Here is a 44,156-nt window from a genome sequence, read left to right on the forward strand (position 1 = left end):
GTGTAAACACCTGTCAATTGTCCGTTTTCAACCAAAGCAGATTTCGGAACGGTCACCGACTGCTGGAAATCCTGATTCACGCCACCACTTCTTTTGAAAGGAAACTGCACATTTACATACATTCCCGGAAGGTAATCTCTGCTCTGCGGAACATTGATTTTCACTAAATACTGTCCACCGGTGTTGGTCGCGGAAAGACTGACTTCAGCAACATTTCCCACCACTTCTTTGTTGGTAGACTTCATCAAAACTTTTACCGGCATTCCGGATTTGATTAAAGTAATATCCTGCTCAGAAACCAACACTTGTGCCTGAAGATTTCCTGAACTTTCAATCGTAAGAATCGGCATTCCCGGACTTGCCATGTCTCCCTGACTTGCATATTTTGCCGTTACCACACCTGAAATCGGAGCAGAAATATTGGTATATCTTCCCTGCGCGTTGACTTCGCTTTTCATCATTCCTGCAGCATCCAGACCTGCTTTTGCCATTTCGTAGCGTGCACGCATATCGTCGAGCTCCTTCTGTGAAGCACTTTCGTTATTGTATAAATTCTGGAAACGCTGATAATCTTTCGCAGCGATATTATAATTGGCCTGTGCTTGCGCAATCTGTGCGTTTGCCTGACCTCCTTTTGCCTGAATATCAGTACTGCTAATGCTTACCAAACCTTCTCCGGCACGAACGAAATCGCCCACATCGGCTCGTAAGCTGGTGATGTGTCCCATCACTCTGGTTGAAATATTTACTGAGTTTTTGGCAACAAGTTTTCCGCTTGCACCGGCAAAACCAAGTGCATCGGTAACGCCTGAATTGCTTAAGGTAACATGAATCGGTTTGGAGTTATCGGCAATTTCTTTTGGATCGGATGAGCAACTGCCGAGAACGGCTGATCCAAGGATTAAGGGTAGATAAATATGTTTTTTCATAAGAGATTATTTTTTAATTTTTTACTATTCATTCTTTTGTCTTGAAACAAAAGAATCAAAAATTCAAGACTGGATTCTCGGCTAAAATTTTAAAGACTTTCCTAAAATTTCCAAAACTCGGGCGGGAACTCGATTTGTTGGATTAAAGAAGATTTTTGCCGCCACTCAAACAGTGGAAATTTTTTAACGGAAACTCTTCAAAATTTCTTAACACCTCCGAATCCTAGGTCATTTCTATCAGTTAAGAAATTTGAAATATTCCAAAGCTGTATTGTATTCGAAAATTGCTTGTTGATATTCCAATTCCTTTTTGGACATTAAGGTTTCAGCATTCAAAATATCGCTGGCTTTTTCAAGTCCCTGAGCATAACGGTTTTTACGGATTCGGTATGCTTCCGCACTTTGTTCCCACGCCTGTTTGGTAAGATTTACCTTGTTATCGGCATCCAAAACCTGTCGGTAAGATTTGTTCAGTTCGAGCTCGCTTTGCTTTTGGTATTGCTTGATTTCAGTTTGAGATTTCAGCAGTTCGGCTTTTTGTTTTTCGATTTCAGATTTCGATTTCATTCCGTCGAAAACATTCCAGGAAACCTGAACGCCTACCAAATAACCGTTGGCACCAAACTCATAAGGTCTATTATCGTGCAGTTCAAAACTTCCGAAAGCATTTACTCTCGGCAAAAATTTCGCTTCAGATGATTTAATTAAATGATCGTAAGCTTCTAATGATTTTCTGTATGCCTGAAGATCTTTTCGGTCAACATTCAGTTTCGGGTTTTCCTGAAGGATATTCTCCTGATGGGTCAGTTTTTCGGTAGGTTCAAATACTTTTCCTTCCGCATTTTCATCCAACAGAAAATAAATATAATCTGATTTATTTCTCACATTCGATTTGGCGAACTGAATTTGGCTTTCAATCTCAGCAACACGAACATTCATATCCAAAACATCCGATTTCTGAATCATTCCGTTTTTATAATAATTGTCAATCACCTTTTTGTTGGCAAGGACCGTTGATTTTGCTTCTTCCAAAACTTCAACAGCTTTATACGCCATCTGCAGCTGCATATACGCTTTGTTCAGTTCAAATTTCAGGTAATCTTCAGTTCTTTCTTTCTTCAGATTCAGCACGTCCACTTTCACTTCGCCAGCTTTCTTCATATAGACTGCATCTTTGTTGAATATCGGTTGCTGAACTTCAAGTTTCGTAGCGAAATTGAAAATATTGTCCGGACTGTTCAGTTTTGCAGGATTGAAATCTTCCATCACCACACGTTCCTGATTCAGTTTCGAACCGAATGCCATCAAAGGATTATTCGTAGAAATTCCGGTGTAAGATGCTGTAACATTAGGTAAATACGAGGCTCTGCTCATCAGAAGATCTGCTTTTGCTGAATTAACATCGGCCTCTGCTAATTTTACCTGAAGGTTTTGTGAATTGATTCTCTGTTCCAAATCTTTTTTGGAAATGCTGATAGTGTCCTGAGCCGAAAACGACAGAAAGGAAAGCACCGCAAGTCCTGTAAAAAAGGTTTTTCTCATATTTAGGATTTATTTTGGTGCAAAATTATCCTGAAGAAAAAGTGTAGAGCGTAACCTGGGTTACATTTTAATCTGAACAGAAATAAAAAACACGGCTTATTGCCGTGTTATAAACATTCCTTTGTAAGTGAAAGTGAATGCGAAATCAAATCGGGAGGATTTCCGATGATTTCCAAATCGTTTTGCTGCCATTTTACAAGTCCGCCGTTGATGTATGAGACATCTTTAAAACCTCTTTCCTTCAGATACTGTGCAGCAGTTTTGCTTCGAAGACCATTATTGCAGATCAGGATAAACTTTTAGTTTCCATTAAGTGTTTCCACAATATTTTCAAATTCGCTGAAAGGCAAATTCATTACCCGTTCATAATTGGCTCTGTAAGTGTCGAATTCAAATTTTTCGCGGATATCGAGAAGAATTCCCGAAGGCAATTCGGAGTGTATTTTAGTAGGACAAATGCTTTTCATATTCAGATTTTTTACAAAATTCCGAATCCTGAAAAGAATAAAGTGTTACCTGGATTACAAATCTTTCAGCAATTTAATCTGATTACGGTACAGAAGCACTTTGCCGTCATTCTCCAGTTTCTTCAGCATTCTGCTGATTACCACGCGTGAACTCGCCAAGTCGTTGGCAATCTGCTCGTGTGAAACATTGATTACGGTTTTTCCCGTTAAACTCGATTTTTCTTTTAAATAAGTGAGTAATCTTGTGTCAAGACTGTTGAATGCCACCATATCGAGTGCTTTCAGCATTTCATAGAAACGGTTCTGCATGGTACGCATCACAAAATGTTTCCAAGTTGGGTACTGCGACATCCATTTGTCCATATATTCCACAGGAATCATCCACATTTCCACGTCTTCTTCTGCCACTGCCTGAATTTCGCTTTTTGCCTCCTGCATACAGCAAGTAAAGGTCATTGCGCAACCATCCGCAGCATTCAGATAATACATCAGGAGTTCTTTCCCGTTATCGTCTATCATTGAAACTTTAAGAATTCCCTCCAACACAATCGGCATGTAAACAATCGGTTGACCGATGCTAATGATGACATCGCCTTCTTTTGCTGTTTTCAGTTTGCCAACCTGTAGAAGTTCTTCTACCAATTCGGGCTCAAAAAGGTTCTTTACACTGTCTTTGATTTCCATGCTTCAAAAATAAGGATTATTCGTCATTTCAAAGAATTCCCTCTTCTGAAAAACCTTCTGAAAAAAATAAAAAAAACCTGAAACGCAGACGCATCAGGTTCTTTTTGATTTCATAAAATTCTTTTATCCCTTAAACTGGCCCATTGCGATGAACTTGTCCTGTCTTTGGGTTTCAAGCTCTTTTCCTGTGAATTTTGAAAATGCTTTGATGTTTTGTAGGATTGAAGCTTTCAGGTGGTCGTAAGCAACCTGCGGTTCGTAATGCGCTCCACCAAGTGGTTCTTCAATAATCCCGTCGATGAACTTTTCTTTCAGCGCGTCTTGTGGAGTAAGTTTCAGTGCGTTGGCTGCATCTTCTTTATGATCCCAGTTTCTCCATAGAATTGAGGAACAACTTTCCGGCGCAATTACCGTGTACCAAGTGTTTTCGAGCATATATACTTTGTTTCCGACACCGATTCCCAAAGCTCCTCCACTCGCTCCTTCACCGATGATATAGACAAAAATCGGAGTTTTGAGCATCGTCATTTCATAGATGTTTCTTGCGATGGCTTCACCCTGACCTCTTTCTTCGGCTTCCAAACCAGGATAAGCTCCCGGTGTATCGATCAAAGAGATTACCGGAATATGGAATTTCTCAGCGAGTTTCATTAAACGCAATGCTTTTCTATAACCTTCAGGATTGCTCATCCCGAATCTTCGGAGCTGCCTTTCTTTTGTGGTTCTTCCTTTTTGCGTTCCGATAATCATCACCGATTTGCCGTCGATTTTTGCCAAACCTCCAACCATTGCTGGATCATCTGCAAAATTTCTGTCGCCGTGCAGTTCGAGGAAACTGTCTTTATCGACAATTCCTTTGATAAAGTCCAAAGTATAGGGACGGTCCGGATGGCGCGATAGCTGAACCCTTTGCCAAGGTGTAAGATTTCCGTAGATTTCCTTTTTCTTTTCGATGATTTTGTCCTCGATTTGTGAGCAGGCGAGTTTCACGTCCACCCCACTTTCTTCACCAACGAGCGAACACGTTTGGTACTGGTCCATCAACTCTTTTATCGGAAGCTCAAAACTTAAGTATTCCATTTTCTTCTTTAAAATAATCTTTCAAATTTAGTAAAATTACCGAAAACTACCCGATATTATTTACCGCATTGTTGATTCGGGCAATGCTTTCTTCTTTTCCGAGGATTTCGAGAATATCGGGAACATCTGGTCCTTTAAGCTCCCCAACAAGCGCCAAACGAAGCGGCATCATCACTTTTCCCATTCCCAGAGATTTGGATTCGGCAAAAGTGTGAATATTCTGCTTCAGCGTTTCACGTTCCAGGTTCCAAGTTTCAAGTTGGCTTGAAAGCTCTTTCATTGTTTCAGCGGTTTCGGGATTCCAAGCTTTTTTTACCGCTTTTTCGTCATAGGAAGTCGGCTGCTCGAAGAAGAATTTTCCGTTTTCGTAGATGTCTTTTGCGAAAGTGGCTCTTTCTTTCATTAATGAAATGATTCTCAGCAGTTTTTCATCGTCGAAACCGTTCAGATTAATTCCTTCAATATCTTTTAATAAAGACAAAATCTCAGTATCGGGTTTTGCTTTCAGGTATTCGTGGTTGAACCATTCCGCTTTTTCTTTGCTGAATCTTGCTCCCGCTTTATGAACTTTATGAAGGTCGAATTCTTTCGCCATTTCATCCAAAGTCAAAATTTCTTTATCATCCGCAGGACTCCAACCGAGGAGTGCAACCATATTGATGAACGCGTCGGGAAGATAACCTTCTTCTCGATAACCTTTTGAAATATTGCCCGTTACCGGATCTTTAAAATTCAACGGAAAAACTGGGAAACCGAATTTGTCGCCGTCTCTTTTTGAGAGCTTTCCTTTTCCCTCTGGTTTCAGGATTAATGAAAGGTGCGCAAACTGCGGTCTTTCCCAACCCATCGCTTCGTATAGCAAATAGTGAAGTCCGAGCGAAGGAAGCCATTCCTCACCACGAATCACGTGGGAAATCTCCATTTCGTGGTCATCGATGATATTGGCGAAATGGTAAGTCGGCATTCCGTCATTTTTCACCAGGACTTTATCGTCTAAAGTATTGGTATTCACCGAAAATTTTCCGCGGATAATATCCTCCAGATTCAGGATTCTGTCCACCGGCATTTTGAAGCGAACGACATACGGAACTTTATCATCGATTAATTTTTGAACTTCTTCTTTAGATAAAGTCAAGGAGTTTTTCAGACGGTTTCGTGTAATGTAATTGTAGGCGAAAACTTCTCCGTTCTGCTCGAAATCTTTTCGGATTTCATCGAGTTCTTCCGGCGTGTCGAAAGCGAGGTAGGCGTAATCAGTTTTCAGGATTTCAGCGAGATTTCGGTCGTAGATTTCCCTTCTTTCGGATTGTCGGTACGGACCATATTTTCCGCCGTGTTTCGGACTTTCGTCGGGAATCATTCCGCACCATTCCAGTGCTTCCATGATATAATCTTCAGCGCCTTCCACATATCTCGCGGTATCGGTATCTTCGATTCTCAAAACGAAATCACCGCCCTGATTTTTAGCGAAAAGATAGTCGTATAAAGCGGTTCTCACTCCTCCCAAATGTAACGGTCCGGTCGGACTTGGCGCAAAACGCACTCTCACTCTGCTCATTTTTCCTGTAAATTTTAAGCTGCAAATTTAGGGAAAAAAGTTGTTCTATTTTGGTACAGGTGGGTGCAATTGGTGCAAGTTGCAATGGTTGCAATGGTTGCAGTTGCCATTGGGTGCAAGATGCAAGGTGCAAGGTGCGGTTGTTGATATTGTTGCAATGGTTGCAGTTGATGCAATTGTTGCAGTTGTTGTAAAGCTGATTGCCGAAAGCCGATTGCTACATTGGTACATTGGTAAATTGGTAAATTGCTACATTGGTACATTAATTCATTTTTATTTAGTTTTGCATTAAATAACGCATTCTATGTTAGAAATCGGCGAAAGACCTTGGGGGAAATATTTTGTTTTGGCAGATGAACCCAACTATAAATTAAAAAGAATCGAGGTCAATCCGGGACAAAGACTTTCTTATCAGTACCACCATCACCGGCAGGAATTCTGGACGATTGTGGAAGGAGAAGCGGTTGTGGTTTTAAATGACGAAGAGCATTCGCTGAATTATGGCGAAAGCATTTTTATTCCGCAAGGTGCAAATCACAGGATCGAAAACCGCTCTGAAAATTTGATGGTTTTTGTGGAAGTACAGACCGGGACTTATTTCGGGGAAGACGATATCGTGAGAATTGAAGACGATTATTCCAGATAAACGAAATGGCGGTAAAAAAGCAAAGCAAACAGCTCATGTACCTGAAAGGTTTTGCCAGAACGCTGCTTCCGGGAAGATCGGATTTCAGGAAAAGGATTGAAGAACTGAAGGCGAAGCTTACCGACGAACAACTGCAGAAAGTTAAAGAACGGGTCAATTATTACTGCCAATCTACTTTTCAACCCAATCCAGAAAGTGCGCTGATTAAGGATCTGAAGAACCCAAAAAATCCAAAAGCATACTATTTTGATACTTACGAATACGCCCAATATTTTGACGAGAATCTTCCACTCAATTTTGTCTTCGGTGATGTAACCGAGGTTCCCGAATTTCCGTCCATCGTCAAAAGTCGTCCGATTTCAGAAAATAACCAAAACAGCGTTTTGCTGAACCTCGATAAGACGCGGCATTTTGTTTGGGTGAAGGATTCCAAAAAGTTTTTGGATAAAAAGGATATTTTGATTGGGAGATGTGCGGTTTTTCAGGACAACCGTCATCGTTTTTTTGAGAGATATTTTGAACATCCAATGACAGACTTAGGGCAGGTCGACACTCTTGGAGGAAGGACTGAATGGAACAAACCGAAAATTTCTCTGGAAAAACATTTAGATTATAAATTCATTTTGAGTTTGCAAGGCAATGATGTCGCCACTAATTTAAAATGGATTATGTCCTCAAACTCGATCGCAGTAATGCCAAAACCAACTATGGAAACGTGGTTTATGGAAGGCAAGTTGGTCGGAGGAAAACATTTTATTGAAATAAGAGAAGACTACTCAGATTTGGAAAGCCAAATGAATTTCTACATTAATAATCCCGAAATTTGTTTACACATTATTAAGAATGCAAATAATTTCTGCGAACAATTCTACAATCAAAATATTGAAGATTTGTGCAGTTTGTGGGTTTTGGAAAAACACCTTAATCTACCACACTAAAAGACTCATTGGCGGTAGCACTAATCTTCCCACATATATTTTCTTTTTTTGCCAGTAAGTTTATTCTGAAAATCTTTGAACCACAACTTTAGCTGAATAGGAAAATAACTCCTGAGTTTTTCTATTTTTTTTTGCAGTAGCTTATTTTCTAAAAGTAATAAGCCATCTTCGGAACTTTTCATTTCATTTGACTTTGAGTGCAGATGAATGTTGATAAACTTTAATCTGTTAGCTATTTTCTCACCAATCAATTTTGGGGAAAGTAAATGATGAACATCCTTTTTGCCTTGTTCAGCAATCATTTGCGCATACTCGAGATTTTGCATTACTTCTTTCATTAATTCCGCTGCATGATTGGTATCTGGATCTGCCCAAAAATCTTTTGCTGTGCTGAAATAATACATATCTTTTGCTGAAACTAATTTATATTTAACCAAAAAACTATTGTTAATTGTCATAAACTCATTGTTAGCTGAATAAGCCGTTGCAATAACCGGTTTTCCTAGGTACATTGATTCAGCCATTGTTAATCCAAATCCTTCCGAACGGTGAAGCGAAACAAAACAATCGCAACAATTCATCAAACTGTATAGCTCATTTTTTTCCAGTATTTCCTCAATTAAGATAATGCTTTTGTTGTTTCCGATTTTGCTGATTAAGATTTGCTTTTCTTTAGGAAATTCGTTACTCAAAGACGATTTTATCACTAAGATTACATCTGGATTATTTTTCCCAAATGCTTTTTCATAGGCCTCAATTGTTGCAATAGGGTTTTTTCTGTCGATCGAACTATAATAATCGAACATGGTGAGGAAAAGAAATTTATCCTCGGGAAGGTTTAATTCTCGTCTGCTTAAAGTCGGTTTTTCAATCTCGATAGAATGCATAAATTTTAACACCGGAACAGGCGAAACTTTAGAGATTGCTTCCGTACAAAAATTACTCGGCACCCAAATTTCATCGAAGAGATCAAAATAAACTTTCGACTCCTCAGGAAAGGTTTCTAATTCCCACGCCCAGAATGCAATATTATATTTTCCCAAAAAATATTTTCTATCCGTTTCGCCGATCAAGCCAAGTAATTTATCAATGTTTACCTGAACTAAATTTATGCTGTAAGGATTTTCTGCAGAAATTTTTTGTGTTCCATCAGTGCAATCTTTGATGTGTTTGGAGATATCTATATTGAAGTCATTAAGTACATAAGGGATTTCAGTGGTTTTTATCGCCCGAATATTGGCTCTCACTCCTTCTCCCAAACCAAATTGCTTATTGATATATCCAGAAATATTGACTCCAAAACTATCTTCCTTGAAATTCATTTTATACCTTTGTTAATACAGAAATCCACAAAAAACTTGCAGTAAGCAAAAATACTTAATAAATAGTGAATACCTCTTTTTTAAAAAAATATTTTTATAAATACCTCAACAAAAAGAAATACAGGGAATATAAGGATATCGTCCGTCATGAAGAACGAAGAAAAAAATTGAAAACAGAATTTCTTTCCCATCTTTCAGAAATCCAAAAATATCTGAAAACCGAACAGGAACTAAATATTTTGCATTCGGGACATATTGGGGATTTAATCTATTCGCTTCCCGTAATCAAAGAACTCAGCAAAAATTATCGTTGCAACTTGATCGTGAATATCGGAAAGCCAGCACAAACACATGCCTATAAACATGTTTCTGGGAATCTTTTGATTAATGAAAAACTGTATTCAAAATTACTGCCATTACTACAAAAAGTTTCTTATCTAAACAATATTGAAGTTTACAAGAATCAAAAAATCCATCTTAATTTTGATTTATTCAGAGAATTTCCGTTTGAACTAAATTTCATAACTGTTCGTTGGTACTCGCATCTAACAGGAGTTTTTCCAGACTTTACAAAACCTGCTCTGCAAGTGGAACCTCATCCCGTAATAAAAGATAAAGTGGTCATTATTCGAAGTTTTCGTGTTCGAAATTCTTTTGTGAATTATTCTTTTCTAAAAAAATATGACAACCTGCTTTTTGTGGGACTTCCAGACGAATTTGAAGATTTGAAGAGAACGGTTCCAAACTTAGAATACTATGACGCCAAGGACTTCTATGAGTTAGCGCAAATTATTAAAAGTTCAAAATTTTATTTGGGAAACCAGTCATTTGGATTTGCTTTAGCCGAAACAATGAAAGTTCCACGGCTTTTAGAGGCATATTCCGATTTTCCCGTGGTGCATCCTATTGGCGAAAACGCGTATGATTTTTATTTTCAGGAGCACTTTGAATTGCTTTTTGACAAACTTTACAATTCATAAATTAAACACTTTTTCTACCCAATGCTCCAGTGTATATTTTCTATAAATCTCCGGATCCAATTCCTTATAATCAGTTTCGAAAAAGGATTTTTCGAGGTTGGATAAGTCATCCTTTAATAGCAAAATATTATTGGGATTAAAGAAATCATAATCCTTGATGGTTTGGTTATCGGTGATGATTTTCTTTTTCAAAGCCATCGCCTCAAAAATCCGAAAACTTAATCCCGTTTGGTTTTCACGGGTCAGATCCAAAAGCACTTTTCCGCTTTTATAAAATTCGGGTACGTCTTTATGCGCCAATCTTCTTCGGGTAAAAAACACAGTTCGCTTACTGTCGAGATTTAAGTTTTCCTTCCACGCCTTTTTTCCAACGATTTTGGCGTAATAAGAAAGTCCCATTTTGTCCAGCTTCTTGGTGATTTTAGAAAGAATCTCAATCCGTTTATCGTATGATGCAATAAATACCATATCGAAAGACGGATTTTTATCTAATTGACTTTCAGGAAGATAATTGTAATTGGTAATTAATTGAAAGTTATGTTTCTTGGCATCGTCTTTGTCAAAACTAAAGATTTCGTCGAAGAGGTCGAAAAGGTGTTCCGCCGGACAACGCGCCAAACTGTCGTAAAGATAAGCGATATATTTCCCCGCAAATTTTTTGATTTCTTCGTGGTATTCACGCTCGATCAATTCGGGATTGATGACCAGAATCTGATCCTGCTTCCCGAGTTTTTTCAGCTGATCAAGGATCATTTCCTGTCGCTGCTTGTTTTTCAGATTACGCTTCAAAACAATCTTGGAAATGGTATTCTGAACTCTCGCCGAAAAACTCTTGTGTTGATAAGCCCCGATGTTGATATGATTCGCAACGATACCTCTCCTTTTCAGTTCCTCCACAATGTGTTCATCGTAATTCCAGAAATCAAAACTGATGACGCAAATCTTCATAAGTAAAATAATCTTCCGTTGTTCTCTACAATCATTAAACCAATTTCGAAAAACCGGTAAAGAATACAAATTTACTGATTTTTTTCCTCTTTTTTTAATGATTGATAAGTTTCAAAAACACTTAGGGTTTGCAAAGCGGCAAGTTGGAATCCTTCTTTGCCATCCAAGAAACCTAATCGCAAAAAATAGGTTTTGAAAAACTTAAAGAATGATTTTGCATATTGAGCGAAAGCACTGTATTTCCTTCCTTTATCAAAAAGTTCCTGTCCTTTCAGCACTCCGTAATGAATCATTTTCTTTCGATAGGAATCATAATCGGAAACGGAATAATGGAGCAGTTTATTTTTGAGAACACCCACTGTTCCTTTGACCTGAAGCGTTTCATGAACTTTCTTCTCAGCAATATATCTGCACTTGCTTTTACGGAAAAGCCGGAAATTCCTGTCGGTCTGGGTTCCAGAAAAATGAATGGGTTTTCCTGCAAAATAAAATTTTCTATAAAAATAGTAGGCGTCCTTTTTCTCCTTTTTCTTAAGTTCTGCAATAATCTCGAGTTTAAGTTTTTCGGGGATTCGTTCGTCGCCGTCCAGAAAAAGAATCCAGTCATTTTCAGCTTTGTCGATTGCAAAGTTCCTCTGTTTGGTAAAATCCTCAAACTTATTCTGGAACACTCTAACCTTCGGATTTTCGGACGCCAATTCTACGGTGTTGTCGGTACTGAAAGAATCCACAACGATAATCTCATCGCAGAAGTCGAAACAGTCAAGAACTTCACGAATGTTTTTTTCTTCGTTAAAGGTGATGATTGCACCGCTGACTTTGCCTTTCAGTTCCAATATTTATGCTTTCTTAAACTCCAAAACCGTTTTCTCAATAATCGCCACGCATTCCATAAGCTGTTCTTCGGTAATCACCAATGGCGGAGCGAGACGGATGATGTTTCCGTGCGTTGGTTTTGCAAGCAAGCCGTTCTTTTTCAGATCCAGACATAAATTCCAAGCGGTCGGTGAATGCTGCGAATCGTTGATGATGATGGCGTTGAGCAAACCTTTTCCTCGCACATTGGCAATCAGGTCGGTCTTTTCGATGAGTTTCTTCATTTCGGCTCTGAACAATTGTCCAAGTTTTTCCGCTCTTTCGGAAAGATTTTCTTCTTCTACCACATCTAAAGCAGCGGTAGCAACGGCACAAGCTAAAGGATTCCCGCCAAATGTAGAACCGTGTTGACCGGGATGAATGACGTTCATAATATGATTGTTCGCCAAAACCGCTGAAACAGGGTACATTCCGCCGGAAAGTGCTTTACCCAAAATCAGGATATCGGGTTGTACGTCTTCGTGATGACAGGCGATTAATCTGCCGGTTCTTGCGATTCCGGTCTGAACTTCATCGGCAATGAAAAGAACATTGTATTTCTTACACAATTCGGAAGCGCCTTTTAAGAATCCTTCGTCCGGAACGTAAACTCCCGCTTCACCCTGAATCGGTTCCACTAAAAATGCGGCGATGTTTTCCGCGTCTTCTTTTAGGACTGATTCTAATTCAGCCAAATCATTGTAAGGAATTTTAATAAATCCTGGCGTGAATGGTCCGTAATTATTGTGCGCATCGGGATCGTTGGAAAAGGAGACAATCGTGGTCGTTCTTCCGTGGAAGTTATTTTCGCAAACGACAATCTTTGCAGCATTTCCTTTAATTCCTTTTACTTCGTAACTCCATTTTCTGGCAATTTTCAAAGCGGTTTCAACAGCTTCTGCTCCGGAATTCATAGGAAGCACTTTATCGAAACCAAAAAGAGAAGTCACTTTCTTTTCGTATTCTCCTAATTTTGAGTTGTAAAAAGCTCGGGAAGTCAATGCTAATTTTTGCGCTTGATTCACCATAGCGTCCACAATTTTCGGGTGCGAATGACCTTGGTTTACAGCAGAATATGCCGAGAGAAAATCGAAATATTTTTTGCCTTCAACATCCCAAACGTAAACTCCTTCCCCTTTGTCTAAAACCACCGGAAGCGGATGATAGTTGTGCGCTCCGTACTGGTTTTCGAGTTCGATAAAATATTCTGAATTTTTGGTTTTCGCTGCTGTTGACATATTTTTTGAATTTTACTTTTTACAAAATTAATGATAAAATCTGATATTAATCTAAACAAAAAACTGCCCCAAAAAGGCAGTTTTATCAAATATTTTCAAGAACTAATTCTCGTATTTCTTGTCCATCACAAAATCTTCCATAAATTTCGTGGTGTAGTTTCCGGCGAGATAATCCTCGTTCTCCATTAGCTGTCGGTGGAAAGGAATCGTTGTCTTTACGCCTTCGATATAGAACTCCTCCAAAGCTCTTCTCATTTTTGCAATCGCTTCGTCGCGGGTTTGAGCCGTAGTAATCAGCTTTGCAATCATAGAGTCGTAGTTGGATGGGATCGTATAACCTGAGTAAACGTGCGTATCCACACGGATTCCGTGACCTCCTGGAATATTCAGTTCTGTAATTTTTCCTGGACTTGGGCGGAAATCGTTGAACGGATCTTCCGCATTAATCCTGCACTCGATGGAGTGGAGTTTTGGATAATGGTTGATTCCCGAAATTGGAGTTCCTGCAGCCAAAAGAATTTGCTCCCTAATTAAGTCATAATCAATTACTTGCTCTGTAATCGGGTGTTCTACCTGGATTCTGGTGTTCATTTCCATAAAGTAGAAATTGCGGTGCTTATCCACCAAGAATTCGATGGTTCCCACTCCTTCGTAACCGATATATTCTGCAGCTTTCACAGCGGCTTCTCCCATTTTTTCACGAAGTTCATCCGTCATAAATGGAGAAGGCGTTTCTTCTGTCAATTTTTGATTTCTCCTTTGAACGGAGCAGTCTCTTTCTGAAAGGTGGCACGCTTTTCCGAACTGGTCACCTGCAATCTGGATTTCGATGTGGCGCGGTTCTTCGATCAGTTTTTCCATATACATTCCACCATTTCCGAATGCTGCAACCGCTTCCTGAATCGCTGAATCCCAGTGTTCTTTCAATTCGGTTTCGTTCCACACTCGTCGCATTCCTTTTCCGCCACCACCTGCGGTCGCTTTGATCATCACCGGATAACCGATTTCCGCAGCAGTTTTTACGGCTTCTTCGTAGGAATCGATCAGTCCTTCGGAACCGGGAACACAAGGAACTCCGGCTTCCTTCATCGTGGCTTTTGCGTTGGCTTTGTCGCCCATTCTGTCGATCTGCTCAGGAGTCGCACCAATAAACTTGATGTTGTTTTTCTGGCAGATTCTGGAGAAGTTTGAATTTTCTGAAAGGAATCCGTATCCGGGATGAATCGCATCGGCATTTGTAATTTCTGCCGCGGCGATAATGTTAGGAATTTTAAGGTAGGAATCCTTGCTCATCGCAGGTCCGATGCATACTGCCTCATCAGCAAAACGTACATGGAGACTGTCTTTATCGGCAGTGGAATACACTGCAACAGTCTTGATTCCCATTTCTTTGCAGGTACGGAGGATCCGCATTGCAATTTCGCCACGGTTGGCAATTAATATTTTTTTGAACATCTTAATTAATTTGAAAATTGGGTAATTTGGAAATTTGAAAATGGATGACTATTTTGCCATCACTCAATTGTCAATTTTCTTTGATTAAGAAGGATCTACCAAGAATAATGGTTGGTCGTATTCTACAGGGGTTGCGTCGTCCACAAGGATTTTCACGATTTTTCCTGAAACTTCAGATTCGATTTGGTTGAAAAGCTTCATCGCCTCGATTACGCAGACAACTTTTCCGTTGGAAACTTCGTCGCCCACGTTGACGAAAACGTCCTTATCCGGTGCAGGTTTCCTGTAGAAAGTCCCGATCATCGGTGATTTGATGGCAACATATTTACTGTCGTCTAAAGCCGATTCCGTCGCTGCGGGTGCAGCAGCTGGTGCAGAAACCGGAGCTGCAGCAGGAGCTTGCTGTGGTGCGGTGTGGTAAACCTGCGGTTGTGGCACATAACTCATTTCACTTCCTGCAAGTGGAGTCTTGATGGTGATTTCGAAATCTTTTGTTTTGTATTTAACTTCAGAAACTTCTGCTTTAGACACAAATTTAATTAGATTTTGGATGTCTTTAATGTCCATTATTTTGGGTGTTTATTTTATATGCCAAAGATAGTAAAAAACGACAAAAAACAATAAAAAACCACCCGAAATTGAAAAAAATCGGGTGGTTTTGTATGAAAACGAAGACTTTTCGCGGTTTTCCGCTTAGTTTTCTTCTGTAGTTTCTACTGCTTTCTCCATTACTACTTTACCTCTGTAGTAGAGTTTTCCTTCATGCCAATGTGCTCTGTGATAAAGGTGCATTTCGCCTGAAGTTGCATCTTTTGCCAACTGCGGAACCTCAGCTTTGTAGTGAGTTCTTCTCTTATCTCTTCTTGTTGACGACTGTCTTCTCTTTGGATGTGCCATTTCTTTAGATTTTAAATTCTAAATTTTAGATTTTAAAATTCAGAATGAATTATGTTTTTAATTTTTGTCTTTTAATTTTTTCAGTGCGTCCCATCTCGGATCGCTCTCCTGCTCTTCTGTTTTCGGTTCGGATGCTTCGAATTTTTCCAGGATTTCCAAATCTTCGTCGGAAAGATTGGGCGAAACTTTCTTCATCGGGATCGAGAGCATCACATCTTCATAAATCAGCTGCGCTACATTGAATGCGTGATCAGAACTTGGGATCGTAATCACATCCTCGTCGCTGTCATCGTATTCTTCCCCGAATTTTACCAGAACCTTGATTTCATTTTCAATGGGATACTCAAAATTTTCGTTGGAGATATCGCAAATCAAACTGACCGTTCCGGAAGTTTTGATCCAGAATTCCAAGAAGGTGGTGTGTTTATCCATTAAAACATCGCCCACAATTTTGGGTTCTGTAAATTCCTGTTCAGTATCATAAAGTTGAAAGAACGCTTTGTCTATCTCAAATCTGAACTCGTGTTTGCCATTTTTCAGTCCGGAAAACACTACATCGTAATCTCTAAACCTGTCCATAAAATGAGTGTGCAAAAATATGCATTTTTTTTAATATTGCAAATTAATTCTGAAACAAATTTCTGCGAGCCATTTAAAATACAGAAAGCGAGCGATTGTTTTTCGGAAATTTTCTTAACCCCGACCCTAAAGGGCGGAAAATTTCTCGCAAAAGAGAAAGTTCTGTAGCAATTCTCTACTAGTGATTTTCGTCTTCCGGCAGATCTTCATCCACGCCGTTTGCCGCAACTTTTCTTGGTCGCAAACGATTCGTCATCAAATCGTTATATTCCTGTCTGTTCTTAAAAATTTTGATGGCCGCAAAAATCGCTTCAGAGAAACTTCTTTCATCCGCAAGGTTTTGACCCGCAATGTCATACGCAACTCCGTGATCGGGAGAAGTCCTGATAAAAGGCATTCCTGCCGTGTAATTCACTCCTTCTTCATAAGCCAAAGTTTTGAACGGCGCCAAACCCTGATCGTGGTACATCGCTAAAACGGCATCAAAACTTCTGTACTTTTCCGGTTGGAAGAAACTGTCGGCAGGAAACGGACCGAAAGCTAAAACCCCGTTATCAAACAGTTCGCGAATTGCAGGTTCGATAATTTCGATTTCTTCTTTGCCAATCGCACCACCGTCTCCCGCATGAGGATTCAGACCGAGAACGGCAATTTTTGGTTTTTGGATGCAGAAATCTTCGATCAGGCACTGGTTCAGTAACTTTATTTGTTTCTTGATTTTTTCTTTGGAAATGTTTTCGGCAATTTTCGATACTGGAATATGGTGCGTTGAAACAGCAACTTTTAAATCATCCGTCACCAAAAACATCAACCCTTTCTTGTTGAATTTTTCTTCGAGATAACCGGTGTGTCCTGCATGTTTGAAACCCTGCTTCAACATTTCATCCTTATTAATCGGCGCGGTTACCAAAACATCTACTTCACCGTTCATCAAGGCGTTTGTAGCAGCTTCGAGAGATTCGATTGCCATCTTGGTTGATTCTTCGGTTGGCTTTCCCAAATCCACATTTACATTGTCCTTCCACAGATTTACCATATTGATTTTGTCGCTTTGCGCGTGCGAAGCTTCATTAATATAATTAAAGGTCTGCTGCAGTTTGAAGATATTTTTCTGGTAGGTAAAGAGTTTTCCCGAACCGAAAATAACCGGGGTAAAAAAATCGGTGATGGATTTGTCTTTCAGCGCCTTCATAATGATTTCCGGACCAATGCCGTTGAAATCGCCGATCGAAATTCCCACCCTTATTTTATGCTGTTTTGCGCTCATTATCGTATCTTTGATAATTATTTGAATTTTACAAATTTAGGAAATTAGATTTTAGTTAGTAGAATTAATTTTGAAAGCATAAATCTTTATATTAATTAATCTATAAAAAATAAGAATCTAAGGTTAAAAAACAGTCAGTCACTTGGCTCTTTTCCCTAGCTTCTTGGCTCTTACCATTATGTTTACTGGAATTATAGAAGGAACCGGTACCGTAGAAAAAATAACCAAAAAAGAATCGAATATCGATTTTATCCTGAGCTGCGCATTTACGCATGAGCTGAAAATCGACCAAAGTTTGGCGCACAACGGATGCTGCCTCACTGTAGTGGAAACCAATGACGGGAAATATAAGGTAACCGCCATTAACGAAACTTTAGAAAAAACCAATCTCGGAAAATGGGAAGTGGGAACCATGGTGAATTTGGAACGTTGTTTGAAGTTTGATGGTAGACTCGATGGTCATATTGTTCAGGGACATGTCGATAAAATAGGGACAGTAAAAAACATTCAGGATTTGGATGGCAGTTTCGTGATTACCATTAATCATGAAGAAGCTGACGAATTTGTCACCGTTCCACAAGGTTCGATTACGGTAAACGGAATTTCGCTTACAGTCGCAGAAAGCGGTTCGGGAAGTTTTTCGGTGGCGATCATTCCCTATACCTGGGAATTCACGAATATGAAAACGCTCAAAATTGGCGATACTGTAAACCTGGAATTCGACATCATCGGGAAATACGTAACGAAACTGATGAAAAAAAATGCCGCTTTCTAAATACAAAGGATACAGCTTACGGAACAAGGTTTTCTGGGGATTCTTGCTAATCTGCTTTCTCAGCATCACAGGTTCTTCCGCGCTTTCGTTTTTTATTTTACGTAACAACGCGATTGAGCAAAGCAGCACCGATCTTCAGCGAAAGGCGGAGTCACTCATGTCGGCTCTGGATTATTCTGTTTCGCACAACCACGTTCAAACCCAGGATTTGCCACAGATTCTTTCGAACGATATTTTTGAGATTGCAGACATCAACAATCAGGATATCATTATTTATGACCTGAAAGGTAATTACCTGATTTCCAACAAAGACGTGAACCTGATCGCACAAAAGAAAATTGCAATTCCTGAACTGAACCGGATCCTGAAAAGTGACAAACGCGTTGATTTCAACAGCTACGACCCGGAGATTGACGCCAACGTGACTTCTTCCTACATGATCCTGAAAAACAATATGCTGGAACCGATCGGCATTGTGTACTTCCCGTATTACCACAACGATAGTTCATACTTCAATGTTTTTAAAAGATACCTTAACTACATTATACTCGTCAATCTGCTGATCGTGATTTTCGGAGTTTGGCTCAGCTGGATTATTTCGAATAACCTTACCAAAGCGGTAACCAAATTTTCGGAAATGATCAACAAAGTCGCCCTATTTGAAAACGATCCGAAACCGATCCGATATTACCAAAACGACGAACTGAACCAGTTGGTAAAAGCATACAACTCGATGATCCTGCAAATCAAGGAACAGAAGGAACGGCTCAGCTTCAAAGAAAAGGAGGAAGCATGGAGGGAAATGGCAAAACAGGTAGCGCACGAAGTGAAAAATCCATTAACCCCGATGAAACTCACGATCCAGAATTTCGAAAGAAAATTTGATCCGGCAGATCCCAATATCATCGAAAAAGTGAAGAAGATGAGCAAGACTGTAGTGGACCAAATCGATTTGGTAGCGACTGTTGCCAATGCTTTTTCGCAGTTCGCACAGCTTCCTGAGAAGAATAACGAAACCTTCAACCTCAATTCCGAGATTAGAAATATTTTAAATGTGTTCAGCGACGAGAAGATTTACTTCCACGCCAACAAAGAAAACATCATGATCAATATGGACAAAATTTATCTGTCCAGAATCATCACCAATCTCGTTGCCAACGCACAACAGGCAAAAGATGAAACCCGCGACAACATCATTAATGTAGATGTGGAACAGCGGCAGAAACGTGTGATTGTGACTGTAGAAGATAAAGGAGTCGGAATTAGCGACGATATGTACGACAGGATTTTCGAGCCCAACTTTACCTCGAAAACCAGCGGAACAGGACTTGGTTTAACGATGGTTCGGAAAATGGTCGAAGACTACAAAGGCGAAATCTCAGTAAAATCCGAAGTGGGGAAAGGATCAACTTTTACGATTTCTCTGCCAACGAATCTGTAGAGGTTTGGAGTTTGAGGTTTGAGGTCTGAAGTTTCATTAAAAGATTGTTTCGGGTTTCAAGTTTTAGGTTTCAAGTTTCAGGTTTCAAGTACTCTCCAACTCACCCGCTCACCTACACTCCAACTCCAATGAAGCCGTTTCATTTTCAGCAATTCACCGTCCGTCAATCCAAAGCCGTTTTCCGAGTGGGAACCGATGCGGTTTTGCTTGGCGCGTTGTGTTCGGTTTCAGGAAGAAATAAAATGTTAGAAGTTGGGACAGGAACAGGAATCATTTCGCTCATGTTGGCTCAAAGAAACCTTGATGCAGAAATCCTTGCCATCGACATTAATAAAGATGCGTCGGAACTTGCGGAAGAAAACTTCAGGGAGTCGCCTTTTCATGAAAGGATGAAAGTTTCTCAAGCAGATTTCAAAGCTTTTAAGCCATCAGAAAAATTTGACTTGATTATTTCCAATCCGCCCTATTTTGAGGAGAATTCTTCATCAAAAGATATTTTGGCGAGGCAGCAAACAGAACTTAACTTTGACTCACTGATTGAGAAATCGTCGAAGCTTTTAACCCCGAACGGAACTCTATCTGTTATTATTCCGTTTGAATCGGGAAGTTATTTCGAAAGCAAATGCCTTGAAAACAATCTGAAACTCCACAGAAAAACTTCGGTTTACGGAATCAGAAATTCGAGTCCGAAACGGGCGGTTCTCGAATTTGGCTTTGAAGAAAAAATTGTGGCAGAGAATTCTTTCACCATTGAAGAAACTCCAAGAAAATACAGCGAAGAATATTTAAAGCTAACTGAGAATTTCCATCAGTTTCAAAAGTAGAAATCGTTATTTCGGCGCATTCAAAGTAATCACGACATCTTTAGTGATATTCTTAGTGGATGAATATTTGGCGTCGCAAACAGATGTTGTAATATTATAACTCCCTTTGTCGAGCAGTAAAAAGTTTTGGTTGTTCGCAGGTACATCCAAATTATAGAAACGTCTTCCGCTGATTTTCACGATAAGGTTGCACTTGGACTTATTGACAATCTGCACATACGCGGTTTTGCTTGAAGGATCACTGTTGAACAGGTGGTTCAGCAAATCTGCGGTTCTCTTGTGTCTGTCATTGGTACCGTCTTTCGCTACGTCTCTTTTAATTTCGTTTTCCAATTTTTTTGTACTGATCGGCGCTACCGTAGGTTTAGCGACTGCGGATTGCTGTTTAGGTGACTTGTCGTTGTTGATGATGGCAAAGAGTTTTCGTTTGAACTCCGGTGTTTTCGGGTGGTTGGGATTGTATTTTACGAAATTGGCAATCACCTGTGCATCGGTACTTTTCTCAACCTGTTCCACCGTATATTTTGATTGAGAAAAAAAGAAAACCGAGAACAAAAAGGTGAATAAATAAAGGGCTCTTTTCATTAATATTTTGTTTTTTAGGATTTAATTTTTTTATAATAACGAGGAAATCTACTTTTTAGTTTGTTGCAAATTCATTACCTTTGCAGCGCTTAAAATTGGAAGCTAAAGTAACTAATTTTTAATTAAAAAAATAATTATATGTATACACCGGTTGCTGCAGATGTAGCTAAACTAAGAAACATTACGGGTGCAGGAATGATGGACTGCAAGAAAGCGTTGGTAGAAGCTGAAGGTGACTTCGACAAAGCAATTGAGAACCTTAGAAAAAAAGGACAGAAAGTTGCTGCCAACAGAGCCGACAGAGAATCTACAGAAGGTGCGGTAATCGCAAAAGTAAACGAGGACAACACTTTGGGAGCGATCATCGCCCTTAATTGTGAAACCGATTTCGTTGCGAAAAACGAAAGCTTCGTGGAACTTGCACACGAACTTGCTGAGCAGGCAATGATGTATGCTACTAAAGAAGAGTTCCTAAACTCTGACTTCCACGGAATTACCGTAGCTGAAAAAATGATCGAGCAAACCGGAGTAATCGGCGAGAAAATCGAAATCGGATCTTTCGAAAGAATTGAAGGTCCTTATTTGGGAGCTTATATCCACGCTGGAAACAAAATCGCTTCCATCGCTTCCCTATCTGCAAACGTTGACGGAGCTGCAGAAGCTGCAAAATCTGTTGCAATGCAGGTTGCAGCGATGAACCCAATCGCTCTTGATGAATCTATGGTATCTCAGGAAACCATCGATAAGGAATGGGAAATCGAAAGAGAACTTTTGACTAAAGAAGGAAAACCTGCAAATATTATCGACAATATCCTTAAAGGAAAAATGCAGAAATTCTACAAAGACAACACTTTGGTACACCAAGCGTTCATCAAAGACGGTGGAATCTCAGTTGCTGATTATGTGAAATCTGTAAACAGCGACCTGAAAGTAGTAGGTTACGTGAGAGTAAGCTTAGCTTAATTTCTCCCTTAAAATATGATTAAAATCTCTCCTGAAAAATCGGGAGAGATTTTTTGTTTGCTTAAATTTGTCGTCCCAAAAAAGCTGATTTTGAGAATTATTAATATTTTTTTCTTTTTAACCCTACTCTATTCATCAATACAAGTAAGAGCGCAGCAACCATACATCACTGTTGACACCTCAACTTACACCCCTGAACAACTTGTTCGGGCTATCTTTATTGGGAGTCAGAATGCGAGTTGCATCACCGTTTCCAATATCACTGCCAAAGGATGGCCCGATTTTGTGTCTGGAAAACCTGCAAGTTATGGCTATTTCGAAAAGGGAACTTTACCTTTCGAAATTGAAAAAGGAATTATTTTGAGCACGGGAAGTGCTGCAAAAGCACCAGGACCCAACAATTCACTTTTAGATGACGGAGACAATACGATCTGGTTAGGAGATCCCGATATTGGCAATTCGTATGTAAATGCTACCACTCTGGAATTTGATTTCGTAGCGCACCAATCCACAGGAATCAGTTTTGAGTACATTTTTCTTTCGGAAGAGTACCAAGCTTCAAATTGTCATTATTCTGATGCTTTCAAATTCCTCATAAAAAAAGCTGGTTCATCCGATGAATATGTTAATATAGCATTAGTTCCCGGGACAACAGATGCGGTAAGTTCTCTTTCCATTAATGGTGCGAGAGGGTGCGAAAAAAACATTGATTATTTTGGTGGCTTTAATACTGACACCTCAAATTCACCCACTAACTTTAACGGACAAACGAAAATACTGACCGCAAAAAAAGACAACATTGTAGCAGGAGAAAAATACCATATCAAATTAGTTATTGCAGATCACCTGAACTACCGTTACGATTCCGCAGTTTTATTAAAAGCAGGCAGTTTCGTTGGCAAAAAAGATTTAGGGCAGGATTTGCTAATTTCAAATGGTCATCCACTTTGCGAAGGAGACAACAAAATCCTCGATGCAACCACTCCTGGTGCAACATCTTATCAATGGTTTAAAAATGGAGTAACATTAACAGGGGAAACCAATCCAAAACTCACAGTTCCCGGAACTGTTACAAGTAACGGTGAATACGAGGTTGAAATTATTCTCGGTGGCTGTCTTCTTAAAGGAACAATCCGAATCGAAGTCGAAGAAAAACCAATCGTTCCACACGGCAACTTTACACATCCTCTCTGTGACAATAAGCTCGATGGAAATGTCCCAGTTGATTTTGATCAGGTCAGTCGGCAGATTATTTCTAATTTTAATAACAGTTACCTCCCAAAATATTACCTTAATCCGATCGACGCCCAAAATCCCACAGCAACTCCGCTTGCCAACGAATGGATTTTAACAGCACCTACAAAACTTTATATGCGAATAGAAAGCACTTTCGGATGTGCTCCCGTTTTTGGCGAAGTGACCTTAACCATCGGAAATAAGATTCCCTTGATAAAAAATACTTTTGCTAAAGATTTTTGCGATAATGGTCGTTTCGGCGAGGTTTCATTTAACCTCAATGATTACATTAGAGAATTTCATTCTACCATTCAGCCAACTTTTTTTAATTCGCTTGCTGATGCGAAAAACAATATAAATCCCATTTCATCAAACCAGACGATGAGTGACACGACCAAAATTTTCGGTCTCCGTTTTGAAAATTCCGCTCTGGGTTGCCCAAATGTCGCATCGATTACCATCAATAAAAAAACACCGAACGAATCAACATCACTGCATGACAAAACCATTTGTCCCGGAACAACCACGACATTAGATGCCGGTTCGGGATTCGATTACTACAAATGGAGCAACGGAATTGAAGGTGTTTCGGCGTCGAGTATTTCAAATGTCGGGATTGGTGATTACTCGGTGGAACTTACCTCGAACGGATGTACTTACAAACAGCACGTAAAAATAACCGAGGCACAGCTGCCAAAGATCGATCAAATTGACGTGACTGGAAACACCGCCACCGTATTTGCTTCCGGAGGAATTCCTCCATATTTCTATTCATGGGACGGCATTAATTTCTCTGATTCAAATGTTCTCAGAAATGTTCCACGGGGAAAACGCAATATTTATTTAAAAGATTCTCAGGACTGCACCAGTGTTACGAGAGAATTTTTGATTTTGAATCTAATTAACGTCATCACACCAAACGGAGACGGCAAAAACGACGTGCTGGATTATTCAGATTTAGTAATGAAAAAGGATGTGACTCTGGAAATTTTCGATCGATTCGGAAATGCCGTCTTCAAATCTCAGGACAGCCATTATATTTGGGACGGGAGTTCCAACGGCAAAATTGTTCCGACCGGAACTTATTGGTACGTTCTGAACTGGACCGAACCAGACACCAACAAACCCGTTTCTTACAAAGGATGGATATTGGTAAAACACAGGGATTAGACTCCAACAATCGAAATATTTTCAAATTCCCGGAAACCGTTCAAGAAATCTTTCACGTTCATTCTTTTCTTTCCTTCCAGTTGAAGTTCTTGCGGTAAGTAATATCCGTCTTTGGTAAATATTTTGAAAGTGTTTTTGTCAATTTCTAAAGTTCCCGGGGATTTCTGATGGTCTGAAATTTCAAAACTTCCGCTGAAAATTTTTAGGGATTTTTCTTCGTCCCCAATTTTCAAAGTTGTAAAAGCACACGGATACGGCGACATTCCTCGGATGAAGTTGTGGATCGTTTCTGAATCTAAATTCCAGTTGATTCGGGTATCTTCCTTAAAAATTTTAAAGGCATTTTTTGGATGTTCTACTGTTGGTTGCGGTTTTTCTTTCAAAGAATTTTCAGCGAGTCCGTCCAGAGTTTTTACCACGAGTTTTGCGCCCATTACCATCAGTCGGTCGTGGAGCTGACCTGCATTTTCGTTCGGTAGAATTTCGATTTCTTCCTGCAAAAGGATATTTCCCTCATCAATTTTCTCATTAATGAAAAAAGTGGTTGCACCGGTTTTTGTTTCTCCATTGATTACCGCATAATTGATCGGTGCTGCTCCGCGATAATCCGGAAGTAGCGATGCGTGGAGATTGAAGGTTCCCAATCTCGGCATTTCGAATAATATTTTCGGCATCATCCTGAAAGCCACGACCACGAAAACATCGGCTTCCAATTTCCTCATCTCTTCCAAAAATTCTGGATTCCTCAATTTCTCCGGTTGAAAAACGGAAAGATTGTTCTGTACCGCAAAAATTTTTACGGGGGATTCGTTAATTTTTTGTCCGCGACCGCTTGCTTTATCGGCAACGGTAACTACGCCTACAATTTCGTGGTTCGAGTGATAAATGGCTTCGAGAGATGTTTTTGCAAATTCTGGCGTTCCGAAGAATAAGATTTTCATTTGAGGTGATTTGAGGTGATTTGAGGTTATTTGAAGTTGTTTGAGATGGTTTGATTAGAGTTTCGAGTTCCAAGTTTCAAGTTCCAAGTTTCAAAATTTGGTATTTGCCAATAAATATTGTTTCAGTGTTACATTGTTAGATTGTTACATTAGTAAATTGCTACATTGATACATTGGTACATTGTTACATTGATAAATTAATCCTTAACAGCATAAGTCCTGAAATTCAACATTTTCACTTTCCCTGAATCGAGGAGATAAATCAAATTTTCAAGAATCGTTTCCTTTTGGTAATAGTTGAGTTGTATCGCGATCTCCTCAACATTGCATGGCTTTTTACGTAACACCTGCAGAATTTCGTGGGTCATATTTCTTCCGAAAACACTTTCTTTCTGCTTTTCGCATACGGAACATTTTCCGCAGTTCTTGATGTTTTTTTCACCGAAATAAGAGAGGATCATTTTCATCTTGCAAAACTCTTCGTTCCTGGTGAAGAATTTCATTTCTTCCCATTTGCGGATTTTATTTTTTTGGATTTGCTCGAAAAGTTTCCAATATTTTCCATTGATTGCTCGGTCGTCGCGGTGTTTCAGGAATTTAATGCTGGATTGCGCACCGTCGATGTATTCAAGGTAATTCCGTTGCTGCATTTCTTTCAGCCGCTCCTTCAACTGATGTGGGTCGGTTCGTATTTTCTGGCTCAAAGCAATTTCGCCAAACATCGTCTTGTGCGTAGTCAATCCTGAAATATTCCGCAGAAGGAGTTCAATGAAATAACCGTCCTTCTTTGGAAGTAGATCAATTTCATCGTGGGAAATTTTTAATTCTACTGACGAGTGCGACTTGTTGTTATTAAAGAAAACAATTTCCTGGTTGTGCAAAAAGTTGAGAACATTCCTAATTTTTGCCTGCGAGCATTTTGTAAAATTCTGAATGCGCTGCAACTGCAGTTGAAAAACATTTTCCGGTAAATCATTTTCTGCAATCTGAAATGCGGAATACAGATAACTCACGATTTTTTGAAACTCAGATTTTGATGGAATCTGGTGTTGCAGAATATCATCAAAATTCTTCAATTCCTGATCGTTCCAGAAAAGAAAAGTGTAGGAATCATTTCCATCCCGACCTGCTCTTCCGATTTCCTGATAATAATTTTCAACCGATGGTGAAGGTGAGAAATGTATGATGAGCCGAACATTTTCTTTGTCGATTCCCATTCCGAATGCATTGGTCGAAACCAAGACCTGGTTATTCTGCTCGATCCAGAATTTCTGTTTCGCGTTTTTTTCTTTTACGGGAAGTCCGGCGTGGAAGTAATCCACATTATCTACATTATTCCGTTTCAAAAATTTCACAAGTTCTTCCGAATCCTTTCTGGTCCTTACATAAATAATTCCTGATGATCGGTTGTACCTCATCAGATTCAAGATCCGTTCGTACTTATCCGAAATATTTTCAGTAATGATGCGGATATTGGTTCGCCGAAAACTTTTCTTGAAAACCGCGGGGTTTTTAAAATTGAGTTTCTGTTGGATTTCATCCAGAACTTTGGGAGTCGCAGTCGCTGTTAAAGCAAGGCAGGGAATTTTACCCAAATTTTCTCTGAAACCTTTGATATTCTGGTAACTCGGTCGAAAATCCTGTCCCCATTCGGAAATACAATGCGCTTCATCAATGGCAATAAACGAAACTTTTATTTCTTCGATGTTTTGGAGAAAAAACCGGTTCGTCAACCTTTCGGGTGAAACATATAGGAGTTTGGTAACTCCGTCTTTACAGCGGTTCAGGATGGTTTCTGAATCAAATTCGTCGAGTTCCGATGAAAGATATTCTGCTTCTATCCCCTTCATTTTTAGTTGGGAAACCTGATCCTTCATCAATGCCAAAAGTGGCGAAACCACGATGCACGTTCCTTCCTGAATAAGCGCTGGAAGTTGATAGCACAGAGATTTACCTCCACCAGTCGGCAAAAGCGCAAGTGTATCATTCCCCGAGATTACAGAATTAATGATTTCTTCCTGGGAATCGCGAAAAGTGTCGAACCCCCAAAAATGTTTAAGGGTCTCGGTCTTTAACCTTGAAAAATCCTGCTCGGAAATCATCTTGTAAAAATACTGAAACTAAGGTTTGAAAACAAAAAAGCCACGCAATTGCGCAGCTTTTTGTTATGATTTGCAAAAGAATTATTTTGCTTCGAAGTAAACTCTACGGTTTGCTCTGTTTTTCCATTCAGGACATTTTATAGCTGGTTCACATTCTGGATATTTAAGGTCTTTTTCACCTCTACCGATTACGTTAAGTTTTGAACCGTCTGCACCGTATTTAATCAGATAATTCTTAACATTGTTTGCTCTTCTTTCAGAAAGTTTCTGATTATAGGCGTCAGTTCCTCTGGTATCAGTTCCACCGATCACATTATATGATCCTGGAGTTGAATTGATATAATTAATAGCGTTATCAAGGATCGGCGTGTTGGAAGGGAGAATTCTATCTGAATTCAAATCAAACTCAATTCCTTCTAAAGTTTTTGTTTCTTCGCTCACTAAAGTCGAACCTGAAGTTGTTCCATTATTATACGGACATCCGTTATTTTCAACAGGTCCAGGAACGGTAACACACTTGTCATAAAGGTCGATAACACCATCCAAATCGGTATCCAACGCTACACCTGCTCCGTCAACTCTTGCACCTGTAGGAGTGTCAAGTTGTCTGTCCCAATCATCACAAACTCCATCATTATCAGCATCACCACTTTTACAAACTTCCACGTCTTGGTTTTTATCAGCAAGAACATCGAGTTTATAATAGATTTCCTGTAGTGGATCATGCCAGAAAAGATGAGACTCGTGTTTGCCCAGATTTAAGGTTGCCCCAACCGAAATATTAATCAGGTTGTCGGAAGGGTTGTCATTTCTCTTGCCGTTATAGCCAGTTCCACCTGCACCGTCGAAAGTATCATCACCGCTTACTACATACATCATTCTACCTTCAATATCCAATTCTTTTGTAGCACGGTATTTCAGCCCAGCTCCCGCCTGTCCGAAGATACTTCCTAAAGAAAACGGCTTTATTTCTGTAATTAATGCCTGATTGTAAGCAGAACCAGGATCCTGTCTAAATGCCCTGTAAGCCAAAGTACCAACTCCCGCATAACCGTGAAGCGCCCATCTGAATGGCGAGTGGTTATCAACTCTTCTCAATAAATTAGAAAAATTGATATCTCCTAAAACAGAAATCGCATCAAACTGTGTTCTAGCTCCTGCCGCAGTAGAGGCAACGTGGTCTCTAGTATCTACAAAACCCTGTCTTGTTTCACCTTTGTCATACTGCAACTTTAGACCGAAAGCATGAGTCAAAGCTTTGTCAACACTTAAATATGCGGACCAGCCAAATAGATTTTTTCCTGCTCCAAAGCCCTTAATGGAAGTCAAGTCGGCTGACTGCATCAATGGCACCCCTGCTCCTGCAGACACCGCCCAATCATTAAATCTCTTAGATTCCTGGGTGAAAGGCGATACATTTGCAGATCCTGAAGTATATGCATTTGGATATTTACCGGTCGTCGAAACTGCAACCGAATCCTGTGCGAAAACTGCAACTGGAGCAATCAAGGCAAATGCAATGCTGGTTAATCTTAATTTCATATCTCTATTTTATTTTATTAATATTGTGTATTATTTCTGAATAAAGTAAACTCTTCTGTTTTCTTCGTTTTTCCATTCAGGACAATTAGTTGCCGGATCACATTCCGGATATTTCAAGTCGGTTTTTCCTCGCCCTTCAGCTGTGAGAATCTGTGAGCTAACCCCTTTCTTCACCAAGTAGCTAACAACCGCATCGGCTCTTCGCTGGGACAACTTTTGATTAAGGGCAGCTGAACCTCGCGCATCTGTAGCACCAATCACTGCAAATTTGTTGCTACTATCAAGTCCCTTTATTATCTCTGCTGCCTGATCAAGTTTGTCAAACGACTGAGGTCTAATTTTTGCGCTGTTAAGTTCAAACTCAATCCCTTCGAAAAATTTATTTACTTCTTCAATATTTGTTGCGGTATTAGAACCGTCATAAGTATTTGCTGGAGGGCAACCGTTATTCTCAACTGGACCGGGAACGGTAACACACTTGTCGTAGAGATCAATTACTCCGTCTAAATCCATGTCTAAAGCAACACCTGCTCCATCAACTCTTGCTCCTGCCGGCGTATCAAGCTGTCTATCCCAATCATCACAAACACCGTCGTAATCATGATCACCTTTTTCACAAACAACAAAATCTACAACTGTATTCTCCAGAATATTTGTTCTTCTATAGGCATCTTGCAATGGATCAAACCACCGGAGATGGGTATCGTGTTTTCCGAGCTTGAAAGAAAGCCCAAGGTTCGCGGTTATCATGTTATCGGAATGTCCTGGTGTAATCGCGTTATATGCAGGTTTTGCATCTGAACTCCAACCGCCACCATCGAAGGAATCGTCGCCTGTCGCCACATACATCACTCTTGCTTCGATATCAACAAGTTTTGACAAATTGTAACTCAACCCTGTACCAAACTGGAAGAAGAAGGAATCAATCCTAAGATCCTGCTGAATTTCAATAGGAATTCTTTTTGGAACATCATTCCACCGTGAAGCATCGTTATCTAACAACAAAGTATTATACCCTTGTAAACCAATTCCCGCATAGCCATGAAGTGCCCATTTAAAATTTGAATGATTGTCAACACGTCTTAAGAGATTGGAAAAATTAAGATCCCCTAAAAGAGAAATTTGATGATATTTTGTCCACGCTGTTCCAACTCCTGCTTTCACTCCGGCTTGTCCCGGAAGCAAAGCTTTCTGATTGGTTTTACCCATAGAACCCATTAAACTCAACGCAAAAGTGTGGCTGATTTGCTTATCCAGACTGATATATCCGTTCCAGCCGAAATTCACTTTTCCATCATAGAAAGAGTTTACGTCGGCTGCATGCAAAAATGCACCGCCTCCACCTACAGAAACGGACCAATCTCTAAATTTCCGAGCTTCATTATTAAAAGGATATACATTTGCAGATCCGTTGGAATAAGCATTGGGATAATCTCCCGCATCATTAACTTTCGAATTATTCTGAGCAAAGAATGCGACAGGAGCGAATAGAGCTAACAATAAATTTAATCTCATATTGGTGTTTTTATTCCGATAACTGGCTCAACAATCTTTTAGAAAAATCCCTTTGGGAAAGATGCTTTTTATGCGGAATCTCTAATCTGGAACTCCAGAATTTAACATTCCCGTAGGTCACTACATCAATATCAATAATCCGGTCAAGATATTCTTTAGTAGAAAACGTGTCTTTATTCCTTCCCATTTTCTTTTCAATATTCTTGACGGATTTCAAGAGTTTTACTGGCGAAAATTGTGTTTTTATCAGTACTGCAATATTACAAAAAAAATTACTAGTCACAAACTCCACAGGAGCTGTTTTCATGATTTCACTCACTTTTTTTATCTCGCCAATTTCCTCTCGAATATGCCTTAATGCGGCTTCAATATTTTCCTCTGGATTTCCTAAATTGCTACCGAGTAACAAAGTGACTACATGTTGCGACATATCGTTAAAATTTATATAAAACTATGAAAAGTTTTTTCAAAAATGTACTGGCAAATATAGTGGCTGTCATGATTCTGATTGCGATTTTCTTCATGTTTATTCTGATGATGGTCGCTGCAAGTGCTTTCGGCGACAGCAAACCAAACATCAAAAAGAATTCCATTCTTACTCTGGATTTTAAGACCAACATTATCGATAGTCCCACTGAAGATAGACAGGAATTTATGTTTCCGTCGGGAGACAGCCAAAAAAACGTATTGATCTACGACATGCTCGAAGCCATCAAGAAAGCAAAAACCGATGACAAGATAAAAGGCATCAGCATCGAAACCGACAGATTAAGCGCGGGAATTTCGCAACTCGACGATATTCGTGCTGCACTTGAAGACTTTAAGAAAAGTGGAAAATTTGTTTACGCCTATGGAAACGCCGTTTCACAGGGAGCTTACTATCTCGGCTCTGTTGCCGATCAATATTTCCTGAATCCTTCGGGTGGAATTGAGTTGAGAGGAATGTCAACGGAGGTCCCTTTCTTTAAAAATTTCACCGAAAAATACGGGATTGGAACCGAAATCATCCGTCACGGAAAATTTAAAGCTGCAGTGGAACCTTATATGAGAAATGAGATTTCGCCTGAAAACAGGGAACAGCTTACCACTTTATTAAACGATATCTGGAAAAACACTTCCGCCAGAATCTCCAGTTCAAGAAAAATTGACTCCGCGCAGTTCCGAACCGTTGTCGACAGTCTTTACGGAATCATTCCCGACCTCAGCTTGCAGCACAAACTCGCCGATAAACTTGTGCAAAAAACCGAATACGACGAATTCCTAAAATCGAAACTTCAACTGAAGGAAAAAGAAAAACTAAGCAAGGTTTCCTTTACAAAATACATCAATTCTTTTAGTGAGGACAATATCGACAAGAACAACCAGGTTGCTGTTCTGTACGCTTCTGGAGCGATTTACGACGGAGAAGGATATGACAATGTTTATGCAAAAAATTTCGTGAAAGAAATCAAGAATCTCACTGAAAACGATAAAGTTAAAGCAGTGGTTTTCCGCATCAACTCTCCAGGAGGGAGCGCACCTGCATCAGACGAAATCCTGTTTGAACTGCAACAACTTAAAAAGAAAAAGCCACTTGTCGTTTCTCTCGGAGATTATGCAGCATCAGGGGGTTATTATATTGCGATGAGTGCCGACAAAATCTATTCAGAGCCCAACACGATCACTGGATCAATCGGAGTTTTCGGAGTATTTACCTATCTTAAAGAAATGGCTGCAAAAAACGGAATCAGAGCAGATGCAGTTGCGACGAACGCCAACTCCAATAGCTATTCTTTAATTAATGGGGTTTCGCCTGGAACAGTGACTATGATGACCAAAAGCGTTGAAGGCACTTATAAAAGATTTGTACATTTTGTAACCGTTAACAGAAAAAAATCCTTCGAGCAGATTGATGAAGTCGGCGGCGGAAGAGTATGGAGCGGAACACGCGCCAAACAGATCGGGCTCGTTGACGAACTGGGAAGCTTGACCGACGCGATAAACTTTGCCGCGAAAAAAGCAAACCTGAAGGACTACAATGTTTCAACTTATCCTAAGAGAATGTCGCAGTTTGAGCAATTTTTCAAAGGAATGGAAGAAGACGAGATAACTGCAAAACTTATCAAGAACAGAATAGGAGCCGAGAACTACAAGATTTTCGAACAGCTGAAAAATCCAAACTTGAAAGGCGGTGTGATGATGGAAATGCCTTATCAGGTTAAATTTTAACCTTATAACAAGACATAAAAAAAGCCGGGCAGAAATTTCTGTCCGGCTTTATTGTTTCAATATTTTTTATCCACGTTTGGTGGCCATTCCGTAAATCCAGAGGATGATCAAAGCTCCTACAACAGCGAGCGCCATGCTGCCAAAATTAAATCCGGTTACATCACCGAGACCCAGAAGCTGCCCGACAAAGGCACCTACATAAGCACCCACGATTCCCAGAATAATTGTAATGAGCCATCCCATGTTCTGATTTCCTGGCATGATGAATTTTGCGATTGCACCTGCGATAAGACCAAAAATGATCCAAGTTAAAATACCCATAGTTTTAAAATTTTAATGTTAATATTTAGTGAATTTGTTTTCCGTAGTTGATTTATCAAACATAAGACCAAAACAAGAATACGCTCCCTAAAATCCACAAAATTTCTTGAGATCCAATCACTTTCATCAGAATAAAGGTACAATTAAAAAGTTAACCGCCAAGCAATTAACTTCTTTTTTTGAAAAATGAATCCACAAACTCCGCACCATTGAATAATTGAAGGTCCGTCATTTTCTCGCCCACTCCGATATATTTTACCGGAATTTGGAACTGGTCCGAAATTCCGATGACTACTCCGCCCTTTGCAGTCCCGTCAAGTTTCGTCACCGCCAAAGCATTCACTTCCGTCGCCGCCGTGAATTGCTTCGCCTGCTCGAAAGCATTTTGACCGGTGCTTCCGTCCAAAACCAAAAGGATTTCGTGTGGTGCATCGGGAATTACTTTCTGCATCACTCTTTTGATTTTGGTAAGCTCGTTCATTAAGTTGACTTTATTATGAAGTCGTCCCGCAGTGTCGATAATTACCACATCTGCATTGTTTGCAACCGCGCTTTGAACCGTGTCAAAAGCAACTGAAGCTGGATCCGATCCCATATTTTGTTTCACAATCGGCACTCCCACTCTCTGACTCCAGATCACCAACTGATCCACTGCGGCTGCTCGGAAAGTATCTGCAGCACCGAGAACAACGGATTTACCTTCGGATTTAAACTGATGCGCCAGTTTACCGATCGTCGTCGTTTTACCAACTCCGTTCACACCCACGACCATGATGACGTAAGGTTTTTTGTAATCGTCCACATTTCCGGTTCCGGCGTGTGGGTTTTCGAGCAAGAGCGCGGTGATTTCTTCGCGGAGGATTTTGTCGAGCTCGTCCGTTCCCACAAATTTGTCGCGGGCAACACGGTCTTCGATCCGGTCGATGATTTTAATGGTCGTTGAAGCGCCAACATCGGATGCGATGAGCACTTCTTCCAAATCATCCAGCACTTCTTCGTCAACTTTTGATTTGCCGACAACCGCTTTGGAAATTTTTTCGAAAAAACCCTGGCTGGACTTTTCCAGTCCGTGATCAAGGGATTCTTTTTCTTCTTTATTGAATATTTTTTTGAACCAACTCATTATTTATAAGGTGTTAAAGTATTTAGAAAATTTTCGGGGGTCATAATCCTTAAACTGCTTTTTTGACAATCCTTTAGATTTCGGGTGAGAAGAATTTTAAGACCAGAACTTTCAGCAGAAAAATTTTGGAGCGCATCTTCAAAATCATTAAAATCAGATTGCAGCGATTTTAGAACAACAGACTTATCGATTGAAATAATATCCACAACATTCATCAATCCTGTAGCGAAAGTAAAACAGGTTTCTTTTGAAAAATTTTTTCGTAACAAATAATAAACGTTGGAAAAAATAACCGGAGTAATGAATCCTTCAACTTTTTTCTTTTCGCATAAATCCAAAACTTCTTTAGAGTATGTGAAATAAGGTTCTCTATTGAAAAAGAAGTCCAATAAGATATCGCTGTCTAAAAGGATTTTCATTTGAGATATTTTTCTTCTAACCGTTTTAGCTTTTCTTCTTTCAAATCAAGATCGGTGTATCTTGCAGGGTTCTTCTTTATTAGTTCCATCATTCTCTTTGTGTAGGGAGAAAGTTCATCTTCCCTATCTTTTGCAATATTCTTTTTTGATTTTAAAGACAAAAGATAAAGATAATTTTCGACTAATTTTGAAAGACTTCTGCCATTTTCCTTCGCATATTCTTTCGCATCATCAATAATAGATTTATCTATCGTTAAAGTCAGTTTGGTATTCATCCTAATATTTTAACAAAGATAGAATAATTTTTAACAACACGTGTAAAAATCTAAAAAATTACACGTGTAAATAAAAACTCATCCAAAAAAAAAACTACCCAAAATTGGATAGTTTTTATATGTTCTCGAGAGATGCAATTATTTCTTTAGGAAACTGTCAACCTCATCCGCGTTCATTACTTTTTCTTCAAAAACGTAAGCACCCGATTTAGGCGACTTCACCATTTTGATTACTTTGGTCATTTTTTTAGAAGACCCGTCTTTTAGGGACGCTACTACTTTCTTTGCCATTTTTTATTGCTTTAAAAAATTACTTGATTTCTTTGTGTACGGTGTACTTCTTCAGAACCGGATTGTATTTTTTCAGCTCCAGTCTTTCAGTAGTATTTTTCTTGTTCTTCGTAGTAATGTATCTCGACATTCCTGCTACACCGGTTTCCTTGTGCTCAGTACACTCCAGGATTACCTGAACTCTATTACCTTTTTTTGCCATGACTTCTTATTTAATAAATCCGTTTCTTGTTGCTCTTTCCAACGCTTCCTCAATCCCAATTCTATTGATGATTCTCAATCCGTGTGCAGAAACTTTCAAAGTTACAGACTTCTCCTGCTCCGGAAGGTAAAATTTCTTCTCCAATAGGTTAATTTCAAAACGACGCTTCGTTTTGTTATTAGCGTGAGAAACGTTGTTTCCTACCATTGCACGCTTTCCTGTTATTTGGCAAATTCTTGACATATCCCGATGTTCTATATTACTAACTAAATATTTGAGAGTGCAAAAGTATGGAGAAATTTTCAGATAGACAAATAATTATAAAAATATTTTGGCGTCAGGTTTCGGACCCAAAGTTCAAAGTAGTTCAATGGCTAAGTGGTTCAATGATTCAGTGGTTCAGATTGTTTGATACGCTGCTCATCATCACTTATCATTTTATCGCCTATCACTCACCCACTCTCCAACACTCCAACTCACCTACACTCCAACTCTCCAACTCACACACTCAAAAATTTCCTTTACCCCAAAACCCTAAAGGGAGGGAAATTTTCTCGCGCAAACTCACCTACACACCACTCTCCAACTCACCCATACTCCGACTACACCACATTCACCTCCCTTTCCAATTCGATCCCGAATTGTTTGTTTACGGACTCTATTATTAATGAAGAAAAATCGAAGATTTCTTTTCCGGTGGCGTTTCCGGTGGCATTGACAATCACAAGTGCCTGTAATTTGTGTGAAGCGACATTTCCCATTTGTTTGCCTTTCCATCCGCATTGTTCGATCAACCATCCCGCAGGAACTTTCACCAAATCTCCACTCGGATAATGCGGAATATCGGGATGATTTTTTTGTACCGCTAAAAACTGCTCCATTGAAATGGTCGGATTCTTAAAAAAACTTCCTGCATTTCCAATCACTTTCGGATCGGGCAGTTTACTTTGGCGAATACTAATTACCGCCTTAGAAACCTCCTGAATGGTGGGATTCATCACGCCTATTTTTTCCAGTTCGTTCTTAATCGCGCCGTATTCCGTTTTAATGGTGTGGTTTTTTGTGGTGAGTTTAAAGGTGACCTCCAAAATCACATACTTCCCTTTTCCCTCCTGCTTGAAAATCGAATCCCGGTATCCAAACCTGCATTTTTCGTTGTCGAAATTTTCCACCTTCAAAGTTTCCAGATTAAGGACTTTGCAGCGCACAAAACAATCCTTGATTTCCGTTCCGTAGGCACCGATATTCTGCATCGGCGAGGTCCCCACATTTCCGGGAATCAGCGACAAATTCTCGAGTCCACCGTAATCTTTACGTAAACAGTATTGTACAAACTCGTGCCAGTTTTCGCCCGCTTTCGCCGTTACCTGGACTTCATTATCATTGATTACCTCTTCAGAAATTCCCTTCAAATTCAACTGAATCACCAATCCCTCAAAATCTTTCGTAAAAAGAATATTGCTTCCACCGCCTAGAAAGAGTGGGTGAGTTGGGGAGTCGGGGAGTTGGAGTGTGGCTAGGTTTTTTAAAACCTCAATAAGTTCTTCCGCCGAACTCACTTCCGCAAAATACCTTGCAGAAACATCAACTCCGAAAGTATTGTGATTCTTTAAAGAATAATTTTCCTGGATGGTCATTAAAATAATTTATGGCAAATTTATTAATTCTAAAAGACAAAATGCCACAAACACTTTATTCGTGCATTCGTGGCATTTTATCAAATGTATCTTAAATTACAGATTAAACTCAATCTTATATTTCTGCAGCGCGTCGTTCAGCAGTTCCACGCTTCTTCGCAAATCGTCTTCCTTCAGAACATAAGCCATCCGCACCTGTTTTTTTCCAAGTTCGGGATCGCTGTAGAAACCACTCATCGGCGCGACCATAATGGTTTCGTTGTTGTGGGAATAGTGTTCCAAAAGCCACTGCGCAAACTTGTCGGAATCGTCGATCGGAAGCTCTACACCGCAGTAAAAAGCACCTTGAGGTTTAGGGCAGATTACTCCGGGAATCCCGTTTAACAAATCAACCATTAGGTTTCTTCTTTTGGTATATTCTTCACGCACTCTCAGGATGTATTCCGTATCGTTGTGGTGCGCTGCAGCTGCCGCGATCTGTCCGAGCAAAACCGGACTCAATCTTGCCTGTGCGAAAAGCATTGCCGCATCGTGTATTTTCTTCGAACGGGTAATCATACAGCCGATTCTTGCGCCACACATCGAATACCTTTTTGATTCGGAATCGACGATGATGCAGTGGTCCTTCAACTCCTTAAACTCAAGCATTGAAATCTGCTGCTTTCCATCATAAACATATTCACGGTACACTTCGTCGGAAATAATCACGATGTCGTGTTTCAAGGCAATCTGCGCCAACTTTTCAAGCTCTTCTCTCGTATAAAGATATCCGGTAGGATTCCCAGGATTGCAGATGATAATCGCTCTGGTTTTATCGGTAATTTTTTTCTCGAATTCCTCAACAGGAGGCAGCGCAAAACCCGTATCAATCGACGAAGGAACTGCCACTACATTCACCTTGAAAGTATTGGCAAAACCGTTGTAGTTCGCATAATAAGGTTCAGGAATAATCACCTCGTCGCCATCGTCGCACAATGTGGAAATGGCAAAATTCAGCGCCTCCGAACCTCCGTTGGTCACGATGAAATCGTTGGTCGTCAAATCGGTGAATCCCAATCGGTGGTAATAATCCTGCAACGCCTGTCTGTACTCCAGATTCCCTTCGGAAAGCGCGTACTCATAAATCTTAAGGTGGTTGTTTTTCACAGCGTCCAAAGCGGTTTGCGGCGTTTCGATATCGGGTTGCCCAATATTCAGGTGATATACTTTTATCCCTTTCTGCTTCGCCTGCAGCGCATAAGGAACCAACTTTCGAACCGGTGAAGCCGGCATATTTTGGGCTCTAAGAGAAATTTTCGGCATGATTTTAAAATTTCCACAAAAATAGTGTTTTTTTAGGAGCTTCACAGTTTTCGCTTCTCTGGAAATGCGGTCCGGTTTTCCGCTGTATCTTTTCCACTGGATTCCGCTACGCTCCACCAGCGGAAAAGGATGCCGCTGCAACCCGGGCTAAAAACTCTTACGGTTTGTCTTTGAAAGGATTTACCCTCAAACAAAAACCGCCCAGAAATTCCGGACGGTATTGTTTTGCGTTTTCTTGACACACCATAAATCACGTCTCAACGGGGATTCACCATTCACAATGAAATGGATTCACCCCAAAAATTATTTCATAAACCCTTTATTAATCAACAACGGCTTAATGCTCGGTGTTCTTCCGGTGAAATCTTTGAACGCCTGATTCAGATCTACAGAATTCCCAACGGACAGAATATATTTTCTGAATCGGTCACCGTTTGCTCTCGTCATTCCACCATTTTTCGAGATCCAGTCCCAAGCATCGGCATTCAGCATATCGCTCCACATGTAGGCGTAGTATCCTGCAGAATAACCACCACCCCAAATGTGTGCGAAATACGGAGAATGGTATCTCGGCGGAACTGCGTTTAACGTAAACCCATATTTATTCAAAACATTTTTCTCGAATTCCAAAGTGGGTCTGAACTGCGATTCGTCGGTCACGGAATGCCAGTTCATATCCAAAGTCGCCGCAGAAACCAGTTCAGTTGTAGAATATCCCTGGTTGAAAGTTCCCGCATTTTTGATTTTGTCCACCAAAGATTGCGGCATCGGCTGCTTGGTTTGATAATGGATGGCGTAGTTTTTCAGCACTTCAGGTTCGAGCGCAAAAAATTCGTTGATCTGCGAAGGAAACTCCACGAAATCTCTCGGCGTATTCGTACCCGAAATCGAAACATATTTTTGGTCGGCAAAAAGTCCGTGCAGAGTATGCCCAAACTCGTGGAACATGGTGGAAACATCATCATAAGAAATCAATGAAGGTTTTCCTTCGGCTGGTTTTTGGTAATTGAAGACATTCACAATCACCGGTTTCTGACCCAAAAGATGCGACTGCTCCACAAAATTGCTCATCCACGCTCCACCGTTTTTGTTGTTTCTGGTATAAAAGTCGAGGTAGTAGATTGCAAGCGACTTCCCGTCGCGGTCGAAAACTTCATATACCATCACATCAGGATGGTAAACCGGCAAATCTTTTCTTTCTTTAAAGGTAATTCCGTAGAATTTTTCGGCAGCAAAAAACACTCCTTTTTCCAAAACGGTTTTCACTTCAAAGTACGGTTTGATCTGGTTTTCGTCCAAATCATATTTTGCTTTTCTCACTTGTTCTGCGTAGAAATTCCAGTCCCAAGGTTCGACGGTGAAACCGCCTTTCTGCGAATCGATCAGCTTTTGGATCTCGTCGCGTTCCTTGGTTGCGGCTTCAACTCCGGGTTTTGCGAGCTGCGCCAAAAGGTTCATTGCGTTTTCTGGATTCTTCGCCATCTGGTCCTGGAGTTTCCATTCTGCGAAAGATTTTTTTCCCTGCAAATGTGCTTTTTCCATTCTTAGTTTTGCTTGTCTTTCAAGAATGCTTCGAGTATCGTCGGCATTTCCTTTTTCGGCACGGAACCAGGAAGCTTTAAAGAGTTTCTCACGTGTCGCACGATTTTTCAAATTCTGAAGAAGCGGTTGTTGAGTTGTATTTAGCAAAGCTAAAAGGTATTTCCCGTCGTGTCCCGCTTTTTTGGCATCAGAAGCTGCGGCGGCAATTTCGTCGGCAGAAAGTCCGTCGAGTTCCTTTACATTATCAATCAGCACAGCTCCGTTTTTTCTCGCATCGAGAAGTCTGTTGGAAAACTGTGTGGAAAGCGTCGCCAACTCCTCATTGATTTTTTTCACTTTATCCTTATCGGAAGCGGAAAGATTCGCACCCGCGATCTCAAATTTCTGCAGGTAATATTCGGTTAACCGTCGGTCTTCGCCTTTTAAACTGTTCAGGTCGATCGACTTTATTCTTTGGTAAAGGTTGTCGTTCAGATAAATTTTATCGTTCTGCGCTGCAAATTTTGGAGCATACTCTTCTTCCAGTTTCTGCAGATACGGATTGGTGTTGGAACCCGTGAGATTATCAAAAATAATTTTAGCCCTATTTAATACTGCTCCGCTTTGTTCGAGCGGTAAAACGGTATTTTCAAAAGTCGCCACCGATCTGCTGTTTGCGATTTTTTCTATTTCCGCGAGTTGCTGCTTCAAGCCAAAATCAAACGCAGGTTGAAAGTGTTCGTCCTTAATCTTGTCGAATTCCGGAGCTTGGTATTGAAGCGCGCTCTTCTTCATAAAGGGATTGTTCGCCAAAGCCGCGTCAGAAACGGGAACTTCGGTGTTTGTGTTTTCAGTGTTTTTCATCGTCGTACAGCTGGAATTAAACGCCAGCGAAGAAATTAATAAAACGGATGTAATATTTTTCATTTTTGAATTGTTATTGATTGTAAAGGTATTAAATTTAACGAAAATAAATTCCGCTCTTATGAAAACAATTGGATTAATCGCAGTTTCAGCACTTTCACTTCTTGCATGCAACATCAAAAGCGAAAGTGGTTTTCCATTAAATATCGTGCCGAAGGAAGGAAGTGGCACTATTGTACAGAAAGAATTCGAAATGGATTTTGACCAGATTAAAGTGGTGCAGTCGATTTCTGCAGAAGTGGTAAAAGCCGATCAGGAAAAAGTTGTGATTTCCGCACCTTCCGATTTGATGGACGATATTTTGGTTGAAAATAATGGTGGTGAGCTTTACATCCACTTCAAGCCGGGAGTGAATATTTCTACCCGAAATGTTTCCGCAAAAATTTTCGCTAAAGATTTCAATGCTCTAAAGGCAAGTTCCTCTGCAACCATTATCGTTAAAGACAAATTCACGCAGGACAGAACCGATATTTCCGTGTCGAGTTCAGGAACAGTCAAAGGCGATCTGGAAGCCAATGATCTGTCGATCGACGTTTCCAGCTCGGGAGATTTTTCGGGAAAAATTTGGGCAGTGAATCTGAATTCGGAGGTCACTTCTTCCGGCGATGTCAATATTTCAGGGAAAGCAAAAAATGCAAACCTTCGCGCTTCATCATCGGGAACTTTGAACGCTAAAAACGTGATTGCCGAAAACGCAGATATTCAGGCATCGAGCAGCGGTGATGTGAATTTATCGGTTTCCAACAGTTTGAAAGCATCCGCAAGTTCATCCGGCGACATCGTAGTTATAAAAAAAGGAGCGTTGAATATTTTAAACAAAAGCGAAAGCAGTGGAGGAAGCGTAACGGTTCAGTAGGAATTTGAGGGAATTTGAGGGAATTTGAAATGGTTTGAGGTTGTTTGAGGGGACTTGATATGGTTTGAAGTTTGAAGTTTGAGGTTTGAAATTGGGTGTTCAAGTTTCAGGTTTACTCACAATTTTTTTTTATTTTTTTTATTTGAGTTCGTGAATGCTTCGCATTTCAGGTTTCAGGTTTCAGGTTCACATCACCCCATCACTTATCACTCATCACTCATAAAATCTCCAACTCTCCAACTCTCCAACTCAACCACTCACCCACTCTCCAACTCTCCCACGCAAAACCTACCATCCTCCGGAAGCACCGCCGCCGCCGAAACTTCCGCCGCCACCGAATCCGCCGAAACCGCCGCCGCCAAAACCGCCACCGGAACCTCCGCCAAATCCGCCACCTCCGAAACTTCCAGGGAATGGGAAAAATCCGCCTGGATAAGTTCTTCGTCCACGTCGGGATAAAATGACATCATCGTCATCGTCGTTGTTGTAGTTTCCACCGCCGCCTTTATTTCTGAAGAGGAAACTCAGAATAATAACGATGAAAATAGCGATAAATAAGATTTCGAATGGAGTTAAACCGCCGTCAGAGGAAGTGTCTTTGACGATTGGTTTAAATTTTCCCTGAACCGCCTCCATCAATGCAGTAGTTCCGCGGTTGATCCCTTCGTACCAAAGTCCCTGCTTGAAATTGGGCGTCACAATATAGTCGATGATTTGTCCCGCAACAGACGCGGTTAAATATTGCTCCACCGCTCTTCCCTGTTGGATCGACATTGTGCGGTCTTCAGTCGCGATAAGAAATACAATTCCGTTATCAACTCCTTTCTGGCCGATTCCCCATTTCTGTCCGTACATCGTGGCGAGATAATTCACATCTTCGCCTCCGGTTGTGGGAATAATGATGACCTCGATTTCCGTGGAAGTAGAATCTGCAAACTTGATGAGTTTTTGGTTCAGGACGTCTTTCTCGGTCTGGTTCAAGAGTCCGACTTCATCATAAACCGGATAAAGAACCGCCGGCTTTGCAGGAATTTTCTGGGCAAAAACAAAGATATTCAGCCCTAAAAAAAGAAACGCAAAAAAGTATTTAGGAGAACGTAAGCTCATTCGGCAGTTCGTTTGGATTTTCTCCCATTATGGGAAAGTATTTCTTAAGTTCCACACCAGTATCCAGAACGGCATCACGCAAACCGCCGAAGTAATTTTTCTTCGAAAATTCCGCAGTGATTCGGTCGTGCATTCTGTCCCAAAAACTTTGGTGGACTTTCTTATGGATTCCCTCGTCGCCAATAATGGTGAGATACTGTCGCTCGAAATTCACGTGGAAAAGCACAGCGTTTTTTTCAGCAGTCTGATCTTTGCAGAGCGTCTTGAACACTTCAAAAGCCATCTCCGCATTGTTCCCTTCGGTATTGGAATCGATGTGGATTCTGATTTCTCCGGTGGAACAATCTTCTGCTGTTTGAATGGCTTCCACGAGGGAAGCCATTTCAGTATCTGTGAGGAAGGTATTCATTAATTAGTGAAAACTTCTGGCGCTTTCTGAGCACCTGCATCAGCTTTGAAGTAAGGTTTTTCTTTAAAGTTGGTAAAATTCGCTAAAATATTGTTTGGGAAAGTTTTGATCGTAGTATTGTAATCCTGAGCAGCTTCGTTGTAGTAAACCGTTTCGCTTCTGATGCTGTTTTCGATCGCGGTATATTCTCTTTGGAAGTTGGTGTACTGCTGATCGGCTTTCAGGTTGGGATATTGTTCCACCACCGCCATCAATCTGCTCAAAGCTCCGCTCAGTTCACCTTGCGCCGCCTGGAATTTCGCCATATCGGCTTCCGTCATATTCGTAGGATCGATGGTTACAGAAGTTGCTTTTGACCTTGCCTCGATTACTTTGGTTAAAGTTTCCTGCTCGAACTGGGAGTAAGATTTCACCGTTCTCTCAAGGTTAGGAATCAGGTTCGCACGTTTCTGATACACGGTCTCAACATTCGACCACTTGGTGTTTACGTTTTGTTCTTTAGTCACAAAATTATTATAGCCATTTTTACCCCAGAAAAATAAAATAGCGGCAATAACGAGAAGAGCAATCCCAATGGTTCCGGCGCTCATACAACCTCTGTTTCTCATAGTTTATATTTTTTATTGTTTATAAAATCGATACCCAAATATACAAATTATGTGCTAAATTTGTAAAAAATTATAAAAAAATGATAACATTGGTAGTCGCGATGGGCTTGAACAGAGAAATTGGCATAGACAACCAGTTACCATGGCACCTGCCGAAAGACCTGAAACATTTCAAGGAGATTACTTCCGGACATCCGATCATCATGGGGCGAAAAACTTACGAAAGCATCGGAAAACCACTGCCAAACCGCACCAACATTGTCGTGTCGAGAAAAACCGATTGGTTTGAAGAGGGAATCCTGATCGTAGGAAGCTTGAAGGAAGCCCTGAAATTCGCACAGAAAATCGACAAAGACATCTTCATCATCGGTGGCGGAAATATTTTTGAACAGACGATGGAAATTGCCGACAAACTGGAAGTTACGGAGATAAAGACCACGATTGACGCAGATACTTTCTTCCCGAAAATCGATG

Annotated in this window: 47 protein-coding genes (2 of these 47 only partly in view); 12 read left to right on the forward strand and 35 right to left on the reverse strand. The window is 40.3% G+C overall.

Annotation, left to right across the window (positions count from 1 at the left end):
* The 7 genes from MTP09_RS11605 to gltX all read right to left on the reverse strand — a co-directional run.
* On the reverse strand, window positions 1–929 hold the 5' portion of the coding sequence (locus MTP09_RS11605) for an efflux RND transporter periplasmic adaptor subunit (protein WP_243548520.1). The gene continues 157 nt to the left of window position 1, outside the view; the window shows 929 of its 1,086 coding nt (coding positions 1–929); it begins with the start codon at window positions 927–929; its stop codon lies beyond the left edge, outside the window.
* 237 nt (window positions 930–1,166) lie between these two features.
* Complete coding sequence (locus MTP09_RS11610; protein WP_243548521.1) at window positions 1,167–2,471, reverse strand: TolC family protein; 1,305 nt, start codon at window positions 2,469–2,471, stop codon at window positions 1,167–1,169.
* 107 nt (window positions 2,472–2,578) lie between these two features.
* Window positions 2,579–2,764 carry a rhodanese-like domain-containing protein gene (locus tag MTP09_RS14585; protein ID WP_396022259.1) on the reverse strand — a complete coding sequence of 62 codons (186 nt, stop codon included), beginning with the start codon at window positions 2,762–2,764 and terminating at the stop codon, window positions 2,579–2,581.
* 6 nt (window positions 2,765–2,770) lie between these two features.
* Complete coding sequence (locus MTP09_RS11615; RefSeq protein ID WP_243548522.1) at window positions 2,771–2,938, reverse strand: hypothetical protein; 168 nt, start codon at window positions 2,936–2,938, stop codon at window positions 2,771–2,773.
* Between the two features lie 54 nt (window positions 2,939–2,992).
* Window positions 2,993–3,622, reverse strand: a complete 630-nt coding sequence (locus MTP09_RS11620) for a Crp/Fnr family transcriptional regulator (protein WP_243548523.1) — start codon at window positions 3,620–3,622, stop codon at window positions 2,993–2,995.
* 123 nt (window positions 3,623–3,745) lie between these two features.
* Entirely contained in the window at window positions 3,746–4,702 is a 957-nt protein-coding gene (locus tag MTP09_RS11625; RefSeq protein ID WP_243548524.1) for an acetyl-CoA carboxylase carboxyltransferase subunit alpha, read from the reverse strand.
* A 46-nt stretch (window positions 4,703–4,748) separates the two neighbouring features.
* Entirely contained in the window at window positions 4,749–6,260 is a 1,512-nt protein-coding gene (gene gltX, locus MTP09_RS11630; protein ID WP_243548525.1) for a glutamate--tRNA ligase, read from the reverse strand.
* Window positions 6,261–6,300: 40 nt separating this feature from the next.
* On the opposite strand from gltX, the gene MTP09_RS11635 reads away from it, so the two are divergent.
* From MTP09_RS11635 to MTP09_RS11645, 3 genes are read left to right on the forward strand one after another with little or no spacing between them, the layout of a single operon-like run.
* Entirely contained in the window at window positions 6,301–6,552 is a 252-nt protein-coding gene (locus MTP09_RS11635; protein ID WP_243548526.1) for a hypothetical protein, read from the forward strand.
* 12 nt (window positions 6,553–6,564) lie between these two features.
* Window positions 6,565–6,906 carry a phosphomannose isomerase type II C-terminal cupin domain gene (locus MTP09_RS11640; protein WP_243548527.1) on the forward strand — a complete coding sequence of 114 codons (342 nt, stop codon included), beginning with the start codon at window positions 6,565–6,567 and terminating at the stop codon, window positions 6,904–6,906.
* Between the two features lie 5 nt (window positions 6,907–6,911).
* Entirely contained in the window at window positions 6,912–7,844 is a 933-nt protein-coding gene (locus MTP09_RS11645) for a glycosyl transferase family 90 (RefSeq protein WP_243548528.1), read from the forward strand.
* Window positions 7,845–7,864: 20 nt separating this feature from the next.
* Here MTP09_RS11645 and MTP09_RS11650 read toward each other — a convergent pair whose 3' ends face one another.
* Complete coding sequence (locus MTP09_RS11650) at window positions 7,865–9,166, reverse strand: glycosyltransferase (RefSeq protein ID WP_243548529.1); 1,302 nt, start codon at window positions 9,164–9,166, stop codon at window positions 7,865–7,867.
* 167 nt (window positions 9,167–9,333) lie between these two features.
* Between MTP09_RS11650 and MTP09_RS11655 the strand changes: the two genes are divergently transcribed.
* Complete coding sequence (locus tag MTP09_RS11655; protein WP_243548530.1) at window positions 9,334–10,146, forward strand: hypothetical protein; 813 nt, start codon at window positions 9,334–9,336, stop codon at window positions 10,144–10,146.
* On the opposite strand, the gene MTP09_RS11660 is transcribed toward MTP09_RS11655, so the two are convergent.
* The 8 genes from MTP09_RS11660 to pdxA all read right to left on the reverse strand — a co-directional run bounded on the left by MTP09_RS11660 (window position 10,141) and on the right by pdxA (window position 17,385).
* Entirely contained in the window at window positions 10,141–11,094 is a 954-nt protein-coding gene (locus MTP09_RS11660) for a glycosyltransferase family protein (RefSeq protein WP_243548531.1), read from the reverse strand. The two genes, MTP09_RS11655 and MTP09_RS11660, sit on opposite strands and share 6 nt — an antisense overlap.
* 71 nt (window positions 11,095–11,165) lie before the next feature.
* The gene (locus MTP09_RS11665; RefSeq protein WP_243551656.1) at window positions 11,166–11,933 is read right to left on the reverse strand and encodes a glycosyltransferase family 2 protein; all 768 of its coding nucleotides are present in this window, start codon (window positions 11,931–11,933) and stop codon (window positions 11,166–11,168) included.
* Entirely contained in the window at window positions 11,934–13,187 is a 1,254-nt protein-coding gene (gene rocD / locus MTP09_RS11670) for an ornithine--oxo-acid transaminase (RefSeq protein ID WP_243548532.1), read from the reverse strand.
* 102 nt (window positions 13,188–13,289) lie between these two features.
* The gene (gene accC, locus MTP09_RS11675; RefSeq protein WP_243548533.1) at window positions 13,290–14,642 is read right to left on the reverse strand and encodes an acetyl-CoA carboxylase biotin carboxylase subunit; all 1,353 of its coding nucleotides are present in this window, start codon (window positions 14,640–14,642) and stop codon (window positions 13,290–13,292) included.
* 84 nt (window positions 14,643–14,726) lie between these two features.
* Window positions 14,727–15,209 carry an acetyl-CoA carboxylase biotin carboxyl carrier protein gene (gene accB, locus MTP09_RS11680; protein ID WP_243548534.1) on the reverse strand — a complete coding sequence of 161 codons (483 nt, stop codon included), beginning with the start codon at window positions 15,207–15,209 and terminating at the stop codon, window positions 14,727–14,729.
* A gap of 126 nt (window positions 15,210–15,335) precedes the next feature.
* Complete coding sequence (gene rpmF, locus MTP09_RS11685; RefSeq protein ID WP_243548535.1) at window positions 15,336–15,539, reverse strand: 50S ribosomal protein L32; 204 nt, start codon at window positions 15,537–15,539, stop codon at window positions 15,336–15,338.
* Window positions 15,540–15,596: 57 nt separating this feature from the next.
* Window positions 15,597–16,118 (reverse strand): YceD family protein, encoded by a 522-nt coding sequence (locus MTP09_RS11690; protein WP_243548536.1) that lies wholly within the window; start codon window positions 16,116–16,118, stop codon window positions 15,597–15,599.
* Window positions 16,119–16,296: 178 nt separating this feature from the next.
* Entirely contained in the window at window positions 16,297–17,385 is a 1,089-nt protein-coding gene (gene pdxA / locus MTP09_RS11695; RefSeq protein ID WP_243548537.1) for a 4-hydroxythreonine-4-phosphate dehydrogenase PdxA, read from the reverse strand.
* Window positions 17,386–17,563: 178 nt separating this feature from the next.
* Here pdxA and MTP09_RS11700 point away from each other — a divergent pair, with 178 nt between their 5' ends.
* The 3 genes from MTP09_RS11700 to MTP09_RS11710 all read left to right on the forward strand — a co-directional run bounded on the left by MTP09_RS11700 (window position 17,564) and on the right by MTP09_RS11710 (window position 20,425).
* Window positions 17,564–18,160 (forward strand): riboflavin synthase, encoded by a 597-nt coding sequence (locus MTP09_RS11700; RefSeq protein WP_243551658.1) that lies wholly within the window; start codon window positions 17,564–17,566, stop codon window positions 18,158–18,160.
* Window positions 18,147–19,601 carry a sensor histidine kinase gene (locus MTP09_RS11705; protein ID WP_243548538.1) on the forward strand — a complete coding sequence of 485 codons (1,455 nt, stop codon included), beginning with the start codon at window positions 18,147–18,149 and terminating at the stop codon, window positions 19,599–19,601. Before MTP09_RS11700 ends, MTP09_RS11705 begins: the two co-directional genes overlap by 14 nt.
* A gap of 128 nt (window positions 19,602–19,729) precedes the next feature.
* Window positions 19,730–20,425, forward strand: coding sequence for a tRNA1(Val) (adenine(37)-N6)-methyltransferase (locus MTP09_RS11710; RefSeq protein ID WP_243548539.1), 696 nt, complete (start codon window positions 19,730–19,732; stop codon window positions 20,423–20,425).
* A 6-nt stretch (window positions 20,426–20,431) separates the two neighbouring features.
* On the opposite strand, the gene MTP09_RS11715 is transcribed toward MTP09_RS11710, so the two are convergent.
* The gene (locus MTP09_RS11715) at window positions 20,432–21,010 is read right to left on the reverse strand and encodes a DUF6759 domain-containing protein (protein WP_243548540.1); all 579 of its coding nucleotides are present in this window, start codon (window positions 21,008–21,010) and stop codon (window positions 20,432–20,434) included.
* Between the two features lie 138 nt (window positions 21,011–21,148).
* Between MTP09_RS11715 and tsf the strand changes: the two genes are divergently transcribed.
* Both tsf and MTP09_RS11725 read left to right on the forward strand, forming a co-directional pair.
* Window positions 21,149–21,973, forward strand: coding sequence for a translation elongation factor Ts (tsf, locus tag MTP09_RS11720; protein ID WP_243548541.1), 825 nt, complete (start codon window positions 21,149–21,151; stop codon window positions 21,971–21,973).
* Between the two features lie 15 nt (window positions 21,974–21,988).
* Entirely contained in the window at window positions 21,989–24,379 is a 2,391-nt protein-coding gene (locus MTP09_RS11725; protein WP_243548542.1) for a choice-of-anchor L domain-containing protein, read from the forward strand.
* On the opposite strand, the gene fmt is transcribed toward MTP09_RS11725, so the two are convergent.
* The 5 genes from fmt to folK all read right to left on the reverse strand — a co-directional run bounded on the left by fmt (window position 24,376) and on the right by folK (window position 30,909).
* Window positions 24,376–25,320 (reverse strand): methionyl-tRNA formyltransferase, encoded by a 945-nt coding sequence (gene fmt / locus MTP09_RS11730; RefSeq protein ID WP_243548543.1) that lies wholly within the window; start codon window positions 25,318–25,320, stop codon window positions 24,376–24,378. The genes MTP09_RS11725 and fmt overlap by 4 nt on opposite strands.
* 197 nt (window positions 25,321–25,517) lie before the next feature.
* Window positions 25,518–27,422, reverse strand: coding sequence for a RecQ family ATP-dependent DNA helicase (locus tag MTP09_RS11735; protein WP_243548544.1), 1,905 nt, complete (start codon window positions 27,420–27,422; stop codon window positions 25,518–25,520).
* 81 nt (window positions 27,423–27,503) lie between these two features.
* On the reverse strand, window positions 27,504–28,964 hold the full coding sequence (locus MTP09_RS11740) for an OmpA family protein (protein WP_243548545.1): 1,461 nt from the start codon (window positions 28,962–28,964) through the stop codon (window positions 27,504–27,506).
* Between the two features lie 30 nt (window positions 28,965–28,994).
* Window positions 28,995–30,479: an OmpA family protein gene (locus MTP09_RS11745; RefSeq protein WP_243548546.1), complete on the reverse strand. Its 1,485-nt coding sequence runs from the start codon at window positions 30,477–30,479 to the stop codon at window positions 28,995–28,997.
* Between the two features lie 10 nt (window positions 30,480–30,489).
* Window positions 30,490–30,909: a 2-amino-4-hydroxy-6-hydroxymethyldihydropteridine diphosphokinase gene (folK, locus tag MTP09_RS11750; RefSeq protein WP_243548547.1), complete on the reverse strand. Its 420-nt coding sequence runs from the start codon at window positions 30,907–30,909 to the stop codon at window positions 30,490–30,492.
* Window positions 30,910–30,932: 23 nt separating this feature from the next.
* Between folK and sppA the strand changes: the two genes are divergently transcribed.
* A complete protein-coding gene (gene sppA, locus MTP09_RS11755; protein WP_243548548.1) occupies window positions 30,933–32,687 on the forward strand; it encodes a signal peptide peptidase SppA in 1,755 nt (584 codons plus the stop codon).
* A 66-nt stretch (window positions 32,688–32,753) separates the two neighbouring features.
* On the opposite strand, the gene MTP09_RS11760 is transcribed toward sppA, so the two are convergent.
* From MTP09_RS11760 to MTP09_RS11805, 10 genes are all read right to left on the reverse strand, one after another.
* Entirely contained in the window at window positions 32,754–33,008 is a 255-nt protein-coding gene (locus MTP09_RS11760; protein ID WP_243548549.1) for a GlsB/YeaQ/YmgE family stress response membrane protein, read from the reverse strand.
* 166 nt (window positions 33,009–33,174) lie between these two features.
* Complete coding sequence (ftsY, locus tag MTP09_RS11765; protein ID WP_243548550.1) at window positions 33,175–34,131, reverse strand: signal recognition particle-docking protein FtsY; 957 nt, start codon at window positions 34,129–34,131, stop codon at window positions 33,175–33,177.
* Entirely contained in the window at window positions 34,131–34,550 is a 420-nt protein-coding gene (locus MTP09_RS11770; protein ID WP_243548551.1) for a type II toxin-antitoxin system VapC family toxin, read from the reverse strand. Before MTP09_RS11770 ends, ftsY begins: the two co-directional genes overlap by 1 nt.
* Window positions 34,547–34,825, reverse strand: a complete 279-nt coding sequence (locus MTP09_RS11775; protein WP_243548552.1) for a DUF6364 family protein — start codon at window positions 34,823–34,825, stop codon at window positions 34,547–34,549. Before MTP09_RS11775 ends, MTP09_RS11770 begins: the two co-directional genes overlap by 4 nt.
* 138 nt (window positions 34,826–34,963) lie before the next feature.
* A complete protein-coding gene (locus MTP09_RS11780; RefSeq protein ID WP_243548553.1) occupies window positions 34,964–35,116 on the reverse strand; it encodes a DUF4295 domain-containing protein in 153 nt (50 codons plus the stop codon).
* 19 nt (window positions 35,117–35,135) lie between these two features.
* Entirely contained in the window at window positions 35,136–35,318 is a 183-nt protein-coding gene (gene rpmG, locus MTP09_RS11785; RefSeq protein WP_039341297.1) for a 50S ribosomal protein L33, read from the reverse strand.
* A 6-nt stretch (window positions 35,319–35,324) separates the two neighbouring features.
* On the reverse strand, window positions 35,325–35,561 hold the full coding sequence (rpmB, locus tag MTP09_RS11790; RefSeq protein ID WP_048499659.1) for a 50S ribosomal protein L28: 237 nt from the start codon (window positions 35,559–35,561) through the stop codon (window positions 35,325–35,327).
* Window positions 35,562–35,920: 359 nt separating this feature from the next.
* The gene (gene murB, locus MTP09_RS11795; RefSeq protein ID WP_243548554.1) at window positions 35,921–36,955 is read right to left on the reverse strand and encodes a UDP-N-acetylmuramate dehydrogenase; all 1,035 of its coding nucleotides are present in this window, start codon (window positions 36,953–36,955) and stop codon (window positions 35,921–35,923) included.
* Window positions 36,956–37,051: 96 nt separating this feature from the next.
* A complete protein-coding gene (locus tag MTP09_RS11800; RefSeq protein WP_243548555.1) occupies window positions 37,052–38,257 on the reverse strand; it encodes a pyridoxal phosphate-dependent aminotransferase in 1,206 nt (401 codons plus the stop codon).
* A gap of 303 nt (window positions 38,258–38,560) precedes the next feature.
* Window positions 38,561–40,705, reverse strand: a complete 2,145-nt coding sequence (locus MTP09_RS11805; RefSeq protein ID WP_243548556.1) for a M3 family metallopeptidase — start codon at window positions 40,703–40,705, stop codon at window positions 38,561–38,563.
* 58 nt (window positions 40,706–40,763) lie between these two features.
* Between MTP09_RS11805 and MTP09_RS11810 the strand changes: the two genes are divergently transcribed.
* A complete protein-coding gene (locus MTP09_RS11810; protein WP_243548557.1) occupies window positions 40,764–41,558 on the forward strand; it encodes a head GIN domain-containing protein in 795 nt (264 codons plus the stop codon).
* 288 nt (window positions 41,559–41,846) lie between these two features.
* Here the strand turns inward: MTP09_RS11810 and MTP09_RS11815 are convergent, their stop codons facing one another.
* The 3 genes from MTP09_RS11815 to MTP09_RS11825 are packed head-to-tail and all read right to left on the reverse strand — an operon-like array spanning window position 41,847 to window position 43,682.
* On the reverse strand, window positions 41,847–42,665 hold the full coding sequence (locus MTP09_RS11815) for a TPM domain-containing protein (RefSeq protein ID WP_243548558.1): 819 nt from the start codon (window positions 42,663–42,665) through the stop codon (window positions 41,847–41,849).
* Entirely contained in the window at window positions 42,646–43,074 is a 429-nt protein-coding gene (locus tag MTP09_RS11820) for a TPM domain-containing protein (RefSeq protein ID WP_243548559.1), read from the reverse strand. The genes MTP09_RS11815 and MTP09_RS11820 overlap by 20 nt, the downstream gene beginning before the upstream one ends.
* Window positions 43,074–43,682: a LemA family protein gene (locus MTP09_RS11825; protein ID WP_243548560.1), complete on the reverse strand. Its 609-nt coding sequence runs from the start codon at window positions 43,680–43,682 to the stop codon at window positions 43,074–43,076. The genes MTP09_RS11820 and MTP09_RS11825 overlap by 1 nt, the downstream gene beginning before the upstream one ends.
* Before the next feature lie 80 nt (window positions 43,683–43,762).
* Here MTP09_RS11825 and MTP09_RS11830 point away from each other — a divergent pair, with 80 nt between their 5' ends.
* Window positions 43,763–44,156, forward strand: the 5' portion of a protein-coding gene (locus MTP09_RS11830; protein ID WP_243548561.1) for a dihydrofolate reductase. Its footprint extends 95 nt past the window's final position; only the first 394 of its 489 coding nucleotides appear in the window; the start codon lies at window positions 43,763–43,765; the stop codon falls past the right edge of the window.

It is taken from the genome of Chryseobacterium suipulveris (assembly GCF_022811685.1).
Classification (GTDB): Bacteria; Bacteroidota; Bacteroidia; order Flavobacteriales; family Weeksellaceae; genus Kaistella; species Kaistella suipulveris.

Coding starts and splice junctions, on each gene's coding strand:
- MTP09_RS11780 (WP_243548553.1), bottom strand. CDS start 35,116: ATGGCAAAGAAAGTAGTAGCGTCCCTAAAAGACGGGTCTTCTAAAAAA.
- MTP09_RS11820 (WP_243548559.1), bottom strand. CDS start 43,074: ATGAATACCTTCCTCACAGATACTGAAATGGCTTCCCTCGTGGAAGCC.
- MTP09_RS11810 (WP_243548557.1), top strand. CDS start 40,764: ATGAAAACAATTGGATTAATCGCAGTTTCAGCACTTTCACTTCTTGCA.
- MTP09_RS11610 (WP_243548521.1), bottom strand. CDS start 2,471: ATGAGAAAAACCTTTTTTACAGGACTTGCGGTGCTTTCCTTTCTGTCG.
- rpmG (WP_039341297.1), bottom strand. CDS start 35,318: ATGGCAAAAAAAGGTAATAGAGTTCAGGTAATCCTGGAGTGTACTGAG.
- MTP09_RS11735 (WP_243548544.1), bottom strand. CDS start 27,422: ATGATTTCCGAGCAGGATTTTTCAAGGTTAAAGACCGAGACCCTTAAA.
- MTP09_RS11715 (WP_243548540.1), bottom strand. CDS start 21,010: ATGAAAAGAGCCCTTTATTTATTCACCTTTTTGTTCTCGGTTTTCTTT.
- MTP09_RS11805 (WP_243548556.1), bottom strand. CDS start 40,705: ATGAAAAATATTACATCCGTTTTATTAATTTCTTCGCTGGCGTTTAAT.
- MTP09_RS11660 (WP_243548531.1), bottom strand. CDS start 11,094: ATGAAGATTTGCGTCATCAGTTTTGATTTCTGGAATTACGATGAACAC.
- MTP09_RS11640 (WP_243548527.1), top strand. CDS start 6,565: ATGTTAGAAATCGGCGAAAGACCTTGGGGGAAATATTTTGTTTTGGCA.
- MTP09_RS11620 (WP_243548523.1), bottom strand. CDS start 3,622: ATGGAAATCAAAGACAGTGTAAAGAACCTTTTTGAGCCCGAATTGGTA.
- MTP09_RS11825 (WP_243548560.1), bottom strand. CDS start 43,682: ATGAGAAACAGAGGTTGTATGAGCGCCGGAACCATTGGGATTGCTCTT.
- MTP09_RS11650 (WP_243548529.1), bottom strand. CDS start 9,166: ATGAATTTCAAGGAAGATAGTTTTGGAGTCAATATTTCTGGATATATC.
- gltX (WP_243548525.1), bottom strand. CDS start 6,260: ATGAGCAGAGTGAGAGTGCGTTTTGCGCCAAGTCCGACCGGACCGTTA.
- murB (WP_243548554.1), bottom strand. CDS start 36,955: ATGACCATCCAGGAAAATTATTCTTTAAAGAATCACAATACTTTCGGA.
- ftsY (WP_243548550.1), bottom strand. CDS start 34,131: ATGAGTTGGTTCAAAAAAATATTCAATAAAGAAGAAAAAGAATCCCTT.
- rpmF (WP_243548535.1), bottom strand. CDS start 15,539: ATGGCACATCCAAAGAGAAGACAGTCGTCAACAAGAAGAGATAAGAGA.
- sppA (WP_243548548.1), top strand. CDS start 30,933: ATGAAAAGTTTTTTCAAAAATGTACTGGCAAATATAGTGGCTGTCATG.
- MTP09_RS11800 (WP_243548555.1), bottom strand. CDS start 38,257: ATGCCGAAAATTTCTCTTAGAGCCCAAAATATGCCGGCTTCACCGGTT.
- MTP09_RS11705 (WP_243548538.1), top strand. CDS start 18,147: ATGCCGCTTTCTAAATACAAAGGATACAGCTTACGGAACAAGGTTTTC.
- MTP09_RS11690 (WP_243548536.1), bottom strand. CDS start 16,118: ATGGACAGGTTTAGAGATTACGATGTAGTGTTTTCCGGACTGAAAAAT.
- MTP09_RS11760 (WP_243548549.1), bottom strand. CDS start 33,008: ATGGGTATTTTAACTTGGATCATTTTTGGTCTTATCGCAGGTGCAATC.
- MTP09_RS11645 (WP_243548528.1), top strand. CDS start 6,912: ATGGCGGTAAAAAAGCAAAGCAAACAGCTCATGTACCTGAAAGGTTTT.
- accC (WP_243548533.1), bottom strand. CDS start 14,642: ATGTTCAAAAAAATATTAATTGCCAACCGTGGCGAAATTGCAATGCGG.
- MTP09_RS11815 (WP_243548558.1), bottom strand. CDS start 42,665: ATGAGCTTACGTTCTCCTAAATACTTTTTTGCGTTTCTTTTTTTAGGG.
- MTP09_RS11725 (WP_243548542.1), top strand. CDS start 21,989: ATGATTAAAATCTCTCCTGAAAAATCGGGAGAGATTTTTTGTTTGCTT.
- accB (WP_243548534.1), bottom strand. CDS start 15,209: ATGGACATTAAAGACATCCAAAATCTAATTAAATTTGTGTCTAAAGCA.
- pdxA (WP_243548537.1), bottom strand. CDS start 17,385: ATGAGCGCAAAACAGCATAAAATAAGGGTGGGAATTTCGATCGGCGAT.
- MTP09_RS11740 (WP_243548545.1), bottom strand. CDS start 28,964: ATGAAATTAAGATTAACCAGCATTGCATTTGCCTTGATTGCTCCAGTT.
- MTP09_RS11625 (WP_243548524.1), bottom strand. CDS start 4,702: ATGGAATACTTAAGTTTTGAGCTTCCGATAAAAGAGTTGATGGACCAG.
- MTP09_RS11775 (WP_243548552.1), bottom strand. CDS start 34,825: ATGAATACCAAACTGACTTTAACGATAGATAAATCTATTATTGATGAT.
- MTP09_RS11745 (WP_243548546.1), bottom strand. CDS start 30,479: ATGAGATTAAATTTATTGTTAGCTCTATTCGCTCCTGTCGCATTCTTT.
- MTP09_RS11710 (WP_243548539.1), top strand. CDS start 19,730: ATGAAGCCGTTTCATTTTCAGCAATTCACCGTCCGTCAATCCAAAGCC.
- folK (WP_243548547.1), bottom strand. CDS start 30,909: ATGTCGCAACATGTAGTCACTTTGTTACTCGGTAGCAATTTAGGAAAT.
- MTP09_RS11700 (WP_243551658.1), top strand. CDS start 17,564: ATGTTTACTGGAATTATAGAAGGAACCGGTACCGTAGAAAAAATAACC.
- fmt (WP_243548543.1), bottom strand. CDS start 25,320: ATGAAAATCTTATTCTTCGGAACGCCAGAATTTGCAAAAACATCTCTC.
- tsf (WP_243548541.1), top strand. CDS start 21,149: ATGTATACACCGGTTGCTGCAGATGTAGCTAAACTAAGAAACATTACG.
- rocD (WP_243548532.1), bottom strand. CDS start 13,187: ATGTCAACAGCAGCGAAAACCAAAAATTCAGAATATTTTATCGAACTC.
- MTP09_RS11770 (WP_243548551.1), bottom strand. CDS start 34,550: ATGAAAATCCTTTTAGACAGCGATATCTTATTGGACTTCTTTTTCAAT.
- MTP09_RS11615 (WP_243548522.1), bottom strand. CDS start 2,938: ATGAAAAGCATTTGTCCTACTAAAATACACTCCGAATTGCCTTCGGGA.
- rpmB (WP_048499659.1), bottom strand. CDS start 35,561: ATGTCAAGAATTTGCCAAATAACAGGAAAGCGTGCAATGGTAGGAAAC.